The following is a 56,664-nucleotide window of genomic DNA, read 5'->3' as shown; positions in this document are numbered from 1 at the left end:
CCCCGCCATGAAAAACACCCTGGACGCGGGCGCGGAAGCCAACGTACAGGGTGTAACGCAACAGGGAATTCGGGATGGGAAGGGACCGGGCTGCCGCGCCCGGGCGAGACGGTGCCGGGCAAGCGCCCGACGCGCCCGCCTAGGCTGTCGCGGCTCCCGCCGATGGCGGCTTGCGGTCGCCCCTGTCCTTCGGAGCCTTGACCCGCAACCGTCGCATGAACAGATACATCGCGAAGGCCATGAGCCCGGCGTGCACCGGCCACCAGCCCAGACCGAAGGGTATGCGGCCATCGGCGATCCAGGCGCGGAACAGATTGATCAGGTTCATGTAAAGCAAGGCCACGAGCCCCGCGATCAGCAGGTCGCCGGAGCGCCCCAGCCGCGGATTCACGGCGCCCAGCGGTATCGCCATGATGGCCAGGACCAGCGCCGCCACGGGCATGGAAATACGCCACATCACCTGCGACCAGGCATTGAGGGTATTGTCCTCGATCAGTTGAAAGGTACTGCGCGCTTTGCTGGAGCGTTCGGCGGCAGCGCGGGCCTCGGCGGCGGGATCGGCGGTGGACTTGCTTTCCAGCCGCACGCCGTACTGACCGAAATTGACCATGCGGAATTCCGCCGAACCCGGCTTGAGGTCATACCGATGTCCCGCGCTCAGGACCAGGAAACGATCGCCGTTGGGCATCGTTTCCGTGCGTGCGCTGGCCGCGGTCAGTACGCTGAGCCACTCCGGATCGATCGCGCGCACGAAGACGTGGCCCAGTTCGTCGCCCTTTTTGGTGGGTTCTTCGGCGAAGAAAACCCGTGCGCCATCCTGGGATTCGCCGAACTGCCCCGCCGTTACCTTGGACAGGTCCGAGCGCTGCTCGAACCGCTGGCGGTATTCGCCGATCTGCCGATAAGCCCAGGGCGACGCCACCAGTGTCAGGACCGCCACCATCACGCCCACCGGCACCGCCACGCGCATGACGGGGCGCAGCCAATCGGCCAGCGACAGGCCGCTGGCGAACCAGACGACCATTTCCGATTCGCGGTAATTGCGCGTGACCGTGGTCAGCACGGCGATGAACAGCGCCACGGAAAGAATGGTGGGCAGCGCGGTGATGGTGGAAAACGCCGCCAGGCCGAACACAACGTCCGGACCGATGGTACCGCCCGCGGCTTCGCCCAGCAGGCGCACCAGCAGCACGCTGAGCCAGACCACCACGAGCGTAGAGAAGACAACGCCAGCGTGGCTGGTGATCTCGCTGACAACCGATCGTTTGAATAGAGACATGGGAGAATATGCGAGATAATCGCCAATTATCGACGCATACGGGAACGCCTTCAATGTCATTGGAATTTAGCACACACAGCACCGCCTCCCTGCACCAGGTCAAGACCGCCGCGCTGGCAGTGGGTGTCTTCGCCGAAGGCGTCCTGACTGCCGCGGCCGACCTGATTGATCGCGCCAGCAACGGTGCGCTGCGTACAGTAGTGAAATCCGAGTTCCGCGCCCGCCAGGGCACCACGCTGCTGCTGCGCTCGCTGCCCGGCGTGTCGGCGCAGCGTGTCGTGCTGGTGGGCCTGGGCAAGCAGGAGGAATACTCCGCCCGGGCGCATGCCGCCGCGGAACAGGCGTTCGCCGCCTATTGCGTCAGTGCCCAGTTGACCGAAGGCGCCTCCACGCTTGTCTCCGTCCCGATCGAGGGCACCCCGATACGCGCCCGCGCGCGCCAGGCGGCCATCGCCGCCGGCAACGCCACTTATCACTACGACGAAAGTTTCGGCAAGCCCGACCGCGAGACCCGTCCCAAGCTGCGCAAAATCGTCCACTGCATCGAACGCAGCGATGCCACCCACGTACAGGCCGGCCTGCGTGAAGGCGGCGCCATCGCCAACGGCATGGAACTCGCGCGCACCCTGGGCAACCTGCCGGGCAACCTGTGCACGCCGACCTACCTGGGCGAGACCGCCCGCAAGCTGGAACGCGCGTACAAAACGGTGAAGGTCCAGGTCATGGACCGCAAGCAGATCGAAGCCCTGGGCATGGGAGCCTTCCTATCCGTGGCGCGGGGATCGGACGAACCGCCGCGCTTCATCGTCCTGCGGCATGCGGGCAAGCCCGCCCGCAAGACGACCAAGGACGGAGCCGGCCCCATCGTGCTGGTTGGCAAGGGCATCACCTTCGATTCGGGCGGCATTTCCATCAAGCCCGCCGCCACCATGGATGAAATGAAGTTCGACATGTGCGGCGCCGCCAGCGTGCTGGGTGCCTTCCGCGCGTTGGCCGAACTGCAACTGCCGCTGGACGTCGTGGGCCTGATCCCGACCTGCGAGAACATGCCCAGCGGCAAGGCCAACAAGCCCGGCGACGTGGTCACCAGCATGTCGGGCCAGACCATCGAAATCCTCAATACCGACGCCGAAGGCCGCCTGATCCTGTGCGACGCGCTGACCTACGCGGAACGCTTCAAGCCGTCGGCGGTCATCGACATCGCCACGCTGACGGGCGCCTGCGTGGTGGCGCTGGGCAACGTCAACAGCGGCCTGTTCTCCAAGAACGATGCCTTGGCGGACGCCCTGCTGCGCGCCGGACGGGAATCCCTGGACACGGCCTGGCGCATGCCCCTGGACGATGCCTACCAGGAACAACTGAAGTCCAATTTCGCCGACATGGCCAATATCGGCGGCCCGCCGGCGGGCGCCGTGACGGCGGCCTGCTTCCTGTCCCGCTTTGCCAAGGCGTATCCGTGGGCCCACCTGGATATCGCCGGCACGGCCTGGCGCGGCGGCAAGGAAAAGGGCTCGACGGCACGCCCGGTCCCGCTGCTGATGCAATACCTGCTGAACCAGCTCTGAAGCCCGGACGCGCATCACGGGAACCGCAACGGCCATGGCTCGCATCGACTTCGCCTTCGGCGCGCCGGACAGGCTGCGCACCGCCTGCCAGGTGGCGCGCAAGCAATACCTGGCAGGCCAGCCGCTGGTGGTGTACTGCGCCGATCCCGTGCGGCTGAATGCCTTCGACCGCATGCTGTGGGCCTTCGACGACATTTCCTTCGTGCCGCACGTCCTGGCGACCGACCCTCTGGCGGCCGAAACGCCCGTCGTCCTGACGGCGTCCGACCCGGCCGCGGCGGTCCCGCCCGCCACGGCCGACCGCCCCGCGCCCTGGTTGCTCAACCTGGACGATCATTGCCCGCCCCATTACGACGCATTCCCGCGCATACTGGAGATCGTGTCCGCGGACGGCGAGGACCGCCCGGCCGCGCGCCAGCGTTGGCGCGACTACCAGGCGCGCGGCGAATCGCCGAACAGCCACGCCATCGGCGGCAAGGCCACGAACTGAACGCTCCGGCCGCGCAATACCCCGGCTCGCGGTACGCCGGATGCGGAGACGGCCCTCAGGAGGAATCATGGACTATCGCGATACCGATCCCGCCATCCCGACGTTGACGCAAAAGGTCGACAGCATCAATGACCCGCCCATCCTGACCGACGTCGTCGCCCAGCCGGGAATGGCGCCGCCGCCGGATCCGGTCCTGCGGGCGGCATTGCAGGCGGAACTGGAACATACCGTCCAGCGGGCGCTGGACGAGGCCATGGATCATGTCCGGCAATCGCTGGAGGCAGAGTTGCCCGATCTGGTGGACCGGGTGGTCCGGCGGCTTCGGCCCGGCTGAAATTATCCGGGTACGGAACGGACGCCACCGGGAACGGTCCAAGAGAATAAGCCTGTACCGTACGCGCGGCGCCAAAGGGGGTGGGATGGGGCGCGGCGTGCCGGGCGCCAGGGCCGGGTTCTCCAGAACCCGTTGTGCGCGCCTTACCGGGCCGGCCCGGTCCACCGGCACACTACCGGTCTTCGGCGGTCTGAGTTAATCTTTGGTCATTGGCCTTTATAATTCAGGGAACTGTCAGGCTTTGGTTGCGTCAAAGCATCGTAGCCATCGTTGAATGGCCCCCTACCAGGAGCTCGTCACATGAACGATTATCGTCCTTCCCCCTTCAACCGCGCGGGCGCCTACGCCGGCGCACCGGGCGAGGTGGTTCGCAACCGCGTCCTGCGCAATACCTACTGGCTGCTGGCGCTGTCCATGATCCCCACGGTATTGGGGGCGGCGGTGGGCCTGTATACCGGGCTGAACCGAGTCATGGGCGCCAGCCCGGGCATGTCGGCCATTGTCTTCCTGCTGGGCGCCTTCGGGCTGATGTTCGCCATCGAGAAGAACAAGGACTCCGGCCTGGGCGTGGCGCTGCTGCTGGCCTTCACGTTCTTCATGGGCGTCATGCTGTCGCGCCTGCTGGGCTTCGTCCTGGGCCTGAACAACGGCTCGCAACTGATCATGACGGCCTTCGGCGGTACCGCCGTGGTGTTCGGCGCCATGGCGACCATGGCGACGACCATCAAGCGCGACCTCTCCAACCTGCAGAAATGGCTGTTCACCGGCGCGATCATCATCCTGGTCGCCGCGCTGGCCAACATCTTCCTGCAGCTGCCCGCGCTGATGCTGACCATCTCGGTCCTGGCCATCGTCATCTTCTCCGCCTTCATGCTGGTGGACCTGCAGCGAGTGGTCAACGGGGGTGAAACCAACTATGTGTCCGCCACGCTGGCCATCTACCTGGATGTCTACAACGTCTTCTCGAACCTGCTGATGCTGCTCAGCGCGTTCAGCGGCGGCAACCGGAACTGATCGCCTACTGGCGGCACAACGCAAACTGCGGTACAGCGGGGGGAATTCCCCCCGCCGATGGTCGAAGGGCTCGCAATTCGTGAGCCCCTTTTCTTTTCGGAGTACACGACAATGCCAAGCCGCCGACGCTTCCTGCTTGACGCCCCGATCGCCGCGCTGGCCTCGAGCTGGCTGGCACATGGCGCAAATGCCAGCGATGCCGCCAATGCGCCTGGGGGCGCGACCGGCGCCTCGAAAGCCGCAAGCGCGCCGGCCATGCTTCGCCGCGCCATCCCGTCCACCGGGGAACTGCTGCCTGTCATCGGCCTGGGTACGGCGGATACCTTCGACGTATCCCCGAAAGACAAGGAAGGACTGGTCCCGCTGCAGGGCGTGGTGCAGCGCCTCCTGGCTTCGGCGGGCCGGAACGCCATCATCGATACCGCTCCCAGCTACGGCGACGCCGAAGCCGTCACGGGCGAGCTGCTGACCCGGCTGGGCGCGCGCACCGATGTATTCCTGGCTACCAAGATAGGCGCCAGCGGCCGTGACGCCGGCATGCGCCAGGTACGGAACTCCGAAGCCGCCCTGCGCACACGCAAACTGGATCTGATCCAGGTTCATAACCTGGTGGATACCGCCACGCAACTGACGCTGCTGCGCGAGCTCAAGCAACAGGGCGTGACGCGCTACCTGGGCATTACGCACTACACCGAATCGGCGCAGGACGAGCTGACACGCCTGGTGGAACGCGAAAAACCGGATTTCGTGCAGATCAATCTGTCGGTCACGTCGCGCGGCGCGGAAAGGCGGCTGCTGCCGGCCTGCCAGGCACACGGAGTGGCGGTACTGATCAACCGCCCCTTTCAGGACGGTGCCCTGTTCCGCCAGGTGCGGGGCAAAGCGCTGCCGGAATGGGCCGCCGACATCGATTGCACATCGTGGGCGCAGATTTTCCTCAAGTTCATCGTCGGCCATCCCGCGGTGACCGCCGTGATTCCGGCGACATCCAAGCCGGCGAATATGCAGGACAACCTGTTGGCTGGGATGGGCAGGCAGCCCGACGCAGCCACGCGCGAACGCATCGCCGCCCTGTTCGCCTGACGGCATCATGGGCGACGCCCCCGCCGTGCCTCACGCATCGCCGGCCGGCCGCCTGCAGCGGGCGCTGAACATCCGTCCGGGCGAAGGCATGGCCGCGACGTGCGGCTTCGCGTTTTTCTTCTGCCTGTTCACCGGTTATTTCATGCTGCGCCCCATTCGCGAAACGCTGGGGGTCGCCGCCGGGGTCGACAAGCTGCAATGGCTGTTCACCGCGACCTTCGTCGTCATGCTGGTAGCCGTACCGTGCTTCGGTTGGCTGGCCCGCCGCGTGCCCCGCGCGGACTTCGTTACCTGGACCTACGCCTTTTTCGCCCTTACGCTGGTCGGTTTCGCGGGCTGGCTGTACCGGCAACCCGGCAATCTGTGGCCCGCACGGGCGTTCTACGTCTGGCTATCGGTGTTCAATCTCTTCGTAGTATCGGTGGCGTGGAGCCTGATGGCGGATGTGTTTCGCACGGCCCAGGCCAAGCGCCTGTTCGCCTTCATCGCCGCGGGCGCCAGCACCGGCGGACTGGCCGGTCCCGTCCTGGGGGCCGCGCTGGCCGGCGTACTCGGCGCCCCGGGGTTGATCCTGCTATCGGCCGGCCTGCTGTCGCTGACGCTGCCCATGAAGTCCTGGCTGATGCGCTGGCGGGCCACGGCGGGCGCCGGGGCGGATGAAGCCGGCACAGGCCTGGAAACGAGCCCGGGCGATGCGACATCCCCGGGCCGCCCGATCGGGGGCGGCATACTGGCCGGCGCGACGCGCACGTTCACCTCGCCGCTGCTACTGGGGCTGGCCGCCTTTGTCATCCTGCTCGCCACGGCCAGCACCTTTCTCTACATGGAACAGGCCAGGCTGGTCGCCGATGCCTTTACCTCGTCGGCGGAACGCATCCGTGTGTTCAGCGCGCTGGATTTCGCGGTACAGGCCCTTGCCATGCTGACCCAGCTCTTCCTGACCGGGCGCCTGGCCCAGCGCCTGGGCGTCGCCTTCCTGCTGACCGCGGTGCCGCTGGTCGTGTGCGTGGGCTTCGCGGTGTTGGCGGTCGCGCCGGTGTTCGCCGTACTGGCCGTGGTCATGGTGCTGCGCCGCGTGGGCGAGTACGCGTTGGTGCGGCCGGGACGCGAGATGGTCTTCACGACGGTCGACGCCGAAGCCAAGTACAAGGCCAAAAACTTCATCGATACCGTGGTCTACCGTGCCGGCGATGCCGCCAGCGCATGGGTGAAGACGGGCGTGGACGCACTGGGCCATGGCGCGACGCTGGTCGCCGTGGTGGGCGCCGCCTGCGCGGCGATATGGGCCGTTTGCGGCTATCTGCTGGGCAAGCGCGTGGACAGCCGGCGGGTCTGAAGATCGAGCAGCACGCGCCGCGTCGACAAGGGCCGGCCCGCCAGGATTTCCGCCAGCCGTCCCCGCAGGTCGTGCCGCAGCCGCGGCTCGATGGCCGGGTCGTCGAAGTCCGGCATGGCTTCGTCCACGCCATAGCCGGTTTCCCGGAGCAGGGTCCATTCGAAACGGCGCAACGCGCCCGCGGCGCGGGTACCGCCAGCCAGTTGCGTCAGCGCGGTATCGTAGGCGTCGAACAGCAAGGGGTGCGCGTCCTCGCGTGGCAACAAGCGCAGCAGCAGTTCGTTCATGTACCAGGCCGACATCAGGGACGGCCCCGCCAGCGGCCGGATGCCGGCCACCTCCGCGCGCGTCAAGGTCTTGACTTCGCCCCCGCCGGACCACGATAGCGCCAGCGGCTGAAAAGCGGACAAGACCGGACGCAGGGTGGAGTACGGGCGCTTGGCGCCCTTGGCGACCAGCGCCACACAGCCGTGATCGCGGGAGAATGTCTGCACGATCAGCGAGGTTTCACGCCACGGGGTGGCATGCAGCATGTAGCCGGAAGTATCCTGGACGCGTGTGCCGCGTTTACTCATATCCCAGGTCGCGCAGCGACTCTTCGCGGTCGGACCAACCCTTGCGCACCTTGATATAGATTTCCAGGTGCACGGGTTTGTCCAGCATTTTGGCGATTTCCAGGCGTGCCTCTGTAGCGATGCGCTTCATGTGTTGGCCGCCGGCCCCCAGCAGGATGGGCTTGTGGCCCTCGCGTTCGACGACGATGCATGCCGCCACGCGGGCGCCCTTGTCCGTTTCTTCCCATTGTTCGATGACGACGGTACAGCCGTAGGGCAATTCGTCGCCGACCAGGCGGAAGATCTTCTCGCGCACCAGTTCGGCGGCGATGAAACGCATGGGGCGGTCCGTCAGCGTGTCCGGCTCGAACATATGCTCGCCTTCCGGCAGACGCTTGGCGATTTCATTCAGCAGATCGTCCAGCTGCCGATTTCGCGCGGCGCTGACCGGCACCACCGCCCCGTAGGGATGCAGCGCGCTGACTTTCGCCACGAAGGGATACAGGCTATTCCTGTCCTTCAGCGCGTCGACCTTGTTCACCGCGAGAATGGTACGGTCGCCGGCGGGCAGCATGGGCAGCAGCTTGGCATCCCCTTCCGACCATTTCCCGGCCTCCACGACGTGCACGACGACGTCGACATCGGCCAGCGCCTGGGTCACCACGCGGTTCATCATGCGATTCATGGTCCCGCCGTGCCGTGTCTGGAAACCCGGGGTATCGACGAAAACGAACTGATCGTGGTCGCGGGTCAGCACTCCGTGTATGCGATGCCGTGTGGTCTGCGCCTTGCGCGAGACGATCGATATCTTGCTGCCGATCAGCGCGTTGTTTAGCGTGGACTTGCCCACGTTGGGGCGGCCCACGATGGCGACGAAGCCGCATCGGGTAGGTTGTTCCTGGGTCATTTGATTTCTTGGGCGACGGCGACCGGCAGCGACAGCTGCGCGGTTTTGCGTGCACGCGGTGCCCGGCGTCCGGCCTTGGGCGGGCTGGCCGCGAGCGCGGCATCCAGCGCCAGCTTGGCGGCGGATTGCTCCGCGGCCCGCCGGCTGGCTCCGGGTGCCGTTACCTTGATGTCCAGGGGCGCGATGGCGCATTCGACTTCAAACTGCTGGCTGTGCGCGGCGCCATGGGTGGCGATCACCGTATAAACAGGCAGGGCCATTTTGCGGCCCTGCAGGAATTCCTGCAGCAAGGTCTTGGCGTCCTTGCCCAGGGTCTTTGGGTCCACGGTGGCCAGCACGGGTTGGTATTGCTTGGCGATGACGCGGCGCGCGGCGTCGAAGCCGCCATCCAGGAAAACGGCGCCGAAGATGGCCTCCAGCGTGTCGGCCAGGATGGAAGGCCGGCGAAAGCCGCCACTTTTGAGTTCGCCCTCGCCCAGGCGCAGGTCCTGCGAGAGATCGAGCTTTTGCGCGATGTCGGCGAGCGACGCCTGCTTGACGAGGTTGGCGCGCAGGCGTGAAAGATCGCCTTCGTCGATTTTGTGGAAACGCTCGAACAACATCGACGCGACGACGAAATTCAGGACGGCATCGCCCAGGAATTCCAGTCGTTCGTTATGGCGCGCGCCATGACTGCGATGCGTCAGCGCCTGTTCCAACAGGGCCGCATCGCCGAAACGGTGGTCCAGACGGGTTTGAAGCGCGTCAAGCGACATGTCAATTGAATCGCCCGATCCGGCTTAGATCGGAAAAATTCATCCAGATGAAGAAGGCCTTGCCCACGATATTACCGTCCGGAACGAATCCCCAGTAGCGGCTGTCCGCGCTGTTGTCGCGGTTATCGCCCATGGCGAAGTACTCGCCGGCCGGGACCTTGCAGCGCACGCCATTGCGGCTGTACTGGCAGTTGTCCAGGTGCGGGAACTGCCAAATGGGGCCGTACTCCTGGTATTTATCCTCATCGAGCAGGATATCATGCGTAACGTCGCCTAACTTTTCCTTATATCGATTGATATAGGCCACCCGGTCAGGTTCGAAATAATTGCCGTCCCGGGTGTGTTTCACTTCCTGGCCGTTTACATATAGTTTCTTGTCCAGATAGGCGATTTCGTCACCCGGCAGGCCGACAACCCGCTTGATGTAGTCCACATCGGGGTCGACGGGGTAGCGGAAGACGATGACGTCGCCACGCTGCAGGGCGCCGGTATCCAGGATCTTCTTGTCGATGATCGGCAACCGTATGCCGCGGCTGAATTTGTTGACCAGGATCAGGTCGCCCGACTCCAAGGTCGGCAACATGGAGCCCGACGGGATGCGAAAGGGTTCCACCACGAAGGAGCGCAGCACGAATACGAAAAGGATGACGGGGAAGAAGCTGACGGCGTATTCGACCCACCACGGCACGCGCGAGGCCGCTTCCGCCGCTTCGCGCCGCAGCCGCTCGGCTTCTCCTGCATCGCCGATCACAGCCGGATCGAAGCGGGCCGCCGCCTCTTCTCCCTTGCGCCGCCGCGCCTTGCGCAAGACGGTGATATCCAACAACCAGATGATGCCGGTGACCACCAGCAGGACGAACAGAATCAGCGCAAAGTTCCAGCTCATATGTGATGCCCTTCTCGCTCTTATTTATTTGTCTTCGACCTGCAGGATGGCCAGGAAGGCCTCCTGGGGTATTTCAACGCTGCCGACCTGCTTCATCCGCTTCTTGCCGGCCTTCTGCTTTTCCAGCAGCTTCTTCTTGCGGGTAATGTCCCCGCCATAGCACTTGGCGAGCACGTTCTTGCGCAGCGCCTTGACGTTTTCCCGGGCGATCACTTCGGCGCCGATGGCGGCCTGGATGGCGACGTCGAACATCTGGCGCGGGATCAGGCCCCGCATGCGCGAGACCACGTCGCGCGCGCGATAGCGCGCGTTGCTGCGGTGGACGATCATGGAGAGCGCGTCGACCTTGTCGCCATTGATCAGGAGGTCCACCCGGACCACGTCGGCCGAGCGGTACTCCAGGAACTCGTAGTCCATCGACGCATAGCCGCGCGATACGGATTTCAGCTTGTCGAAGAAATCCAGCACGATCTCGGCCAGGGGAATCTCGTACACCAGGTGAACCTGGCGGCCGTGATAGCTCATGTTGACCTGCGTGCCGCGCTTGTTGTTGCACAGCGTCATCACGGGGCCGACATACTCTTGCGGCATGAACAACGTGACCTTGACGACGGGCTCGCGGATCTCGGCGACCTTGCCGACCTCGGGCAGGCGCGAGGGACTTTCGATGGTGATGACCTGGCCATCGCGCAGTTCGACTTCGTACACCACCGACGGCGCGGTGGTGATGATGTCCATGTCGAATTCGCGTTCGAGCCGCTCCTGCACGATTTCCATGTGCAATAGCCCGAGGAACCCGCAGCGAAAGCCGAAGCCCAGCGCCTGCGAGACTTCCGGTTCGAACATGAGCGCGGCGTCGTTCAGCTTCAGCTTTTCCAGGGAGTCGCGCAGTTGGTCGTATTCGCTGCTTTCCACGGGGTACAGGCCGGCGAACACCTGCGGCTTGACCTCTTTGAACCCCGGCAGCGGCCCCGCCGCGGGCTGGCCGGCCAGCGTCACGGTATCGCCCACCTTGGCATGCGCCAGTTCCTTGATGCCGGCGATGACGAAACCCACTTCGCCGGCGCTGAGCGCCTGTCGCGGCACGGATTTGGGCGTGAACACGCCGACCTGTTCGCACAGGTGCGTGGCACCGGCGGCCATCAGCAGGATCTTGTCCTTCGGGCGCAGCACGCCGTTGACGATGCGCACCAGCATGACCACGCCGACGTAGTTATCGAACCACGAGTCGATAATCAGCGCCTGCAGGGGCTCCGTCGGGCTGCCCTTGGGCGGCGGGACGTCGCGCACGATGGCTTCCAGGATGTCGTCGATGCCCATGCCCGTCTTGGCGCTGGCGGGGATGGCGCGCGACGCGTCGATGCCGATCACGTCCTCGATTTCCTGGCGGGCGCCGTCCGGGTCCGCTTGCGGCAGATCCATCTTGTTCAATACCGGCAGCACTTCCACGCCCAGTTCGATGGCGGTGTAGCAGTTCGCCACCGTCTGCGCCTCTACCCCTTGCGAGGCGTCGACGACCAGCAGCGCGCCTTCGCATGCCGAGAGCGACCGGCTGACCTCGTAGGAAAAGTCCACATGGCCCGGGGTGTCGATGAGGTTCAGGTTATAGACCTGGCCGTCGGCGGCCTTGTATTCCAGGGCCGCCGTTTGCGCCTTGATGGTGATGCCGCGCTCGCGCTCGATGTCCATGGAATCGAGAACCTGTGCCGACATCTCGCGATCCGCCAATCCGCCGCAGCGCTGGATCAGGCGGTCGGCCAGGGTCGACTTGCCATGATCGATGTGGGCGATGATCGAAAAGTTACGGATATGACGCATAGGGGTGGGGAAAAGAAAGGAACAGGTGCGCCAATAAGGAGGGGGCGCCATGCGCCCCCTCTTTGCGGCAACCAGCGATTTTAGCCGGTCTTGGGCCTACTTGCCGGGCTGGATCACCACCCATTGCGTCTGGTCGGCCCGGCGGATCAGCAGCGGCACCGGCTTGGCCTTATCGACCTTGCCCGCCACCTGCACGAACTGCTCGGGCGAGGTGATGTCGGTATCGCCCACCGCCAGGACGATATCGCCCTCCTGGATACCCGCCTGGTCGGCTTGCCCGGTGGCGCCCCGCACCATGACGCCGCCCTTGATCTTCATCTTGCCCTGGGTGGCCGTCGGCACCGGCACCACCGTCAGGCCCAGGGCGGTCGAGGCGGCCGGCTCCTTGTCCGGCTCGGCCTTCTTGGCCACCGGCGTCTTGGTTTGCGGGATTTCCGCGACCTTCACGCTGAGCGTGACGTTCTTGCCCTTGCGCCAGACCTGCAGGGGAGCCACCGTGCCGGGTTTGGTTTCGCCGACCATCCGGGGCAGATCCGACCAGCGCGCGATCGGCTTGTTGTTGAAGCGCAGGATGACGTCACCCGGCTGCACGCCGGCGGCATCGGCCGGGCTATCGCCCTCGACGCTGCTGACCAGCGCGCCTTCCGCCCGGGCCAGCCCCAGGGCAGTGGCGACGTCATTGGTGACTTCGCCGATCTGCACACCGATGCGGCCGCGCGTGACCTTGCCCGTCGCGCGCAGTTCGTCGACCACGCGCATGACCTCGTCGATCGGGATGGCCAGGGAAATACCCATGAAACCGCCGCTGCGCGAGATGATCTGCGAATTGATGCCGATGACCTCGCCCTGCAGGTTCAACAGCGGACCGCCCGAATTGCCCGGATTGACCGCGACATCGGTCTGGATGAAGGGCAGATATTCGCCGGTGTCGCGGTTGATCGCGCTGACGATACCGGCGGTCACCGTGGAATCCAGGCCGAAGGGCGAGCCGATGGCCAGTACCCACTGGCCCTTCTTGATCTTGCTGTCGTCGCCGATCGGCAGGAACGGCATGCCCTTGGCATCGATCTTCAGCAGCGCCACATCGGTGCGTTCGTCGGTGCCGATCACCTTGGCCTTGAACTCGCGGCCATCGGTCAAGGTGACGAAAATGTCGGTGGCGTCGCTGACCACATGGTTGTTCGTCAGGACGTAGCCGTCCGCGGAAATGAAGAATCCCGAGCCGACGCCACGCGGCACGGTGCGCTCTTGCGGCTGCTGCTGCTGCGGCTGCTTGGGCTGCTGTTGGCGGTCGCGTGGACGCTGGCCCGGCATTTCAGGCATGCCCGGAGGCTGGAAATCGGGGCCGAAGAAGAAGCGGAACAGGTCGTACGGATCCTGCGGGCCGCTACGCACCGGTACGGTGGCGGTGGTGCGGATGTTCACGACCGCGGGATCGGCTTTTTCGACGATGGACGTGAAATCGGGCAGCATCATCGCCGGCCCGGTCGTGGCCGGCTGGGCGGCGCTGGCGGGCGCGCTCAAGCCGGCGCCGCCGAGCATGGCCGCGGCCAGCAGTACCGCCAGGCAACGCCGGGCGGATTCGCGGCCGACAAAACGCGTGATGTCCTGGGACAGTCCAACAGGAAAAAACCGCCGGACGGGTACTTTCGACACGGTGGACAGAATCATTCAATGTGCTCCGGGCGAGCCCCTGGGGGCGTCTGCTGTTTACTTGGGCGCCACTGGGGGCGGCACGTATTCGGTAGCCTTGGCGAGCTTCTCGAGGGTGGGCGCGGGAACCTCGCCGAGGACCGTGACCCAGAAATCCGCAATCCGCATACCGTAGACGTTGATCGGCCCGCGCCGATACAGGCCGTGCGGCTGGTGGCGATTGCGCTTCTTATCATAAGGCTCGATGAAGACCGAGATCGCGGCCAATCCATCGGACAATACCAGTTGGCTGACCGCATCGCCATGGGCCATGATGCGCGCCACCTGTGAAACGGGCATGAATCCCGCCGGGTAGGGAATACGCCAGCCTTGCGCGACCAGATCCACCGGCTTCATATTGCCCTGCTGGATCTTCCAGTCCTTGGTGTTCCAGCGCGATTCCAATTGACCGGGATCGACCGTGGCGCCCAGCCGCAGGGCGGTGAAAGCGACCTGCTCTACCACGGTAGAGGCATTCGATAGCGTCTGGGCCTTCAGCAACAGGTCGTTTTCGGTATCCGCGCACAGGCGGTAGCCGTACCGGTCCTTGTCCAGGGGTTCGATGGTGATGATGCGGCATTCGCGGCCCGCTACCCGATGCGGCAGGGGCTGCATGAGCACGCGATAGTACTTGGTCAGCGCGGTCGGCGACCCCAGCAGCAGGCCGGGAAATTGCTCGGCGCGCTTGTGCTGCACGAGTACCGTTTTGTGCTCGGGCACCAGGCATTGGATATCGTCGTTATGCCGCAGGTACTCGCGCGGCTGCCCATCCAGCACTTCGATGCGTTCGCGTTCGCCGCTGCCATCCACCACGTGCACGACACGGGACGACTGGATGGTTTCACCCTGCTGATAGGTGAAGATACCGGAATAATCGAGCTTGGACGCGGCATCCTGGATACGCGCCAGCAAGGCCTGGGCTTCCGGCTCCGGCATGGCGACGCTGGGCGATACCGGCGCGGCCTGGGCATGCGCCAGACCGGCGCTGATCGCGAACAGGGCCGCCGCCACCGCCGCGGATACCGAGGCCAGTCCGCGGCCAACCCGCGTCGACACATCGGCCGCGCGGAAGGTCGGCCGCGACAGGAACGATGGGACACCCACCGCCGCAACTGTCATCAGCGCCCCGCTCCGGCATCGAAAGAGACTTGCCGGATGGCCGTGGGACCCGCGAGCTGCCGGTGCGCTTCCAAATAGTCGCTCAGGCTGGGATCGTCGGCGGACACCGTGCTGGCATCGGCCAGCACCCGGGTTTCGGCCGTGGGCGCGTCGCTGCTTCCGGACAGGTACGGTTGCGCGACCCAGGCGACGGACGCCACCGCGGCGGCCATGGCAAAGCCGGAAAGGCCGAAGCGCCAGGCGGGCCGCATCGCGCGGCGGCGGCGCGGCGCAACGATGGGAAGCTCATTGGCCAGGGCGGCCGACAAACGGGCCTGGAACGCAGGCGAGGGGACGATGGACAGTTCGGGGTTGCGGAGCACGTCGCCTATCAGGTGATACGTATCCCAGGTTTCCCGGCCTTCGGCTACTTCCAGGCCGTCCAGCCATTCCTCGGCGCCTTCGCCGTCCATCCATGCCGACACCGAATCTTCCCAGCTGGTGTCCTCGGCGCCGACGGAAACAGATGATCTTTGCATGACTCCAGCTCCTTACCAACGACGATCGGCATCGTTCCCAAGCAGGGGCCGCAAACGCGCGGCCACCGCTTCCCGGGCTCGGAATATGCGCGACCGGACTGTACCGATCGGACAACCCATGCTCTGGGCGATGTCTTCGTAACTCATACCTTCAATTTCCCGCAGGACGATAGCCGTACGCAATTCTTCGGGCAAGCCCTGTATGGCCGCGTTCACTGTTTCCGCGATTTCGCGGCTGGCGACCATTGCTTCCGGGGTGCTGATATCGCTTAGGTTGTCCGTTTCGTTAAAAGTTTCACCGTCCTCATTTTCGAGGGCGTTGGGCGTGCTGGGCCGTCGTCCATTGGACGCAAGCCAGTTGCGCGCCGTATTGATCGCGATCCGGTACAACCAGGTATAAAAGGCGCTGTCCCCCCGGAACTGGGGCAAGGCGCGGTAGGCCTTGATGAAGGCTTCCTGCGCCACGTCCTCGATTTCCGACTGGTCGCGAATCATGCGGGAAAGCAGGCGCATGATCTTGCGCTGGTACTTCAGGACCAGCAGATCGAAGGCTTTCTTGTCGCCGCGCTGGACCCGGGCGACCAGTTCGGCGTCGATGTCCCGTTCGCTCATGGCGTCCTCGCCGCACGGCGGGCGGGCGCGCGGCACAGGCGTCGGCTTGCCAGCAGGCAGGTACGGCGCCAGGCGGAGGCGTGCAGCCCATCTTGCCACACGGTAAAGGTGACGCAACCGCAGGCCGGGACGGCGCTGTTACAAACCGGCCGAGGCAGGCGCGCCCGCAGGGTCAGCCAGCGCGGCCCGCGCCAGGCAGCGACCCATTCGGCGGGATACCAGCCGTCACGCATGCGCAAATGAAAGGCGCCGTCGCGATCCATGCGGATCGCCCGGACTGCCGGACGGCAGCGCCTGACCGCCAGGATGCCCGCAATGGCGGCGGCACCGGCGGCCAGCAAGGCCGGCGCCGGGAGCGCCCGCCCATACAGGGCCAGCGATGGCGCGGCCAGGGCGGCAGCCATTACGGCGCCGTCCAACCATGCGGCCAGCCGAGGCCGCAAGATAGGTACGCGCAACGTCCAATCCGGGTGCACGCAGGCTCCCTTAAATCCGACGCACGGCCATCGACCCGTTGGTGCCGCCAAACCCGAAGGAGTTGGACAGCGCCACGTTGATCGTCATCTCCCGCGCCTCGTTCGCGCAGTAGTCCAGGTCGCACTCGGGATCCTGGTTGAACAGGTTGATGGTCGGCGGCGAGATCTGGTGATAGACCGCCAGCGTGGTGAAGACCGCCTCGATGCCGCCTGCCGCGCCGAGCAAGTGGCCGGTCATCGACTTGGTGGAATTGATGACCAGTTTGCGCGCATGGTCGCCGAAGGCCAGCTTCAACGCATCCGATTCGTTCTTGTCGCCCAGGGGCGTGGACGTACCGTGCGCATTGACGTACTGCACGTCTTCCGGATTCAGGCCGCCGTTGCGCAGCGCATTGATCACGCCGCGGCGCGGACCGTCCTGGTTCGGCGCGGTGATGTGATGCGCGTCGGAACTCATGCCGTAGCCGACGAATTCACCGTAGATGCGTGCGCCGCGTTTTTTGGCGTGCTCGTATTCTTCGAGCACCACCACGCCGGCGCCCTCGCCCAGCACGAAGCCGTCGCGATCGCGGTCCCACGGACGCGAGGCGGTCGTGGGGTCGTCGTTGCGCGTGGACAGGGCCCGCATCGCGGCAAAGCCGCCAATGCCCAGGGGCGATACGGTGGATTCCGCGCCGCCGGCGATCATCACGTCAGCGTCGCCGTATTCGATAAGGCGCGCCGAATCGCCGATGCTATGCAGGCCGGTGGTGCATGCCGAGACCACCGCGTAGCTCGGCCCCTTGAATCCGTACATGATGGACAGCTGACCGGAGATCAGGTTGATCAGCGCGCCGGGTACGAAAAAGGGCGAAATACGACGCGGACCGCGCGCCAGCAGATCGGTCTGGGTTTCCTCGATGCGCGGCAATCCGCCGATGCCCGAGCCGATGATGACACCGATGCGCTCCGCATTGGCATCGGTGATCTCCAGGCCGCTGTCGCGCCAGGCCTGGACGCCCGCCGCAAGGCCGTAGTGGATGAACGTATCCATCTGACGGGCTTCTTTGGCGGGGATATAGTGCGTGACATCGAAATCGCGAACTTCGCCCGCGATATGTGTGGTCAGCGCCGAAGGATCGAAACGGGTAATACGGCCGATGCCGGAACGTCCGTTGACGATATTGTCCCAGGCGCTGGACACGTCATTGCCCACGGGGGACACGATGCCGAGTCCGGTGATGACGACGCGTCGTTTCACGGATGACTCCTAAACAGACAAAAGAAAGGCGGCCTGGAATACGCCGCGCTTGCGCGGAAAACAGCACCACGGGGCAGCCGACTGCCGCCCCGCGCAGCATCCGCGCGGCATAACCCAAAAACCGCCCTGGTTCCCCGCACGGCGATAACGCCATGGCGCAAGGAAAGACAGGCTGATTGCTTATTGCTTGCCGTGCGAATTGATGTAGTCGATCGCTTGTTGCACGGTCGTGATTTTCTCGGCCTCTTCGTCGGGGATCTCGGTCTCGAATTCATCTTCGAGAGCCATCACCAGCTCAACCATGTCGAGCGAATCGGCACCGAGGTCGTCAAGGAAGGAAGATTCGTTCTTGATCTCGGCTTCATTGACGCCAAGTTGTTCAGCGACGATCTTCTTGACGCGCTGTTCGATGCTTTCCATGCAGATCTCCAATTGGGAAAAATCCCGCGAATTATAGCCAAGCGCAGCGTAATGCCAACGCCGGGCTGTGACAAAAATGGATTCCCGAAAGATACGCCGTTCGGCGGGCTATTCGGGACCCGCTAAATTACATATACATGCCGCCGTTGACGTGCAGCGTAGTCCCGGTAATGTAACCGGCCTGGGGACCGGCCAGGAATGCGACGGCATGGGCGATGTCGGCGGGCGAACCCAGCCGTCCCACGGGTATTTGCTGCAGCAGCGCGGCGGTCTGGGTTTCCCCCAGTACACGCGTCATGTCGGTATCGATGAAGCCGGGCGCCACGCAATTGACCGTAATATTGCGGCTGCCGAGCTCCCGGGCAAGCGCACGGGACATGCCCGCCACCCCCGCCTTGGCCGCCGCATAGTTGGCCTGTCCCGCATTGCCGCTGGAACCGACCACGGAAGTCACATTGATGATGCGGCCCCAACGGGCCTTCATCATGCCGCGCATGACGGCGCGCGACAGGCGGAACACGGCAGCCAGGTTGGTATCGATCACTGCGTCCCAGTCATCGTCCTTCATGCGCATGGCCAGCGTATCGCGCGTGATGCCCGCATTGTTCACCAGGATGTGCGGACCGCCTTCCTTGGCGAGCGCTTCCACCAGCGCCTCGCAGGCCTGGGAGTCCGTCACGTCCAGCACGACGCCCCGGCCGTTGAACGGCGCCAGGGCCTCGCTTATCGTTTCGGCGCCGGCTGCCGACGTGGCGGTACCGACGACGGTCGCGCCACGGGTGGCGAGCTCGTGGGCGATTGCCTTGCCGATGCCCCGGGTGGCGCCGGTAACCAGCGCGATCTTTCCTTGCAGTTCCATGGTACGACTTCCTTGTCAGTTCGACCCGAGCGTGGCCAGCACGCTATCCAGCGAGGCGGGATCGGTAATCGCCAGGCCGGTCAGCTCGCCGTCGATACGCTTGACCAGGCCGGTCAACACCTTGCCGGGACCGCATTCGATGACGTGGGTGATGCCCTGCTCCTTCATGGCGCGCAGGGTTTCCACCCAACGGACGGGATGCCAGGCCTGTCGCACCAGCGCATCCCGTATGGCAGCGGGATCGGTGGGCATCGCCACGTCCACGTTGTTTACCATGGGAATCGCGGGGGCGGACACGGCGACTTCGGCCAGCGCCCTGGAAAGCACGGCCGCGGCCGGCTCCAACAGGCTGGAATGGAACGGTGCCGACACCGGCAGCAGCAGCGCGCGCTTGGCACCCGCCGCCTTGGCGGCTTCGCATGCGCGTTCCACCGCTGCCTTGTGCCCGGCGATCACGACCTGGGCAGGCGCATTGAAATTGACGGCTTCGACCACCTCGCCCTGAGCGGCCTGGGCGCAGGCAGCCCGTACCGCGTCGTCGTCCAGGCCAAGCACGGCGGCCATGGCCCCGGCACCCACGGGCACCGCGGCCTGCATGGCGTCGGCACGGATGCGCACCAGGCGCACCGCATCTTCGAGGGCCAGCGCCTTCGCGGCCGTCAACGCGGCGTATTCGCCCAGGCTGTGTCCGGCGACCATGTCCGGCTGGCGCCCACCGGCAGCCAGCCAGGCCTGGTAAAGCGCGACGCCGGCCGTCAGCATCGCGGGCTGGGTATTGGTGGTCAGGTTGAGCTGTTCGGCCGGCCCCTGGGCGATCAAGGCCGCCAGGTCCTGCGACAGGGCCGCCGACGCCCGCGCCACGGTATCGGCGACGGCCGCGTTGCCTTGCCAGGCATCCAGCATACCGACGGATTGCGAGCCCTGGCCGGGAAATACGAAAGCGATTTTCATCGATTGACGGTCAGATCAGATTGTCGTTGTACAGGGTGCTCAGGCGGTCAGCCGCGCCAGCACCGAACCCCAGGTGAACCCGCCGCCGACACCCTGCATCAGGATGAGCTGGCCGGGCTTGGCGAGGCCTTCGCGGCGCGCGACGTCCAACGCGAGCGGTACGCTGGCGGCGGAGGTATTGGCATGGCGGTCGACCGTGACCACCAGTTTGTCCGCGGGCAGATTCAATTTACGGGCGAGGAAATTCAGGATGCGGACATTGGCCTGATGGGGGATGAGCAGGTCCACGGCTTCCAGCGGCACGCCGGCCTCGTCGCAGACATCGCGCGCGGAGCGTTCCAGCACGTTCACCGCCTGCTTGAATACCGCCTGCCCGTCCATGCGCAGGAAAGGGTCGCCGGTCACTTCACCGTAGGCCACATTGCCCGCCGCGCAGAGGATTTTGGTCTGGCTGCCATCGGCATGCAGTTGCGCCGCCAGGATCCCGGGCTCGTCGGACGCGGACAGCACGACCGCGCCGGCGCCGTCGCCGAACAACACGCACGTGGCACGGTCGTTCCAATCGAGAATACGGGAGAACACTTCGGCGCCGATGACCAGGGCGTGGCGGGCGCGCCGCGCGCGCACGAAGCTGTCGGCGGTGGTCAGCGCGTAGACGAAACCGCTGCATACGGCCTGGACGTCGAAGGCCGCGCCGCCCTTGATGCCGAGCTTGCTCTGTACCAGGCAGGCCGTGCTGGGAAACACGTAGTCCGGCGTGGAGGTGGCCACGATGATGAGATCGATGTCTTCCGGCCGCAGGCGGGCATCCGCGATGGCGCGCCGCGCGGCCTCGGTCGCCAGATCGCTGGTAGTGACGCCGCGCTCGGCGATATACCGCTGGCGGATTCCGGTGCGTTCGACTATCCAGGCGTCCGAGGTCTGGATGTCGCGTGTGGCCAGTTCCGCGGCCAGGTCGTCATTGGAGACGACGCGTGGCGGCAGATAGCTGCCGGAACCGGCTATCACCGAATACTGCGGAGTGTCGTTCATCAGGCAGAGTCCCTGGCCGCGCGCGGCATGGGAACCGCCGCTGGATTGATGGGTATGCCCTGCTGCCTGATCTGGGCCATGCTCTGGTTGGTGCGTTCCAGCAGCTTGCTGGCCACCGCTTCCCGCGCGCGCTGCAGCGCGAAGCCGAAGGCATAGCTATCGGCCGAACCATGGCTTTTGATGACGACGCCGCGCAGGCCGAGCAAGGCTGCGCCGTTGTGGCGCCGGTTGTCGACTCGCTTGCGCAGGCGGTTCAGGACCGGCGACGCAATGGCGCCGGCCAGCAGGGTAATCGGATTACGCTTGAATTCCTCGCGGATGATGCTGGACAGCATCCGCGCGAGGCCTTCAATGGACTTGAGCACGACATTGCCGACGAAACCGTCGCAGACCACGACGTCGACCGTGCCCTTGAAGATATCGTTGCCTTCCACATTGCCATGGAAGTTCAAGGGACTGGCGCGCAGCAGCTCGGCGGCTTCCTTGACAACCTCGTTACCCTTGATGACTTCCTCGCCGATGTTCAGCAGGCCGACACTGGGACGCTCGCAATGGTCGAGCGCCTGCGCCAGCGCCGCGCCCATGATGGCGAATTGCAGCAGGTGTTCGGCGGTGCAGTCGACGTTCGCGCCGAGATCCAGCACGGTGGTCGACTTGCCCTTTTGATTGGGAATCGACGTCGCGATGGCGGGACGGTCGATGCCATCCAGGGTCTTGAGCACGTAGCGGGAGATGGCCATCCACGCGCCGGTGTTGCCGGCGGAAACGCAGGCATCGGCGCGCCCGTCCTTGACGGACTGGGCGGCGATGCGCATGGACGAATCCTTCTTGCGGCGCAAGGCGACTTCGACGGAATCGTCCATCGAGACGACTTCGGAGGCCGGCACGATTTCCAGCCGATCCCGCGGCACGTCCCGCGCGCCTTCGAGCGCCTTTTCAATGGCGTCCGGCAGCCCGACCAGGAGCAGGCGCACGTCCGGAAACCGGCGGGCGAACTCGATCGACGCGGGTATGGTCACGGGCAGGCCAACGTCGCCGCCCATGCAGTCAATAGCGATGCGTATCACGGGTGCCAGGTATCAGCGCCAGCCGTAACAATGCGGTCCGGTTCACGCGGTGCGGAACGAACTTATTCGTCGCTCTTGGTCTTGATGACTTTGCGGCCACGATAGAAGCCGTTCGGGCTGATATGGTGACGCAGATGCGTTTCGCCCGTGTTCGGTTCGATCGCCGTGGACGGCGCGGTCAGAAAGTCGTGCGAGCGGTGCATGCCACGCTTGGACGGGGACTTCTTGTTTTGTTGAACAGCCATGATGACTCCTAGAAACGGGGCGCATTGTACGCGATGCGGCCCGGTGTTGACCTCAATGTTTTTGCTTCAATTTTTCCAGCACCGCGAACGGCGATGGACGCTTCCCCGCGTCGGCACCATCCGCCGGCTGGCCGGCGCTTGTCTTCAGCGGCGTGTCCGGACATACATCATGCCTGGGCACGTACGGAATATTCAGGATCAGCTCGTCTTCGACCTGCTCCAGCAGATCGAAATGCCGGGAACCGACCACCTTTTCCGGCCCGCTCTCGATATCGTCGGCGTCGTCATCCGCATCTTGGGCGACTTCGTCGAGGCCGTCATCGAGCTCGGCTTCCGATTTCACCAGGTGCAGACTCACGTGTGCATCGATGGGATAGGCGAAAGGCTCCATGCAACGCTGGCAGACCAGCACCGGCGCTGCCTGCACATGCAGATGCAACAGCGGTTCCCCGAGCCTGCCGGTTTCGCCGCGCACAGCCCAGCGCACCTCGCCCGTCTCGTCGCGCGGCTGCAACGGCAGCCCTTTCATCGCGCGCCCGAACCGGGCCAGCGGCAGACTGCCGGAAGCTTCCTTGCCGGACCGCGCAAAATCGAACGCGTCGATAACACCCACCCGCGCCGCCCTGGTCTGCCCCACCACGGTTTCCTTCACCACGGCATGCCTCCCACGGTTTGCTCAGCCACTACTGCCCACCCACTACTGACCACCCACTACTGACCCATTACTTCCGCACTCTGCTTCCGCACCCGCCCGAAACATCGGGAGACGCCCGCCCGAAAAATCCAGGCGACGAAATTTCCGCGAAAACGTTAGATAATACCGTGACTTACGTCTGACCGTCAAACCTTGCATGCCCTTGTCCAAGCCACGCCTCATCCTCGCATCCACCTCGCCCTATCGGCGCGAACTCCTTACCCGCCTGCGCCTTCCCTTCGAGACCATCGCCCCGGGGGTCGACGAAACGCCCCGGGCGGGCGAACAGCCGGCCGATCTTGCCCTGCGCCTGGCCATCGCCAAGGCCCACGCCGTGTCGACGTCCCATCCCGGCGCGATTGTCATCGGCTCGGACCAGGTTGCCACCGTGGACGGCACGGCCATCGGCAAGCCGGGGGATTTCCCCCGCGCGCAAGCGCAATTGCGCATGCTGTCCGGGCGCGAAGTCGCCTTTCATAGCGCCTTGGCCGTGACGGACGGGCAGCGCACCACACAGGCCGACATCGTCACCTACTGCCGCTTCCGCGCCCTGTCGGACGCGGCCATCGATGCCTACCTGCGTGCCGAAACGCCATTCGATACGGCCGGCAGCGCGAAGGCGGAAAGCCTGGGCATCGCGCTGATGGAAAGCATGCGCAGCGACGACCCGACGGCGATCATCGGACTGCCGCTGATTGCCCTGACGGGCATGCTGGCGCAATTCGGCCTGGACCCGCTGGCCCACGCGGAGGCAAGGCCTTGAACGGCGCCACGCACCCCACCCCTGCCGAAGGGAAAGCGCCAGGCGGCCCGGGCTCCGTGCCGGGCCAAGTGCACCTGATTCCCGTTGGACTGGGCGATGCGCCGGTCGACCGCTGGCTGCCGCCCGAAGTGCGCTCGCTGGCCGCACGCCTGGACACCTATATCGCCGAAAACGCCAAGACCGCGCGCGCCTTCTTGAAGGCGGTGGGTGCGATCCGCCCGTTGCAGGACATCACCATACACACCTTGGCGGAAAAAACCGACGAGGCACAGATCCAAAGCTGGCTGCGCCCCTTGAAGCAAGGCGGCGAGATCGGCCTGGTGTCGGAAGCCGGGTGCCCCGCGGTGGCCGACCCTGGCGCACGGGTCGCCGACATCGCGCACCGGCTTGGATTGACGGTACGCCCGTGGGTCGGACCATCCTCCATTCTGCTGGCCCTGATGGCCAGCGGCCTGGATGGCCAGCGCTTCGCCTTCCACGGGTATGCGCCCGTCGAACCGACCGAACGCGCGCGCCAGCTGCGCGCCTGGGAACAGCAGTCCAGCCGCGGCAACCAAACCCAGCTGCTGATCGAAACCCCCTATCGCAACGCCGCCATGTTTTCCACCCTGGTGGAGACGCTACGGGGCGACACACGACTATGCGTGGCCCGCTCGCTCACCACCGCCAGCGAATGGATCCGCACCCGCACCATCGCCGACTGGAAAACCGGCCCAGCCCCCGACCTGGACAAGAAACCCACTTTGTTCCTGTACCTCGCGCGATGAGCCGGTCCGCACGGCCGCCCGTAGGCAAAGGCCATGGCCTTTTGGCTTCGGCCGTCCGTTTGGCGATTGCGGCCTTGGCAGCCACCCTGGTTTTGGGCGGCTGCGCGGCGCGGTATCCGGCCGGGCTCGTGGTGGACCGATCGATACAGTCGGCCAGCCAGGATAGCCGGGTGCGCTTCATCGTCCTGCATTACACGGCCGGCAACGATGGGGCGTCGCTGCTGACGCTATCCCACGGCGATGTCAGCGCGCACTACCTGGTCAGCGACACCCATCCGGTCCACGTGTACCAGTTGGTGCCGGAAGACCGCAATGCCTGGCATGCGGGAGAAAGCAGCTGGTACGGCCGCACCTATATCAACAACGCCTCTATAGGGATAGAAATCGTCAACCGCGGCGGCAGGCGCGCGCCCGATGGCGCATGGCAATGGGAGCCCTATCACGATGACCAGATACGGGCAGTGATGTTGCTGGTGAAAGATATTGCCCGTCGGCACGGCATCCTGCCCAAGAACATCGTCGGCCATAGCGATATCGCGCCGCAGCGCAAGGTCGATCCCGGCCCACTATTTCCGTGGCGCCGCCTGGCGATGGCAGGCCTGGGCCGCTGGTACGACGAAGGTGCCGTCCCGGGACTGCAGGCGTTCTTCGAAAAAAACGGCCTGCCGGACGCAAGCTGGTTCCAGGAACGGCTGAAACGCCTCGGGTATGACGTACGCCAGACCGGCGTCTTCGATATCGAAACCACCCGCGTGCTTGCCGCCTTCCAGATGCACTACCGGGCCATCCGCTACGACGGCGTCGCCGATGCGCAAACCGCTGCCATCCTGCTGGCCTTTCCCGCTGCCCCGGTCAAGCCAACCGGCACGGATGAAGGCAGCGCCACGCGGGGGCAAGCACCCAGCCGGGTCCTTGCCACGGGATCGATGCCCTAGCCGGCCAGCGCCGAATCGCTCTTGGCACCCGCCTTGGCTCCGGCCTTGCGGCGCGCGGCGGCCCAGGCGTAGACCCGCCACAACAGCAACACCGCCAGCACGCTCCCATAGGCGATGGGTTGCTGGAAATCGTGCTTGCCGCTCTTGTCCCACAGCAAATGCAACGCGGCCAGTATGCCGATCGCATACACCGCCCGGTGCAACTGCTGCCAGCGCTTGCCCATGCGGCGCATGGCGCCCTGGGTAGACGTTGCCGCCAAGGCACTCATCAACACGAAGGCCGCGAAACCGACGGTGATGAAGGGCCTTTGACCGACGTCCTGCAGCATCGACGCGGGGTCGAAGCCGCGGTCCCACGCGACCCAGGACATGAAGTGCAGAAAACCGTAGAAAAAGGCGAAAAGGCCGCACATGCGGCGCAGGCGCACCAGTGCCGGCTGCCCAGCCAGGCGCCGCAGCGGAGTGATACCCAGCGTGACAAGGAGACAGACAAACGTCCATGTGCCGGCCGACCGGGTCAGGAACTCCACCGGGTTCGCCGTCAGGCCGTTGTTCATCCCCAGCCATATCCAGCGCGCCAGCGGAAACAGGCCCAACAGGAAGAGGATGGGCTTGAAGCGGCTGACGGCTGCCGCCGAAAGCTGCTTGCGCGGCGCCGGCCTGGCGCGCGCCGCGTCCTGTGCCGCGGCCGCCTGGCGCGAAGCCGGCGGCCGCGCGGGCCCATCCGCCCGACCGGGCGTGGATGCCGCATGCGGGCCGCGCGCCTGCGGCGCCTGGGACGCGGGCCGGGGCTGCGCGGAATCGGGGGCAGTCATGGAAACCATCCCATCCCCGCTCAGTAGTTGGCCCGCAAGTCCATCCCCGTGTACAGGGAAGCGACCTGGTCGTAGCCGTTGAACATCAGCGTCTTGCGCTTGGGACTGAACAAACCGTCTTCGCCGATACGCCGCTCCGTGGCCTGGCTCCAGCGCGGATGCGGCACATTCGGGTTCACGTTGGCGTAGAAACCGTACTCGTTGGACGCGGCTTTCATCCAGGCACTGACCGGCATCTTGTCCACGAGCCGGATGGATACCAGCGACTTGGCAGACTTGAATCCGTATTTCCAGGGAACGACCACACGCAACGGGGCGCCGTTCTGGTTCGGCAGGACTTTGCCGTACAGGCCGAACGTAAGCAGCGTCAGCGGATGCATGGCCTCGTCCAGCCGCAGGCCCTCGACATAGGGCCAGTCGATGACCGGGTAGCGCAGTCCGGGCATGGTGTCGCGCTGCGCCACGCTGATGAATTGCACGAACTTGGCATTGGCGGTGGGCTCGACCTGGCTGAGCAGCGCGGACAGCGAATACCCGACCCAGGGTATGACCATCGACCAGCCTTCGACGCAGCGCATCCGGTAGGTACGGTCTTCCTGCGGCGCCAGCTTCAGCAGCGCATCGATATCGAAAGTACGCGGCTTCTGTACCTCGCCCTCGACGGTGACGGTCCATGGCCGGGTGCGCAGCGCCTTGGCGTAGCGCGCGGGATCGCCCTTGTCCACGCCGAATTCGTAGAAGTTGTTGTATGAAGTGATGTCGTCGTAGGACGTCGGCTTGTCCATGATGGCGAATTGCTTGTCCGGCGTACCGGGCAAGGGGGCCAATCCGCTATCGGCAGCCGCCAGGGCCGCGCGGCCGCCAAAGCCGGCCATGCCCACCGCCGCCGCCCCGGCCGCCGCCCGCGCCATCCAGGCGCGCCGGGATTGCCAGACCGGCTCGGGAGTGATCTCCGAGGCAAGGACATCGGAAGGTTTGCGTATCAGCATGGCGATCTCCGGCTGGCATCTGGGCACCCCGCTTCGTCATGAGGCGGGTCATGACAGAATTGTGCCCCACCGCCCGACGGCAGGGGTTCAATTTTCCGTTATAGACCGCGGCGGCGCATTCAGCGGACGCGCGCGAGCAGCCATTCCCGCAGGGCGGACACGGACTCGATGACCGCCTGTGGGGCCTGGCCTTCCAGCTCGTCGCGCAGATGCGCGCCATAGGTCACCCCGACGCCATGGACGCGGGCATTGGTGGCCATCTGAAGATCGTGGGAAGTATCCCCGATCATCACGGCGTGTTCCGCTTCCACGCCCAGTTCGTCCATGATCTCGAAGAGCATGGTGGGATTGGGCTTGCTGAAGGTTTCGTCCGCGCAGCGGGTGGCGTCGAAGGCCTCGACCAGACCGCTGGCCGCCAGCGCGCGGTTCAAGCCGACCCGGCTCTTGCCCGTGGCCACCGCCATGCGGACATCGCGCGCGGCCAGCTCGGCCAGCATCTCGCGCACGCCATCGAACAGTTTGAGTTCCGGATCGCGCAGGAGGTAGTGCACGCGGTAGCGTTCAAGGAAACGAGGCAGCATCGCCTGCGTCAGGCTGGGCACGGCGCGCCGCAGCGCGCTTTCCAGCGACAGGCCGATAACCCAGCTGGCCTGGGAAGCGGACGGGACGGGCAGCTCCAGATCGCGGCAGGCCGCCTGGATGGCCGCCACGATACTGTGCGTGGAGTCCATCAGCGTCCCGTCCCAATCGAACACCACCAAGGAATAAGGCATCTCAGTTATCCATTTATGCGACGCACCGCCCGCGATGCATCAAACCGGCATTGCAAAGTCGGGGACGCCGCGCATGACGTGCGTGGCGCTCCCAGGGTCGGCCTTCAGGCCGGTTCCAGTGTTTTGAGAATGTCCAGGCAGGCCTGGGGCAAGGGCGCCTCCAGCGAGAGGGGCTCGCCGGTAAGGGGATGGAGCAGATCCAGATGATGGGCGTGCAGGAACATGCGAGCGAATCCCTTGCGGGCGAAGGACAGGCGGACCGCATCGTCCCCGTATTTATCGTCCCCGACGATGGGAAACCCGACGGAGGCCAAATGTACGCGGATCTGGTGGGTGCGCCCGGTGCGCAGCTCCGCCTCGACCAGGCTGAATTTACCGTAGCGCTGTTTCAATGTGACGATGGTGTGGGCGGCCTGCCCATCGCGATCCACCCGCACGCGCCGCTCGCCTGAGGCCGTGGTCCATTTGGTGAGCGGCAGTTTGATGTGCTGCCTATCGTTCACCCAATCGCCGCCGACCAGGGCGTAATACCGCTTGCTCCCCTGCCCTTCGCGCAGCATGCGATGCAGGGCCAGCAGGGCGCTGCGTTTCTTGGCCACCATGAGCAGGCCGGAAGTCTCGCGATCCAGCCGATGGACCAGCTCCAGCATCGGTGCCTGGGGCCGGGCGGCCCGCAGGCGTTCTATCACGCCGAACGCCACCCCGCTGCCGCCATGGACGGCGATGCCGGCCGGCTTGTCGATGACCAGCAAGGCATCGTCCTCGTAAACGACGGGAAATTCCGCGGGCGGCACGGGCCGGGTTTCCCCTGGCTGGGGCAGGCGCAAGGGCGGCACGCGGACGAGATCGCCGATTTCCAGCCGATGATCCACGGCGATACGGCCTTTGTTGACCCGCACCTGGCCGTCGCGTATCGCCTTGTAGATATGGCTTTTGGGCACGCCCTTGCAGACACGGAACAGGAAGTTGTCCAGCCGCTGGCCGCTTTGCGCCTCGCCGATCTCGATCATGCGAACGGCGGGAGGAGGATTCATCGTTTTCCCGCCCCCGGTGGGGGCGCCGGTTGACGTGGGGGGCGGGCGGGAAGTGTCTTCTTTGCGCATTGCGAAAAGCGGCATATAATCGGGACAGCCTTAAGGGGCTGAATTATGGGGCTGAATGGCCGCCTGGCGTAGAGATGCACGTTCAGATGCACTTTCCTGAGCAACTCCGTCGGGTGACGATTCCGTCCGGTGCGCAGGCCGTTATTGTACCGTCTGCCAGATTCAGCGCCGGGGTCATCCGGTCGCCGGCGCAACCGCGCCCTGACGAGTACGCGAAGGCGAAGTCCCTGACGCGTTCTCAGCCAGGTCCGTTGCATGCCGCGCGCGGTTCTGAAGCAAACAAGCAATACCGTCGTATTAATGCACCAGGCGCGTGCCGTACCCCTTCGCCGCGCCTGACGTTCACAGCAATTATTCGTCAACCACAATTCGTGAACCTGACTCCCCTGCTGACCGAACCGCGTGCCACTTGGCACGAAGTGCCTGCCTGACCGGCGCGGATAGGCCTGGGCGGTGCTCAGGCCAGGTCCGCACGCTTGCTCTGCCGCAGTCCGCAGCCCGGGTGACCCGAGGTCACGCGCCGATATCGGCGTGTCATGACTACGGAGAACCCTCTCATGAAGCGCATGTTGTTCAATGCAACGCACCCTGAAGAGTTGCGCGTTGCCATTGTCGATGGGCAGAAACTCATCGATCTGGACATCGAAACCGCCGGCCGCGAACAGCGTAAAGGCAACATCTACAAAGGCATCATCACCCGCATCGAACCCGGCCTTGAAGCCTGCTTCGTCAATTACGGCGAAGACCGCCACGGCTTCCTGCCGTTCAAGGAAATCGCCCGCAGCTATTTCAAGGAAGGCGTCGACGTACGCACCGCCCGCATCCAGGACGCCCTGCGCGAAGGCCAGGAACTGATCGTCCAGGTCGAAAAGGAAGAACGGGGCAACAAGGGCGCTGCCCTGACCACGTTCATCTCGCTGGCCGGCCGCTATCTGGTCCTGATGCCCAACAACCCGCGCGGCGGCGGCGTCTCGCGCCGCGTCGAAGGCGAGGACCGCCAGGAACTGCGTGACACCATGGAGCAGCTCCAGGTGCCGCAGGGCATGAGCATCATCGCCCGCACCGCCGGCATCGGACGCAATGTCGAAGAACTGCAGTGGGACCTGTCCTATCTGCTCCAGCTGTGGACCGCCATCGACGGGGCCGCGCGCGACAACTCCGCGCCCATCCTGATCTACCTGGAATCCAGCCTGGTCATCCGTGCGATCCGCGATTACTTCTCGCCGGAAATCGGCGAGATCCTGATCGATACCGACGAGATCGCCGATCAAGCCACCGCGTTCATGAGCGTGGTAATGCCGGACAACGTCCAGCGCGTGAAGCGCTATCGGGACGACGTGCCGCTGTTTTCGCGCTTCCAGATCGAACACCAGATCGAAACCGCGTATTCGCGTACCGTGACGCTGCCGTCGGGCGGCGCCATCGTCATCGACCATACCGAAGCCCTGGTGGCCGTCGACGTGAACTCAGCCCGGTCGACGCGCGGCGCCGACATCGAGGAAACCGCCCTGCGCACCAACCAGGAAGCGGCCGATGAAGTGGCCCGCCAGCTGCGCCTGCGCGACCTCGGTGGCCTGATCGTCATCGACTTCATCGATATGGAGGACAGCAAGAACCAGCGCGCCGTCGAACAGCGCCTGCGCGATGCCCTGCATTTCGACCGCGCCCGCGTGCAGATGGGCAAGATCTCGCGCTTCGGCCTGATGGAGCTGTCGCGCCAGCGCCTGCGTCCGGCACTGAACGAAGGCTCGCACATTACCTGCCCGCGCTGTAACGGTACCGGCGTGATCCGCGACGCGGAATCCAGCGCGCTGCACGTCCTGCGCCTGCTGCAGGAAGAAGCCATGAAGGAAAACACCGCGGCGGTGCATGCCCAGGTGCCGGTCGATGTGGCGACCTTCCTGCTCAACGAGAAGCGCGCCGACATCGCCAAGATGGAAGCCCGCCTGAAGGTCAACCTGGTGCTGATCCCCAACAAGCACCTGGAAACTCCGCATCACCACATCGAGCGCCTGCGCCACGACGACCCGCGCCTGGAAGAGATGAAGACCAGCTTCGAGCTGGCCGACGCCCCGGCCACGGAAGTCGCCTGGGCGCCGCGCGAACAGGAAATCAAGGCCCGCCCCGAAGCCCTGGTCAAGGGCATCACACCGGCCCAACCGGCGCCCGTGTCGGCCCCCGCTCCGGTGGCCGCCCCCGCGCCGGCGCCCGCGGCGCCCGGCCTGGGCGGCTTGTTCAAGCGACTGGTCGGATGGTTCACCGGCGGCGACACCGCACCGGCTGCCACCCCTGCTCCGCAGGCGGATGCCAAGCGCACCCCCGCGCGGCCCAAGTCGCGCACGCACGATGGCCAGGACCGCCGCGGCGAACGCCATGGCTCGGACCGCAACCGTAACCGCCGCCACGAGGCCCGGCCGGAAGCCACCGAAGGCGAAGGCCTGCGCCACCACGTGCGGGGCGGCCGCCGCAACGACGGCGAGCGCACCGAACGCAACGAACGTCCGGCACGCGCCGAAACCCAGCAGCGCGCCGAGCGCGATGCCGTCGCCCAGGCTCAGGCACATCCCGAACGCGCCCTGGTCCCCGAAGGCCAGGACGAAGCCGCGCCGGCCCGCAATGGCCGGGGACGCCGCGGTCGCGGACGCGGACGCCGCGAAGACCAGGCCGACGCGCCGATGAGCGAGCAGGAAAGCATGGTCGCCGCCCTGGCTGAAACAGTGGCCGCGGCACTGCCGCCCGATGCCGCGGATGACCGCGCCGACGCTGCTGCTGAAGCCGCGGACATGGACGAGCAAGGCCAGGCGGCGGAAGCCGGTGCCGATCCGGAGCGCAAGCGCCGTCGTCGCCGCAGCCGCCGCGGACGCCGCGCGTCGGAAGACGGCACGGTCCTGGCTGGCGAAGGCACGCAGGAATCGCCGGAAGGCGAGGAATCCCTGGCTGCCGAAGCGCAAGCCGCCTTGTCGGAAGTCGCCACGCCGGTGGAACAGGCAAAGTCGCCCTTTACGGACGACACGCCGGAAACGCAGATGCCTGCCGCCCAGCCCGCACCGGTCCACGCGACGCCCGCCGAATCGGCGACGCCGCAACCCATCGCGGCCGCGCCGGTTGCCCCGGCCATCGCGCCGGCCGCACCGGTGCACGCCGTGCCGGATCATGCTGCCACGGCCCCGGCGCCAGTCGAAACCGTGCAAAGCCACGCAGCCGAGTCGGCACCGGTTGCATCGCAGCCCGCCGCCGAACCGATAACGCCCGCACGCCAAACGGCCGAATCCGAAACGGTACCGCCGGTGCCCGCAACGGCCGCCGAGCCTGCGCCCGCGGCGGAGGCACCCGCCCACCAGGCACCCACCGAAGCCGCGCCCGTCTACACGGCCCCCGTGGCGCCGGTGGCGCAACCTGTACCGGCAGCGCCTGTAACGGCGGCACCCGCCGCGCCCACGCAGGAAGTGCCGGCAGCACAGGCGTCCGCGCCGCAAGCGGCGACTGCCCCGGCGGTTGCTCAGCCTGCCCCCACGCAAAGCCTGCAGGCTGTGGTCAATGCCGCCGGCCTGACGTGGGTGGAAACGGACCCCGCCCGCCACGCCCAGACGCAACAGCGCATGGCCGCCAGCCATACGCCCGTACGCCTGGGACGTGAACGCAAACCGGTTCCGCCGGTGTCGTCCACGCCGCTGCAGCAAGTGGAGACGCGCCACTAGGCTGGTCGTTGGCCGCGTCCGCGAGGGCGCGGCCAGGATGCAAAAAAGGGCTGCTCCGAGAGGAACAGCCCTTTTTGCATGGCGCCCGGCTTGCGCTGAGAGCCCGAGGACGGGAATCGGCGCCGATCAGGCGCCGCCAGGTCAGAACAGGTAGGTGTAGGTCAGCTGCGTCACATCCAGGCCGGGATTGGGGGTCTTGATGCTGGCATTCGAGAAATGCGAATAGCGCAGGCTGATGCGACTGGATTCGGTGAGCTGGAAGCCCAGGCCGATATGGTCGCCGAACTGGAACGCCGTACTGATCGTCTTATCCGCGAAGCGGGTCTTGTTGAAGACCGTGGGGCCGACGCCGGCCTCGACGAAGAAGCGATCGCCCAGCCACCAGCGGAACATCGGGATCGCGTTCAACTGCCAGGCGCTGCTGGGATGCGCGCCCTGGTGTGCCCACCAATAGGAAACACCCAGTTCACCCGTCAGGTCCAGCCGGCCCCAATTTCCGCCGAAATCGTAGTTCCACAACGGCGCGGTTTCGTAGTTCACGGTGGTACGGTTGTATTTTTCACCGACCCCCATCTGCACACTGACACCGCCGTTGGAGCGGCTTTGCTGCGCATGCGCCATGGGGATCACGCACGTCATAGCCAATGCGGTCAACGCGCTGGCGACGATTTTGTTTTTATGACCACGATTCATTGGGGAAACTCCAGCAATGAGGAAAACAAAAAGATTGTGTAACTTATCAGAAAACCCGAATACCGACCAAGCGGCATTGTCCTAAAACGCGACACTGTGGCAGGAAACACTATTCCATCAGGACGACCAATAGCCCCGGGGCCCGGGCGGGAGCGAAGGCATGACATGCAGGAAGGGTCAGGCGCCGAGGCCGGCCGCATAAGCAATCGGCATGCCGCCGAGACCGGCCGATGCGACGCGATGCGCCGTGGCGGGGGACCGGCACGGCGATTCGATACTGCGCGATCGGGGTGTCAGGCAGCGACGACGTCGACGGACTGGCGCGTCAACAGGGCGAGCAAACGGGCGATTTCCTCGCGCAGCTGGCGCCGGTCCACCACCATGTCCACAGCGCCCTTCTGCAGCAGGAATTCCGCGCGCTGGAAGCCCTCGGGCAGTTTCTCCCGCACCGTCTGCTCGATGACCCGAGGCCCCGCGAAGCCGATGAGCGCCTTGGGTTCGGCAATGACCACGTCGCCCATGAAGGCGAAGCTGGCCGATACGCCGCCCATGGTGGGATCGGTCAACACGCTGATGAAGGGCAGCCCGGCGGCCGCCAGCCTCGTCAGCATGGCGTTGGTCTTGGCCATCTGCATCAGCGACAACAGGCTTTCCTGCATCCGCGCACCGCCTGACGCGGCCACGCAGACGAAGCCGGTCTTTTGATCCAGCGCCGCCTGGGCGCCGCGCGCGAAGCGTTCGCCCACCACCGAGCCCATGGAGCCTCCCATGAACTCGAATTCAAAGCAGGCCACCACGGCCGGAACGCTGCGTATGGAACCGCTGACGACGACCAGCGCATCGGTCTCGCCTGTCTGCTTGACGGCTTCCTGGATGCGTTCAGGATACTTGCGGCTGTCCTTGAACTTCAGCGTATCGACCGAGCGTATGTTCTGCCCGATTTCGACCCGCCCTTCCAGGTCCAGCAGCGAATCGATCCGGGCGCGTGCCCCAATGCGCATATGGTGATCGCACTTGGGGCAAACGTGCAGGTTCGCCGCAAGGTCTTCGTTGTAAAGCACCGATTCGCAGGCCGGGCACTTGACCCACAAGCCTTCGGGCACGCGCCGCGCGCTGGGCTCCGTCGTCTTGTTGATGCGAGGCGGCAGGAGTTTCTCGATCCAGCTCATTGTTTATTTATTGTCCTGATAGGAAGACGATGTCAGGCAGCGGCGGCGCCGCGCCCGGCCTGGGCCAATGCCGAGCGGATACCGCCCAGCCACTGACGCGCGGCCGCAATGGCGGCTTCGTCGCGCCGGTCGGCGGCAGCACCGGCGACCGCCTGTTCCATGGTTTCGATCAGCTTGCTGCCGATCACCACCGCGTCCGCCACCTGCGCGACCCGTTGGGCGCTGGCGGCATCGCGGATGCCGAAGCCGACGCCGATCGGAATGTGCACATGGCGGCGGATATTGGCCAGCCGGCGGGCCACGTCGTCCGTGTCCAGATGGCCCGCGCCGGTCACGCCCTTGAGCGACACGTAATAGGCGTAGCCGCGCGCCACCTTGCCCACCGCCTGGATGCGCGCATCCGTGGTGGTCGGGGCGATGAGGAAAATCGGCGCGATGCCCCTGGCACCGAGCAGATCGGCGAAAGCCTGCACTTCTTCGGGCGGATAATCCACCACGAGCACGCCATCCACGCCGGCATCCAGGGCGGCATCGGCGAAGGCAGCCTGCCCCATGCGTTCGATGGGATTGGCATAGCCCATGAGGACGACCGGGGTGCGGTCATCCTGGATCCGAAAGCGTTTCACCGCGTCCAGCACGGCGCGCAGGCTCATGCCCTGCGCGATCGCGCGCTCCGTGGCGCGCTGGATCACCGGACCGTCGGCCATGGGATCCGAGAACGGCACGCCCAATTCGATAACGTCCGCGCCCGCCTCGACCAGCGCGTGCATCAGCGGCACGCAGGACGCGGGCGAAGGATCGCCGGCGGCGACGTAGGGAATCAGCGCGGCGCGATTGTCGTCGCGGGCGCGGGAGAAGGCGGCGGCGATACGGTCTTGTCGTGAGGTCATGCTATCTATCACCACTGTCGATTACAGCGTCAGGCCGGCGCGCTCGGCCACGGTATGCATGTCCTTGTCGCCGCGTCCGGACAGGCAGACCAGGATATTCGTATCCGCCGGCAAGGTCGGCGCGAGGCGAACGGCATGGGCGATCGCGTGCGAGGATTCCAGCGCCGGCATGATCCCTTCGATGCGGCAGCAGTCGTGGAATGCCCTGAGCGCTTCGTCATCGGTCACGCCGACATAGGTGGCACGGCCGCTGTCCTGCAGCCAGGCATGCTCGGGGCCGACGCCGGGATAGTCCAGGCCGGCCGACACCGAATGCGTCTCTTGCACCTGGCCGTTGATGTCCTGCATGACATACGTGCGATTGCCGTGCAGCACGCCCACTTGTCCGGCAGCGATGGAAGCGGCGTGACGGCCGGAATCCATGCCTTCCCCCGCCGCTTCGACGCCGATCAGCTGGACGTCTTCGTACGGGATGTAGGGGTGGAAGATACCCATGGCATTGGATCCGCCCCCGACGGCGGCGATGACGATATCGGGCTGGCGGCCGGCTTCCTCGGGCATCTGCCACAGGCATTCCTTGCCAATGACGGTCTGGAAGTCCCGCACCATGCGGGGATAGGGGTCGGGCCCCGCCACCGTGCCGATGATGTAGAAAGTATTGCCGATGTTGGTGACCCAGTCGCGCATGGCCTCGTTCAGGGCGTCCTTGAGGGTACGCGAGCCGGATTCCACCGGCACCACGGTCGCTCCCAGGAGCTTCATGCGGTACATGTTGGATGCCTGGCGGCGGATGTCCTCGCTGCCCATGTACACCACGCACTCCATGCCGTAGCGGGCCGCCACGGTCGCGGTGGCCACGCCGTGCTGGCCGGCACCGGTTTCCGCGATGACGCGCGGCTTGCCCATGCGGCGGGCCAGCAGTGCCTGCCCGATACAGTTGTTGATCTTGTGCGCGCCGGTGTGGTTCAGGTCTTCCCGCTTGAACCAGATCTGCGCGCCGCCGAGTTCCTGCGACCAGCGCCGGGCGTGATAAACGGGGCTGGGCCGGCCGACGAAATGCTTGAGTTCGTAGTTGAACTCTTCGATGAATGCCGGGTCCGCGCGATAGCGATCGTAGGCCGCGCGCAGTTCGTCGAGCGCGTGCATGAGCGTTTCCGCCACGAACACGCCCCCATAGGGACCGAAATGGCCCTGGGCGTCAGGAAAATCGTAAGGTTTGACCACTCTGTTTCACCACGTTATTCCCGCCGGCACCGCGGGGAGCGGGCGGTCAGGTAAAACACGCCGCCGCCAACAATTTAGCAACCGGGTATTTTACCCGACCGGGCGCCCGCGTCCGGGCAAGGACACCCTGGGCGCCGCCGGCAGGGGCGCCCGCGCGGGCCGGGAACCCGCCGCCCGTCCCTTATATCGACTGGCCGACGCGGCGCAGGAACGCCGCGCAGGCCTCCAGTTGGTCTATCGCGACAAACTCATCCGGCTTGTGGGCCTGGGCAATATGACCCGGGCCGCATACCACCGTCGGGATGCCGATGCCCTGGAACAGCCCCGCTTCGGTGCCATACGCCACTTTGCGCGTCGCGGTATCGCGGGTCAGGGCGCGCACCAGTTGGGTGATGGCGGCCTGCTCCGAGGCTTCCAGGCCGGGAGCCGCGGGACCGCGCTCGATATCGATGCGCGCCTCCGGGAATTCCGCCCGCATGCGCGGCAGCAGCACGTCATCCACGTAGCGCTGGATTTCCCGCTGGATGTCGTCCGGCTCGATGGCCGGCAGATTGCGGAACTCGTAGGCGAATTCGCAATCGTCCGGAATGGTGTTGACCGCGATGCCCCCGCGGATCAAGTTGGTCGTCAATGTGCTGAAGGGCACATCGTAGAAGTTGTCGTACGGCCCCTTGGCCTTATAGGCATCGGCCACGTCGCGGATATGGCAGATCAGCCGCGCGGCGTACTCGATGGCATTGCAGCCATGCGGCGTCAGCGACGAATGCGCCGCCTTGCCGTGTACCCGGCAGCGATACAGGTTGATGCCTTTATGCGCCACCACGACTTGCATGCCGGTGGGCTCCCCCACCACACAGCCGTCGGGGCGGATACCGCGATCGCGCAGGTCGGCGAGCAGGTAGGGCGCGCCGGCGCAGCCTACTTCCTCGTCGAAGGAAAACGCCAGGTGCAAAGGCTTGGCGCGCGGCATGGACAGGAATTCCGGTACCAGGGCCAGCGCCGTCGCGATGAACCCCTTCATATCGCAGGCACCGCGCCCGTACAGCCGGCCGTCCTGCTCGCGCACCACGAAGGGATCGCCGGCCCAGTCCTGTCCGTCGACCGGCACGACATCCGTATGGCCGGACAACACGATGCCGCCCTGCTCCCCGCCGTCGCGGCCGGGCAGCGTGGCGAACAGGTTTGCCTTGCTGCGGTCCTCGTTATGGGCCAGCCAGGCCTGCACGCCCTGGCCCTTGAGCCAATCGCGCGCGGTTTCGATCAAAGCCAGATTGGAATTGCGGCTGGTGGTGTCGAAACCCACCAGCGTTTCCAGCCAACGACGGGTATCCATAAGCCTGGGGTGCCTTGTCGTGAAAACCCCCAGTGTAGGCCGGCGCCGATCGGGCCGTCTATGGCGAGACGGCGTTATTTGCGCGCCGCGCCGGTTACCCCGGGGACTTCGGCCAGGGCATCCAGCGCGCGCGACAGCGCTTCGCCGCCATGCACTTCCACGGTAAATACCATATGCGCCAGCGAATTGCGGCTTTGCGTATTCACGCCAATGACATTCAGCCGCAGCCGTGCGAAGACTTCGGACAGGTCCCGCAGCAGACCGGAGCGGTCGTGCGCGCGCACGCTGATGTCCACGGGATAAACCGTATTGCCGGTCTCGCCCCAGGCCACTTCGATGACGCGTTCGGGTTCGCGTTCGGCCAGGGCGGCGTAGCTGTGGCAGTCCGCCCGGTGGATGGACACGCCGCGCCCGCGCGTAACGAAGCCGACGATGGGATCTGGCGGCGCCGGCCGGCAGCATCGCGCAAGCTGCGTCATGAGCGAGCCCACGCCCACCACCAGCACACCGCTCTTGCCGCTTTTTTCCGTGCTTTCGGCGCGGCTGGCATGGGTAACGACGCCCGGTTCGCCGGCCGGTTCCGCCGGCTGCTGGAAAACCGCGTCGATCTGCCGCAGGCTGAACTCGTCCTTGGCGGCCGCGACATAAAGATCGTCGGCGCGCGCGAAGCCCAGTTGTTGCGCCAGCTGCTCCAGGTTGACGGCGGTCTTGCCCAGTCGCTGCAGTTCTTTTTCTATCAGGCCTTGTCCCTGGGTGATGCGCTGCTGCAGCTCGATGGCGTTGAACCAGTTGCGGACCTTCGCCCGTGCGCGGGGGCTGGCCAGGAACCCCAGTTGGGGATTCAGCCAGTCCCGGGAAGGTCCGCCGGACTTGGCCGCCACGATTTCCACCGTCTGGCCGGTCGCGAGGCGGGTCTGCAACGGCACCATCTGGCCATCGACCCGCGCACCGCGACAGCGATGGCCCAGATCGGTATGCAAGTGATAGGCGAAGTCGACCGGCGTGGATCCCGCGGGCAGTTCGATCACGCGCGCCTGCGGCGTCAGCACGTAGATGTGTTCCGCCGCCGCGCGGGCGACGGTACCCCCCTGCCCTCCCGCGGGCGTCGCGTCCAGGTCGGCGTTCCAGGCCAGCAGCTGGCGCATCCAGGAAAGCTGCCGGTCGTACTCGCTGGACGCGGCCACCTGCCCGCCCTTGGGCCCGGCCTCTTTGTAGCGCCAGTGCGCCGCCATGCCGTATTCCGCGAACTGGTGCATCTCCTGCGTGCGGATCTGGACCTCGAACGGGCGCCCGTCCTTGTCCATGACCACCGTGTGCAGCGAGCGATAGCCATTGGGCTTGGGCCTGGAGATATAGTCGTCGAACTCGTCCAGCATCGGCGTCCAGAGCTCGTGCACGATCGCCAGCGCGGTATAGCATTCGCGCACGTCCTTGACGATGACGCGCAGGGCGCGCAAATCGAACATCTGGTTGAAGTCCAGCTTCTTGATGCGCATCTTGTTCCAGATGCTGTAGATATGCTTGGGCCGCCCGCTGACTTCCGCGTCGATGCCGGACTTGCGCAAGGCCATGCGCACGCGCTCGACGGCATCGGCGATGAAGGCTTCGCGCTCCACCCGCTTTTCTTCCAGCAGGCGGGCGATTTCCTTGTAGCGATCGGCGTCCAGGAAGCGGAAGGCCAGGTCCTCCAGTTCCCACTTGAGCTGCCATATCCCCAGGCGGTTGGCCAGCGGGGCATAGAGGTCCAGCGTTTCGCGGGCCAGCTCGGGCGGGCAGGCCACCTTGGATGCGGCATGCCAGCGCAGGCTTTGCAGGCGCGAAGCCAGGCGCATCAGGACGATGCGCAGATCCGCCGCCATGGCCAGCAGCATCTTGCGCTGCATCTCCTTCTGCGCCCCGCTGTCCGCCGCGCTGTCGCTGGCCAGCCGGGCGACGGCGCCCAGGCGCATCAAGGCGCGCGCGCCCTGCACCAGGCGCGCGATTTCCGCATCGAATTCGGCGGCAATGGGGTCGTGCCGGTTGGACGGCGCGGGCGCGGACAGATCCGCCGGCAAGGCGGCCAACACCGAAGCCACGCGTGTCGCCCGATCGGTATGCAGGCCGGCCAGGATGCGCGCCACACCGGCCGCATGGCTGGCCAGCGGTTCGCCGGTCAGCGCTTGTTCCTCGCCGAAGCGCGGCCCTGCCCATGCCGCCGCCTTTTGCAGTTGATCGCGTCCTTGCGTGTCCAGGCCGGCCGCGGCACCGTCGAACCACGCGGCGTCAAAAGGCGTCAAGGTATCGCGATCGGAAGGCGGTGGCATCGGTGCGGCACTGAAAAAACGCAACAAAGCATCGATTGGACAGGAACCCCACACTCTACACTAGCGCCTGTCGGGACTGGAAGGCGCCGCGCGCGGCGCGTCCCGCGCCGACGCGAACCGGTCCCTGCCGACCGTGCACCCGAATGGAGAATCCGCCTATGTTGCGATGGCTGCTTGGACGCGGCGCGCCCGCCGCCCGGGTCGCGAATGTACAGGCGCGCATCGATCCCGCGCTATGGGAAGAGGTCCTACGGGCCTATCCGTTCCTGGCGGGACTGCTTCCCGAGGACATCGAGGAACTGCGCGCCCGCGCCGCCTGGCTGCTGGCCAGCAAAACCATGAACGGCGCGCACGGCCTGCAGCTGACCGACTTCATGCGACTGTCCATCGCGGTACAGGCGGCGGTGCCCATCCTGAAGCTGCCGACCGGCCTGTACGAGGGATGGGACGAAATCATCGTGTATCCCGGCGGTTTCGCGATCCCGCGGCGCCGCGAGGACGACATCGGGGTGGTGCACGAATACACCGAAGACGCGGCGGGCGAAGCGTGGGATGGCGGACCCGTCGTGCTGTCCTGGGAAGACGCGCGGATCGCGGAAGGCGGCTTCAACGTGGTGATCCACGAATTCGCCCACAAGCTGGACCTGATGGGCGGCGACGCGGATGGCATGCCCAGCCTGGCGGGACGGCCGGAACTGAACGCCCGCCTGTGGCGGCGCGTGCTCGACGACAGCCTGGACCGGTTCACGCGCGCCCTGGAGGCCGTGGAAGCGGCGATTCCCCCGGACGTCGACCCGGAAGGGCCGGACGCCGATCCCTGGTATGGCCAATTGCCGATGGATCCCTACGCGGCGACGGACGAAGGCGAGTTCTTCGCGGTCAGTTCCGAATCGTTTTTCGTCGACCCGGAGCCCCTGGCCGCGGCATTGCCGGAATGGTACGACCTGCTGCGCGCCTATTACCGGCAGGATCCGCTGGCGCGGCTGGGCCAGGGCTAGGCCCGGACAGGCCGGCAAGGGACGGGTCCCCGCCGGCATGGCGCAACCGCGATCAGCCTACCGCGGCGGTGACGACGATTTCGACCTTGTAGTCCGGGTTGGCCAGGCGGGCCTCGACCGTCGCCCGGGGGGGCGCGTTGCCGGCCGGCACCCAGGCGTCCCACGCCTTGTTCATGCCGTCGAATTCCTTCATGTTGGCGACGAAGATCTGCGCCATCAGGATTTTTGTCTTGTCGGTGCCGGCTTCGGCCAGCAGGCGGTCGATGGTCGCGAGGACCTGCTGGGTCTGGCCGGTGATGTCCAGCGAGGCATCATCGGGCACCTGGCCGGCGAGATAGGCGACACCGTTATAGATGGCCATGTCGGAAAGACGCTTTTCGACGTTGACGCGCTTGATGGAGCTCATGGGTTTCCTTTCGGTTCGGGGTTGGAAATGGTTACCGCGCTTTCGGCGGGTATGGGAGGCAATTGGAACACCTGGCGCAGGTAGGCCAGGTAGGCGGGATCGTCGCACATGGTCTTTTCCGGCGAGTCGGACACCTTGGCCACCGGCTGGCCGTTGCAGCGGACCATCTTCATGACGATCTGCAAGGGCTGATGCCCCAAATCGTTGGTCAGGTTGGTTCCGATGCCGAACGACACCCGGCAGCGCCCGGCGAAGCGCCGCGCCAGCTCTATTGCCCGCGGGAATGTCAGCGCATCGGAAAAGACCAGGGTCTTGGTGCGCGGGTCGACGCGATTGGCCTGGTAGTGTCCGATCATGCGCTCGCCCCACAGGAAGGGATCCCCCGAGTCGTGGCGCGCGCCATCGAACAGCTTGCAGAAATACATATCGAAGTCCCGCAGGAACGCATCGGTGCCGTAGACATCGGACAGCGCGATGCCAAGATCGCCACGGTATTCCTTGGCCCAGACCTCCAGGGCGAATACCTGCGAATCGCGCAGGCGCGGCCCCAGTGCCTGGCAAGCCTGCAGGTATTCGTGGCCCATGGTGCCCAGCGGCAGGACGTCGTACTTCCGGGCCAGCGCCACGTTGCTGGTGCCGGCGAACATCCTGCCCATGGTGGCCTTCATCGTCGCCACGACCTCGTCGTGCCAGACCTTCGAAAAGCGCCGGCGCGTGCCATATTCGGCCACGCGGAAATCCGCCATGTCCGGCGCGTTGACCACCAGGCCCATCTTGGATTGCAGGCGCGACCGGCCTTCCGCCAGGTCCGGATGCGCCCGGGTATTGCGGAAATAGACTTCGTTGACGATGGCCAGGACGGGGATCTCGAACAGGATGGTATGCAGCCAGGGGCCCTTGACCTCGATCGAGATTTCGCCGGGATGTTCGCCTTCGGCCACGACGATGCAGCGCTCGGGCAGGTGGAACAAGCCGAGGAAATCGACAAAATCGCTTTTGATGAAGCGCAGCCCGCGCAGATAGTCCAGCTCGTCGTCGGTGAAATGCAGCTGGCACAGGTGGTGGATTTCGGCCCGGATCTCGTCCATGTACGGCCGCAGGTTCACGCCGGGCGTGCGGCACTTGTAGCGATACTCCACCTGCGCGGCCGGAAAATGATGCAGGACCACCTGCATCATGCTGAACTTGTACAGGTCCGTATCTAATAGCGAGGTGATTATCATGATTCGCTTGGTCGCTTTCGTGTGCGCTGGCCTGGGAACGCCGGATTGCCATACGCGGCGATCGCCCGCGGCACCGGTCCCGGGCAGGCCCGGCGGGAAAAACCGTATTCAACCATAGTATGTCGCTCGGCGATGGCGGGGCCGCGCCGGCTTGTCCGCTTTATGGCACCCACCTTCCTGGTTACTCAACGGCCGTGCCGGCAGGCCGCCGGCGCGCCGCGACATTACGCGGTTCAGGGTTATAGCGGGAGGCGGCACGCGCAATTGGGTAGAATCCCTTTTTTCACCCAGAATAAAAGCGCCCCACCGGGAGTTGCCGCATGACTCACGTCGTCACCGAAAACTGTATCAAGTGCAAGTACACCGATTGCGTCGACGTGTGCCCCGTTGATTGCTTCCGCGAAGGACCGAACTTCCTGGTCATCGATCCGGATGAATGCATCGACTGCGCGGTCTGCATCCCGGAATGCCCGGCGAATGCCATCTATGCCGAAGAAGACGTCCCGCAGGACCAGATGAAATTCATCGCGCTGAACGCCGAACTGTCGCCCGAGTTCGCCAGCATCAGCCGGGCCAAGAAACCGCTGCCCGACGCTGACGAATGGAACGGCAAACCCGACAAGCTCCAATACCTGGAAAAATAAGCAATCAGGCCGGCCACGGGCCGGCGCGGTACAAACGCCTTCTTCCGGGGCCTGGCAAGCCGGCCCGCCGGCGCAGCATTGGGACACCGATCCGCCCATGACCGAAACCAAGTACACGCGCCAGACCGTCACCGAGGTTCGCAACTGGGTGCCGGGCAAGCTGTTCTCCCTGCGCGTGACGCGGGATCCGGCCTTCATCTTCAAGGCGGGGCAATTCGCGCGGGTCGGCCTGCCGGAAAGCGATACCCCCGGCGCGGAGCCCACGCTGTGGCGCGCGTACTCGATGGTGTCCGGGCCGCTGGACAATGAACTGGAGTTCTACTCCATCGTCGTACCCGAGGGTGCCTTCAGCCCCCGGCTGGCCGCGCTGAAAGCCGGGGACGCGCTCTATATCGAGAAAAACCCCTACGGCTTCCTGACGATAGACCGCTTCGCCACGCCGGCCGGGCAGGCCGGCGCGCACAGCGACCTGTGGCTGCTTGCCACCGGCACCGGGCTGTCCGCCTACCTCTCCATCCTGCGCGATCCCGCCACATGGACGACCTTTCGCCGCATCATCGTCGTCCATGGCGTGCGTAATGCCCAGGAACTGGCCTATCGCCGGGAAATCGAAGGCTGGTCCACCCTGCCCGAATTCGCCGGCATCCATCGCGCGGATCCGCGCAAGCTCATCTACGTGCCTATCGCCTCGCGCGAGGCGCTTCCCGGCATGCCGCAGGCGCGGCTGACCACGCTGATCGAAGACGGCCGCCTGGAAACGCTGGTGGGTGAAACGCTGGATCCGGCCCATGCGCGAGTAATGCTGTGCGGCAATCCGGCCATGCTGGCGGATGCGCGCAAACTGCTCGGGGAAAAGGGCTTCGCGCCGGGCCGCCGCGGCGTGCCGGGCAACCTGGCGGTCGAAAACTACTGGTGACGCGTGTTCCCCCGGGTGTGCCGCATCGGCGCGCCCCTTGCAAGGACACGGCGCGACAACCGGCAACCGTGGGACGGAAATCCGTACCGCAACGCCTCGCAACAGGCCGGGCATGGGATTTGCCGTGTATCGACGCCAGCGGGGCCGCGGTCGCGTCCCAACGAACCGCGGACGGCAAACTGACAAAAACCTGAAATTTCCCGTTTTGGCAACACAACCGGGCCCGCAGAGCCCCGGAAACCGTCCTAAATATCGTCAGCTCTGTTGCAGTGCGTAAAATAAGCCGCACGAAGTCGCCACGGACCGGTCCAACGGTGCATCTGGACAGTTCCAGGCGACGCGGGGCCGATGGCTCCGGGTCTGGAAAGGAATATTCGATGCTGTATCAACTACATGAGCTGCAGCGCGCCTTCTTGACGCCCCTGGCCGCCTTCACGGACGTCGGCTCGCAGCTATTCTCCAATCCTTATAGTCCCTGGGCATACACCCCGGTTTCCCGTCAGCTCGCCGCCGGCTACGAACTGATGCATCGCATCGGCAAGGAATATGAGAAGCCGGAATGGGGGCTCCCCACCACCGACATCGACGGCAAGAAGGTCAAGGTAGTCGAGAAAATCGCGGTGGACAAACCCTTCTGCCGCCTGATCCATTTCGAACGCCAGGGACAGGCCCGGCGCAAGGATCCCCAGGTGTTGCTGGTCGCACCGCTGTCGGGCCACCACGCCACCCTGCTGCGCGATACCGTACGCGCACTGCTGCCGCGCCACGATGTGTACGTTACCGATTGGGTCGACGCACGCATGGTGCCGCTGTCGGAAGGCCCCTTCCACCTGAACGATTATGTGCGCTACGTGCAGGACTTCCTGCGCTTCCTGGGCGCGGATACCCATGTGATTTCGGTGTGCCAGCCGACCGTGCCGGTACTGGCCGCGATTTCCCTGATGGCGTCCAGCAACGACCCGTGCCAGCCGCGCACGATGGTCATGATGGGCGGCCCCATCGACCCGCGCAAGAGCCCCACGCAGGTCAACAATCTTGCGACCACCAAGCCCTACTCGTGGTTTGAAAACCAGCTGATCCATCGCGTACCGGGCCGTTATCCCGGCGTGAACCGGCCGGTCTACCCGGGCTTCCTGCAACATGCGGGTTTCGTCGCCATGAATCCGGACCGCCACCTGAAATCGCACTACGATTTCTACCAGGACCTGGTCCGGGGCGACGACAGCGACGCGGAAGCGCACCGCCGCTTCTATGACGAATACAACGCCGTCCTGGACATGGCGGCCGAGTTCTACCTGGACACGATCAAGATGGTGTTCCAGGAATACCAGCTGCCCAAGGGCACCTGGGAAGTGGACGGCCAACGGGTCAAGCCCGCGGATATCAAGCACGTCGCCCTGATGACCGTCGAAGGCGAGCTGGACGATATTTCGGGCCTGGGCCAGACGCGCGCGGCGCTGGACCTGTGCAGCGGCATTCCCGCCGATCGCAAGACGCACTACACGGCACAGAATTGCGGCCATTACGGGATTTTCTCCGGACGCCGCTGGCGCGAAATCATCTGTCCTAAAATCGCCGAGTTCATACGCCAATACGCCTGAAGGCACCACGGCGGCACCGGCTGCCCATCATTCCGAAACGGGGCCGCGTGGCCCCGGTTTTTTTTATGTCCACTCCGACTCTTGCCGACCGCATCGACGGCCTGCTGCCCCAGACCCAATGCACCAAATGCGGTTACGACGGCTGCCGTCCGTACGCCAGCGCCATTGCCAGCGGTGAAGCCGATATCAACCGCTGCCCGCCCGGCGGCGAGGACGGCGTGCGGGCATTGGCTTCCCTGCTGGACAGGCCGCCTCCCGCGCTGGACCTGTCGCGCGGAAGCCCGGGTCCGCTCATGGTGGCAGTGATCGACGAAGCACATTGCATCGGCTGCACGCTATGCATCGATGCCTGCCCGGTGGACGCCATCGTGGGCGCCGCCAAGCTCATGCATACCGTGCTGGACGACCTGTGCACCGGCTGCGATCTGTGCGTCGCGCCCTGTCCGGTCGACTGCATCGCGATGATCCCGGCAAGCCGGGATTGGACCGCTGACGACGCCCGCCGGGCACGCGATAGGCATGAGCGCCGCGCCCGGCGGCTGCGCGAGATCGCCGACGCCGACGCCGGCGCGGGTGCCGGAGCGCGGCGCGCCGCCGCCCCTTTGGCGGCGTCCGCCAGGCATGCAGCCGGGCCGGCTGCCGATGCCCCGTCCGAGAACGCGGACATCCGCAAACGCGCGGCCATCGAAAACGCCCTGGCGCGCGCCCGCGCGCGCCGCGGCCGGCCGGCTTCGTGACAGCGCCGGCACAAGGCATGAAGAAGCCAGGGCGCCACGCCGGACGCCGACGACCACACCAGAAGGAAATAGCGCACCGATGAACGCCGCGAAACGCCGGGAAATCTTTGCCCGACTGCAAGCCGCCAATCCAACGCCGACCACCGAACTCGAGTACGCGACGCCATTCCAGCTGTTGATTGCCGTGCTGCTGTCCGCGCAGGCGACCGACAAATCGGTGAACATCGCCACGCGCAAGTTTTTCCCCCACCACGGCACCCCGCAAGGGCTTGTCGACCTGGGCGAAGCCGGACTGGCCGAATACATCAAAACCATCGGCCTGTACCGCACCAAGGCGAAGAACGCCGTCGCCACCGCGCGCCTTATCCTGGAGCAGCATGGCGGCGAAGTGCCGCGCAGCCGCGAAGCGCTCGAAGCCCTGCCCGGCGTCGGCCGCAAGACCGCCAACGTGGTGCTGAACACCGCCTTCGGCGAGGCCACGATGGCGGTGGACACGCACATTTTCCGCGTCGCCAACCGTACCGGGCTGGCACCGGGGAAAAACGTCCTGGAAGTCGAATTGAAGCTGGTCCGCCTCGTCCCCAAGGAATACCTGCAGGACGCGCATCACTGGCTTATCCTGCACGGCCGCTATGTCTGCGTAGCCCGCACCCCGAAATGCCCGCAGTGCGGTATCGCGGACCTGTGCGAATACCGGCATAAAACGCCGGCAAAGCCGGCATGATGCCGACGCTCGTCACACGGCTGTCAAGTCCCCGTATTCCTTAGAAAAAACCTATGTAAAACCCGCATAGTATTTTGCGTTCGCCGTCCGCATACTCGCCGCAACAATTACGCACAATGAACAATGGTGGAGTATGGAAGACACCATTCTGGAGACCCAGGGATTGACCAAGGAATTCCGCGGCTTTGTCGCGGTAAAGGGGGTCGACCTGCGCGTCAGGCGCGGACATATCCATGCGCTGATCGGGCCCAATGGAGCGGGCAAAACCACCTGCTTCAATCTGTTGACGAAATTCCTGGCGCCCAGCGCCGGACGCATCCTGTTCAACGGGGCGGACATCACACGCGATAAGCCGGCCCAGATCGCCCGGCGCGGCATCATCCGCTCGTTCCAGATTTCCGCCGTGTTCCCGCACCTGACGGTGCTGGAAAACGTCCGTATCGGACTGCAGCGCAAGACGGGGCTGTCCTATCATTTCTGGCGCAGCGAAAAGGGGCTGGACGCGTTGAACCCCGCCGCGCGCGCGCTGCTGGACGAAGTCGACCTGGGAGATTTCGCGGATGAAATGACCGTGAACCTGCCCTATGGCCGCAAGCGCGCGCTGGAGATCGCGACGACGCTGGCCATGGAGCCGGAACTGATGCTGCTGGATGAACCCACCCAGGGCATGGGACATGAAGACGTCGACCGCGTCACCCGGCTGATCAAGCGGGTAAGCGCCGGCCGCACCGTTTTGATGGTCGAACACAATATGAACGTGGTCTCGTCCATAGCCGACCGCATTACCGTCCTGGCGCGTGGCGCCGTCCTGGCGGAGGGCAGCTATGCCGAAGTATCACGCAATCCGGACGTCATGCAGGCGTACATGGGGACCACCGCGGGTGAATTGCAAGGAGCGCATGCATGACAGCGCCGGCACTGGAAATATCCGATCTGCACGCCTGGTACGGCGAATCGCATATTCTTCACGGGGTGAATATGTGCATCGGCCAGGGCGAAGTCGTCACGCTGCTGGGACGCAACGGCGCCGGCCGCACCACCACGCTGCGCGCCATCCTGGGCCTGACGGGTCATCGCCGCGGCTCGGTACGGATCAACGGCACCGAATCCATCGGCCTGCCGACATTTCGCATCGCCCATCTCGGCGTTGGCTACTGCCCCGAAGAACGCGGCATCTTCGCCAGCCTGTCGTGCGAAGAGAACCTGCTGCTGCCGCCGGCGATCGGCGGCGCGCTGGGCGGCGGCATGTCGCTGGCCGAGATCTACGACATGTTCCCCAACCTGCACGAGCGGCGCCAGTCGCCCGGCACCCGGCTGTCCGGCGGCGAACAGCAAATGCTGGCCGTCGCGCGCATTCTGCGCACCGGCGCCAGCCTGCTCCTTTTGGACGAGATATCCGAAGGCCTCGCCCCGGTTATCGTGCAGGCGCTGGGGCGCATGATCACGGCGCTGAAACAACGCGGCTACACCATCGTGATGGTGGAGCAGAACTTCCACTTCGCCGCGCCTCTGGCCGACCGCTTCTACGTCATGGAACATGGCCAGATCGTCGAACACTTCGATGCATCACAATTGCAAGAAAAACAGGAAGCGCTCAACGACCTGTTGGGCGTTTGAATCTGCCACCCGCCGGATAACCGGCAACCCCCTACAAGAGGGAGAGGAGTCAAAATGAAGCTGCGTTCCCTTACCGCCGCATTGGCGCTTGCCGGCCTGGGCATCGCCGTGGCGCCTGCCATCCAGGCGCAAGGCATCTCGAACGATGTGATCCGCATCGGCTTCATCACCGATATGTCGGGCGTGTATTCCGACATCGACGGCAAGGCCGGCGTGGAAGCCATCCGCATGGCGATCGAAGATGCCGGCGGCAACATCAACGGCAAGAAGATCGAGCTGCTGTACGCCGATCACCAGAACAAGGCCGACGTGGCGTCTTCGCGCGCGCGCGAATGGTTCGACCAGCAACACGTGGACGTACTGATCGGCGGGACGAATTCCGCCACCAGCCTGGCCATGGCCGCCGTGGCCGCGGAAAAGAAAAAGCCCTTCATCGCGATCGGGGCCGGCGCATCGGACCTGACCAACGCCCAATGCACGCCCTATACCGTGCACTACGCCTACGACACCGTGGCGCTGGCGCGCGGCACGGGCTCGGCGGTCGTGAAGGACGGCGGCAAGAGCTGGTTCTTCCTGACGGCCGACTACGCGTTCGGCCACGCGCTGGAACGCGACACCGCGAACGTGGTGAAAGCCGCCGGCGGCGAAGTCAAGGGCCAGGTGCGCGCGCCGCTGGGCGCTTCGGACTTCTCGTCCTTCCTGCTGCAGGCTCAGGCGTCCAAGGCGCAGATCCTGGGGCTGGCCAACGCGGGCGGCGACACGATCAATTCGGTCAAGGCGGCGAACGAGTTCGGCATCACGCAAACGATGAAGCTGGCCGGCCTGCTGGTGTTCATCAACGACATCCATTCGCTGGGCCTGCAGGCCACCCAGGGCATGTACCTGACGGACGGATGGTACTGGGACCAGAACGACGCGTCGCGTGCCTGGAGCAAGAAGTTCGAAGCCAAGGTCGGCCGCAAGCCTTCCATGCTGCAGGCGGGAGACTATTCCTCGGTCTCGTTCTACCTGAACGCCGTCAAGGCCACCGGCACCGATGACGCCGATACGGTCATGAAGTGGATGAAGTCGAACAAGGTCAACGACATGTTCGCCCAGGGCGGCTATGTCCGCGAGGATGGCCGCATGGTCCACGACATGTACCTGATGCAGGTCAAGACACCCAAGGAATCCAAGGGCCCCTGGGACTACTACAAGGTGGTGGCCACGCTGCCCGGGGACCAGGTATATACCAAGCTGTCCGAATCGACCTGCAAGCTGGTCAAGAAATAAGCCGGGCATCGCGCGCGGCGCCGGCCGGCAAGGCAGGCGCCGCGCGCGCCTGCCTTCGCTCGCCCATGCATAACCGGCGCAGGACTTCCAAAAAACCATGAATGTTTTCGGCATCCCCATGCAGGCCCTGTTCGGGCAATTGCTGCTGGGCCTGGTGAACGGTTCCTTCTACGCCATGCTGTCACTCGGCCTGGCGGTGATATTCGGCCTGCTCAACGTCATCAACTTCGCCCATGGCGCCCTGTACATGATGGGCGCCTTCGTCGCCTGGATGGGCGTGGCCTATCTGGGCCTGAATTACTGGGTCATGCTGATTGTGTCGCCCCTGGTGGTGGGCCTGTTCGGCATCGTCATCGAACGCCTGCTGCTGCGTCACCTCTACCGGCTGGACCATCTCTACGGCCTGCTGCTGACCTTCGGCCTGACGCTGCTGATCGAGGGGCTGTTCCGCAGCTTCTACGGCGTGTCCGGCCAGCCCTTCCCGACGCCGGACGTGCTGCGCGGCGCCACCAACCTGGGCTTCATGATCCTGCCGAACTACCGCGGCTGGGTCGTGGTGGCCTCGCTGATCGTCTGCTTCGGCACCTGGTTCGTCATCGAGCGCACGCCGCTGGGCGCGCTGCTGCGCGCCGCCACCGAGAACCCCAAGCTGGTGGAGGCCTTCGGCGTGAACGTGCCGCGCATGATCATGCTGACCTACGGTTTCGGCGTCGCCCTGGCCGCGTTTGCCGGCGTGCTGGCCGCGCCGGTGCTCCAGGTCTCGCCCCTGATGGGGTCCAACCTGATCATCGTGGTATTCGCCGTCGTGGTGATCGGCGGCATGGGCTCCATCATGGGCGCGATCCTCACAGGCCTGGGGCTGGGGGTGATCGAGGGCCTGACCAAGGTATTCTGGCCCGAGGCGTCCAACACGGTCGTCTTCGTCATCATGGCCATCGTGCTGCTGCTGCGTCCCGCGGGGCTGTTCGGGAAGGAAAAATGAATCGACACATTGCGGGCTATGTGGTCCTTGCCGTCGCGGCCGCGCTGCTGCCATTCCTGGGCGTGTACCCGATCTTCGCCATGAAGGTCATGTGCTATGCGCTGTTCGCCTGCGCCTTCAATCTGCTGCTGGGCTTTACCGGCCTGCTGTCGTTCGGCCACGCGGCCTTCCTGGGCAGCGCCGCCTACGCCACCGGTTATGCCCTGAAGGCCTGGGGCGTCACGCCAGAGGTCGGCCTGATCTTCGGCGTGGGCGTGGCAGCGCTGCTGGGCCTGGTGGTGGGGGGCCTGGCCATCCGCCGCAGCGGCATCTATTTCGCCATGATTACGCTGGCCATGGCCCAGATGGTCTATTTTTTCTTCCTGCAGGCCCGCTTCACCGGCGGCGAGGACGGCTTGCAACAGGTGCCGCGCGGACGCCTGTTCGGCATGATAGACCTTAGCAGCGACCTGACCCTGTACTACCTGGTCCTGGCGCTGTTCGTGATCGGCTTCGCCATCGTCTGGCGCACCGTCAACTCGCCTTTCGGACAAGTGCTCAAGGCGCTGCGCGAGAACGAGCCGCGCGCGATTTCGCTGGGATACGACGTCGAACGCTTCAAGCTGCTCGCCTTCGTGCTGTCGGCGGCGATCGCGGGCCTGGCCGGCTCGGCCAAGACTTTGGTGTTCGTGTCGGCCACGCTATCGGACGCGACCTGGCAAATGTCGGGCCTGGTCATCCTGATGACCCTGATCGGCGGCATGGGCACCTTCCTCGGCCCTGTCCTGGGCGCCCTGATCGTCGTCCTTTTGGAAAACAAGGTGGGCGATCTCGGACAGGCGCTGACCAGCGCGACCGGTATCGATTGGTTCCGCCAATTGGGGGAATCGGTGACCATCGTCATCGGCCTGATCTTCGTGATCTGCGTGATGGCGTTCCGTCGCGGCATCGTCGGCGAATTCCAGGCCCTGCTGCGGCGACGCAAGGCCGCCTGAGCGAAACAGCGCGCAACGAGGCTCGCCCCGCGCGACGTGGCGCATTATGCTGGGAAGGTTCGTGAGGACCTCCCCATGCGCCCACCCCGCTTTCGCATGTCCCGGCACGCCGTCGTGCCTCCTTACCTGCTGAACCGGCTTGCCCGGCAGGGCAGCCCTCATGTCCGGGCATGCGCGACGACCACGCTGACCTTGATCGGCGACGATGGTTCGCTGCGCGGCGCCGCGCAGGCGCTCGCCCGCACACCGGCGGCACGACCGGCCGACGGTGCGGCACGCCGTGTCCACACGGCCGAGGGCGGCACCGCATTGCCCGGCAGGCCGGTGCGCGCCGAAGGCCAGGCCGCCACCGGCGACCCCGCCACCGACGAAGCCTACGATTACCTGGGCGCGACGCACGCGCTGTTCGCCGAGGTTTATGGCCGCGACTCCATCGATGGCAAGGGCATGGCGCTGGTCGGCACGGTGCACTACGGCCAGCACTACGACAACGCGTTCTGGAACGGCGCGCAGATGGTATTCGGCGACGGTGACGGCGAAGTCTTCAACCGTTTCACCATCGCCATGGACGTCGTCGGGCACGAGCTATCGCATGGCGTGATCGACCACGAGGCCGCCCTGGTCTACCGGGACCAGGCGGGTGCCCTGAACGAGTCCATCTCCGATGTTTTTGGCGTATTGGTGAAACAGTATCGACTGGGACATTCCGTCGACCAGGCGGATTGGCTGATCGGGGCGGGCCTGTTCACCGAGGCCGTTCGCGCAAGGGGTCTGCGGTCCATGCGCGCGCCGGGCACGGCCTATGACGACCCTTTGCTCGGCCGCGATCCGCAGCCGGCCCATATGCGCGACTTCATCCACACCGAGGAAGACAACGGCGGCGTCCATTTGAATTCAGGGATACCCAATCGGGCCTTCTACCTGGCCGCCAGCGCATTGGGCGGCCACGCCTGGGAACAGGCCGGACGCATCTGGTACGACGCCCTCTGCGACCCTACCCTGGCGCGGGACGCGAATTTCGCCGCTTTCGCCTCGCTGACGCTGAAGCACGCCGTGGACGCTGGCGCACAAGCAGCCGTCCGGCAGGCGTGGCATGACGTGGGTGTACTGCCATGAAGCCCCTGCCGCCCTGGGATACGGTGGCGACCGTGCAGGTCCGGCGCCAGGGTGGCGTGGCGGCCATCCCGGCGCTGGCCCGGCCGCGGATGATTTCTCCGCGCGAATGCCCGCAGGATGAACGCGGTCGGCTATGGGAAGTGCTTGTGCAGGCGGCGGCCATGGCCGACGACCAGTGCGGCGCCGGCGACCAGCGTTATTTCACCATCGAGATCCGGCGCGATGGCGACGAGCCGCCCCTGCGCTTCAGCGTTCCCGAAGCGGGCGCGCCGCAGACGCTTATTCGGCTGTGGCGCGACGGCAAGGCTTGAAACAGTGTGCCGGTGCGGGCACATGTTTCACGATCCGCCCCGGGTTTTGGCTATGCTATCGATCTGCCTGGAAGAGCATGCGGCACGCCCCTTGCAGAAACGGCCGCAACTTTTTCAGGTTGGCAATGTCTTATATAAGACATAAGATATAAGACATACGGATTCACTCGCCCCGCCGCCGTACATGACAAGCGCGGGGAAACGCATGAAAATGGCTGCTTTTTCGCGGTCCACCACACTGGAGTTCATCATGCCGCACAACGTGTTCGACACCCTCAAGACATTCAAGATCGGCAACCAGACCTGTCAGTACTACTCGCTGCCGGCGTTGGGCAAGGCGCTGGGCGTGGACGTGCAGCGACTGCCCATGTCGCTGCGTATCGTCCTGGAGTCGGTGCTGCGCAATTGTGACGGCCAGAAAGTAACCGAAGAGCACGTCAGGCAGTTGGCGAACTGGAAACCCAATGCCCGGCGCGAAGAGGAAATCCCCTTCGTCGTGGCGCGCGTAGTGCTGCAGGACTTCACGGGTGTCCCGCTGCTGGCCGACATCGGCGCCATGCGCTCGGTGGCCCAGGCGATGGGTGCGGACCCGAAGCGCATCGAACCGCTGGTGCCGGTGGACCTGGTGGTCGACCACTCCGTCATGATCGACTACTTCGGTACCAAAGAGGCCCTGGACCTGAACATGAAGCTGGAATTCAAGCGCAACCAGGAGCGCTACCAGTTCATGAAATGGGGCATGGAGGCATTCGATACCTTCCGCGTCGTGCCGCCGGGCTTCGGCATCGTCCACCAGGTCAATCTGGAGTACCTGGCGCGCGGCGTGCACCTGGACAAGGCCAATAACGTGTACTACCCGGACTCGCTGGTCGGTACGGACAGCCACACGACCATGATCAATGGCATCGGCGTGGTGGGCTGGGGCGTGGGCGGCATCGAAGCGGAAGCCGGCATGCTGGGCCAGCCGGTGTATTTCCTGACTCCCGATGTGGTCGGCGTCGAACTGAAAGGCCAGTTGCGCGGCGGCGTCACCGCCACCGATCTGGTGCTGACCATCACCGAAATGCTGCGCCGCGAGAAAGTGGTCGGCAAGTTCGTCGAGTTCTGCGGCGAAGGCACGGCCAGCCTGTCGGTGACCGACCGCGCCACCATCGGCAACATGGCGCCCGAATACGGCGCGACCATGGGCTTCTTCCCGGTCGACGAACGCACCATCGAGTACTTCAAGGGTACCGGCCGCACGGAGCAGGAAATCGCCGCCTTCGAAGCCTACTTCAAGGCCCAGAAGATGTTCGGCGTGCCCAAGGCCAAGGACATCACCTACAGCAAGCTTCTGACGCTGGATCTCGGCACCGTGGCCCCCTCGCTGGCCGGCCCCAAGCGCCCGCAGGACCGTATCGAGATCGGCAATGTGAAAAACACGTTCGTCTCGCTCTTCTCCAAGCCGGTCGCCGAAAACGGCTTCAACCAGCCGGCGGAAAAGCTGGACCAGGTGTTCACCACCAGCGCCGGCACCAAGGTCAAGAACGGCGACATCCTGATCGCCGCCATTACGTCGTGCACCAACACGTCCAATCCCAGCGTCATGCTGGCGGCCGGGCTGCTGGCCAAGAAGGCGGTCGAAGCCGGCCTGAAGATACCGTCGCACATCAAGACCTCGCTGGCACCGGGATCGCGCGTGGTGACGGAATACCTTACCAAGACCGGCCTGTTGCCCTACCTGGAAAAGCTCGGTTTCAACGTCGCCGCCTACGGTTGCACGACCTGCATCGGCAACGCCGGCGATTTGGCGGCCGACCTGAACGAAGCGATCAACGCCAACGACCTGGTATGCGCCGCGGTGCTGTCGGGCAACCGCAACTTCGAGGCTCGCATCCATCCGAATATCAAGGCCAACTTCCTGGCATCGCCGCCGCTTGTCGTGGCCTATGCGCTGACAGGTACGATGCTGCGCGACCTGATGACCGAACCGGTCGGCAAGGGCAAGAACGGCGACGTCTGGCTGGGCGACATCTGGCCGTCCACCGAGGAAGTGCGGGACCTGTTGAAGTTCGCGCTGAACCCCACCGCGTTCCGCGAGAACTACAGCGACGTACGCGCCAATCCCGGCAAGCTGTGGGAAAACATCAAGGGCGTCAGCGGCGAAGTCTACAACTGGCCCACGTCCACCTACATCGCGGAACCGCCTTTCTTCAAGGACTTCGCGATGAAGCCCGCGGCCATGCCGACGGTCAAGGGGGCGCGTGCCCTCGGCATCTTCGGCGACTCGGTGACAACCGACCATATTTCGCCGGCAGGTTCGATCAAGGAGAGCTCGCCCGCCGGCAAGTGGCTGAAGGAACACGGCGTGATGAAGGCGGACTTCAACAGCTATGGCTCACGCCGCGGCAATCACGAAATCATGATGCGCGGCACTTTCGCCAATGTGCGCATCAAGAATTTGATGATCCCGCCGCGCGCGGATGGCAGCCGCTTCGAAGGCGGCGAAACCCTGTACCAGCCGTCCGGCGAACAGATGCCCATCTACGACGCGGCCATGAAGTACATCGATGCCGGCGTGCCCACGGTGGTCTTCGGCGGCGAGGAATACGGCACGGGATCCTCACGCGACTGGGCAGCCAAGGGCACCCAGCTGCTGGGCGTGAAAGCCGTGGTGGCTCGCAGCTTCGAGCGGATCCACCGCAGCAACCTGGTCGGCATGGGCGTGCTGCCCCTGCAGTTCAAGGGCGATGACAGCGCCCA

The 56,664-nt window shown here is 65.3% G+C and carries 55 protein-coding genes (1 of these 55 only partly in view); 24 read left to right on the top strand and 31 right to left on the bottom strand.

Annotation, left to right across the window (positions count from 1 at the left end; translation table 11 throughout):
- Window positions 1-139 precede the first annotated feature (139 nt).
- A complete protein-coding gene (gene lptF, locus CAL28_RS09170) occupies window positions 140-1,279 on the bottom strand; it encodes an LPS export ABC transporter permease LptF (RefSeq protein WP_094841105.1) in 1,140 nt (379 codons plus the stop codon).
- Between the two features lie 59 nt (window positions 1,280-1,338).
- Here lptF and CAL28_RS09165 point away from each other — a divergent pair, with 59 nt between their 5' ends.
- The 6 genes from CAL28_RS09165 to CAL28_RS09140 all read left to right on the top strand — a co-directional run bounded on the left by CAL28_RS09165 (window position 1,339) and on the right by CAL28_RS09140 (window position 7,101).
- On the top strand, window positions 1,339-2,844 hold the full coding sequence (locus CAL28_RS09165; protein ID WP_094844511.1) for a leucyl aminopeptidase: 1,506 nt from the start codon (window positions 1,339-1,341) through the stop codon (window positions 2,842-2,844).
- A gap of 34 nt (window positions 2,845-2,878) precedes the next feature.
- A complete protein-coding gene (locus CAL28_RS09160; RefSeq protein ID WP_094841104.1) occupies window positions 2,879-3,334 on the top strand; it encodes a DNA polymerase III subunit chi in 456 nt (151 codons plus the stop codon).
- A 67-nt stretch (window positions 3,335-3,401) separates the two neighbouring features.
- The gene (locus CAL28_RS09155; protein ID WP_094841103.1) at window positions 3,402-3,668 is read left to right on the top strand and encodes a hypothetical protein; all 267 of its coding nucleotides are present in this window, start codon (window positions 3,402-3,404) and stop codon (window positions 3,666-3,668) included.
- Window positions 3,669-3,968: 300 nt separating this feature from the next.
- A complete protein-coding gene (locus CAL28_RS09150; RefSeq protein ID WP_094841102.1) occupies window positions 3,969-4,682 on the top strand; it encodes a Bax inhibitor-1/YccA family protein in 714 nt (237 codons plus the stop codon).
- A gap of 111 nt (window positions 4,683-4,793) precedes the next feature.
- Window positions 4,794-5,765: an aldo/keto reductase gene (locus CAL28_RS09145; RefSeq protein WP_094841101.1), complete on the top strand. Its 972-nt coding sequence runs from the start codon at window positions 4,794-4,796 to the stop codon at window positions 5,763-5,765.
- A gap of 7 nt (window positions 5,766-5,772) precedes the next feature.
- Window positions 5,773-7,101, top strand: a complete 1,329-nt coding sequence (locus tag CAL28_RS09140; protein ID WP_094841100.1) for an NTP/NDP exchange transporter — start codon at window positions 5,773-5,775, stop codon at window positions 7,099-7,101.
- Here the strand turns inward: CAL28_RS09140 and recO are convergent.
- The 18 genes from recO to CAL28_RS09050 all read right to left on the bottom strand — a co-directional run bounded on the left by recO (window position 7,062) and on the right by CAL28_RS09050 (window position 22,907).
- Complete coding sequence (gene recO, locus CAL28_RS09135; protein ID WP_094841099.1) at window positions 7,062-7,676, bottom strand: DNA repair protein RecO; 615 nt, start codon at window positions 7,674-7,676, stop codon at window positions 7,062-7,064. The two genes, CAL28_RS09140 and recO, sit on opposite strands and share 40 nt — an antisense overlap.
- Window positions 7,669-8,562: a GTPase Era gene (gene era / locus CAL28_RS09130; protein ID WP_094841098.1), complete on the bottom strand. Its 894-nt coding sequence runs from the start codon at window positions 8,560-8,562 to the stop codon at window positions 7,669-7,671. Before era ends, recO begins: the two co-directional genes overlap by 8 nt.
- The gene (gene rnc / locus CAL28_RS09125) at window positions 8,559-9,317 is read right to left on the bottom strand and encodes a ribonuclease III (RefSeq protein ID WP_094841097.1); all 759 of its coding nucleotides are present in this window, start codon (window positions 9,315-9,317) and stop codon (window positions 8,559-8,561) included. The genes era and rnc overlap by 4 nt, the downstream gene beginning before the upstream one ends.
- A 1-nt stretch (window position 9,318) precedes the next feature.
- Window positions 9,319-10,203 carry a signal peptidase I gene (gene lepB, locus CAL28_RS09120; RefSeq protein WP_094841096.1) on the bottom strand — a complete coding sequence of 295 codons (885 nt, stop codon included), beginning with the start codon at window positions 10,201-10,203 and terminating at the stop codon, window positions 9,319-9,321.
- Window positions 10,204-10,227: 24 nt separating this feature from the next.
- Window positions 10,228-12,021 carry a translation elongation factor 4 gene (gene lepA, locus CAL28_RS09115; RefSeq protein WP_094841095.1) on the bottom strand — a complete coding sequence of 598 codons (1,794 nt, stop codon included), beginning with the start codon at window positions 12,019-12,021 and terminating at the stop codon, window positions 10,228-10,230.
- A gap of 96 nt (window positions 12,022-12,117) precedes the next feature.
- Window positions 12,118-13,563, bottom strand: a complete 1,446-nt coding sequence (locus CAL28_RS09110) for a DegQ family serine endoprotease (RefSeq protein ID WP_094844510.1) — start codon at window positions 13,561-13,563, stop codon at window positions 12,118-12,120.
- 168 nt (window positions 13,564-13,731) lie between these two features.
- Window positions 13,732-14,832 carry a MucB/RseB C-terminal domain-containing protein gene (locus CAL28_RS09105; RefSeq protein WP_176463935.1) on the bottom strand — a complete coding sequence of 367 codons (1,101 nt, stop codon included), beginning with the start codon at window positions 14,830-14,832 and terminating at the stop codon, window positions 13,732-13,734.
- Window positions 14,832-15,350: a sigma-E factor negative regulatory protein gene (locus tag CAL28_RS09100; protein WP_094841094.1), complete on the bottom strand. Its 519-nt coding sequence runs from the start codon at window positions 15,348-15,350 to the stop codon at window positions 14,832-14,834. The genes CAL28_RS09105 and CAL28_RS09100 overlap by 1 nt, the downstream gene beginning before the upstream one ends.
- A gap of 12 nt (window positions 15,351-15,362) precedes the next feature.
- Entirely contained in the window at window positions 15,363-15,962 is a 600-nt protein-coding gene (gene rpoE, locus CAL28_RS09095; protein WP_094844508.1) for an RNA polymerase sigma factor RpoE, read from the bottom strand.
- Window positions 15,959-16,366, bottom strand: coding sequence for a hypothetical protein (locus CAL28_RS09090; protein WP_094841093.1), 408 nt, complete (start codon window positions 16,364-16,366; stop codon window positions 15,959-15,961). Before CAL28_RS09090 ends, rpoE begins: the two co-directional genes overlap by 4 nt.
- A gap of 82 nt (window positions 16,367-16,448) precedes the next feature.
- Complete coding sequence (gene fabF, locus CAL28_RS09085; RefSeq protein WP_094841092.1) at window positions 16,449-17,678, bottom strand: beta-ketoacyl-ACP synthase II; 1,230 nt, start codon at window positions 17,676-17,678, stop codon at window positions 16,449-16,451.
- Window positions 17,679-17,858: 180 nt separating this feature from the next.
- Window positions 17,859-18,098 carry an acyl carrier protein gene (acpP, locus tag CAL28_RS09080; RefSeq protein ID WP_003813816.1) on the bottom strand — a complete coding sequence of 80 codons (240 nt, stop codon included), beginning with the start codon at window positions 18,096-18,098 and terminating at the stop codon, window positions 17,859-17,861.
- Window positions 18,099-18,225: 127 nt separating this feature from the next.
- The gene (gene fabG / locus CAL28_RS09075) at window positions 18,226-18,957 is read right to left on the bottom strand and encodes a 3-oxoacyl-ACP reductase FabG (protein ID WP_094841091.1); all 732 of its coding nucleotides are present in this window, start codon (window positions 18,955-18,957) and stop codon (window positions 18,226-18,228) included.
- Between the two features lie 15 nt (window positions 18,958-18,972).
- Window positions 18,973-19,908: an ACP S-malonyltransferase gene (fabD, locus tag CAL28_RS09070; protein WP_094841090.1), complete on the bottom strand. Its 936-nt coding sequence runs from the start codon at window positions 19,906-19,908 to the stop codon at window positions 18,973-18,975.
- 39 nt (window positions 19,909-19,947) lie between these two features.
- Complete coding sequence (locus CAL28_RS09065; protein ID WP_094841089.1) at window positions 19,948-20,940, bottom strand: beta-ketoacyl-ACP synthase III; 993 nt, start codon at window positions 20,938-20,940, stop codon at window positions 19,948-19,950.
- A complete protein-coding gene (gene plsX / locus CAL28_RS09060; protein WP_094841088.1) occupies window positions 20,940-22,007 on the bottom strand; it encodes a phosphate acyltransferase PlsX in 1,068 nt (355 codons plus the stop codon). Before plsX ends, CAL28_RS09065 begins: the two co-directional genes overlap by 1 nt.
- A gap of 62 nt (window positions 22,008-22,069) precedes the next feature.
- Window positions 22,070-22,252 carry a 50S ribosomal protein L32 gene (gene rpmF / locus CAL28_RS09055; protein WP_066346671.1) on the bottom strand — a complete coding sequence of 61 codons (183 nt, stop codon included), beginning with the start codon at window positions 22,250-22,252 and terminating at the stop codon, window positions 22,070-22,072.
- Window positions 22,253-22,304: 52 nt separating this feature from the next.
- Entirely contained in the window at window positions 22,305-22,907 is a 603-nt protein-coding gene (locus CAL28_RS09050; RefSeq protein ID WP_254926061.1) for a YceD family protein, read from the bottom strand.
- A gap of 196 nt (window positions 22,908-23,103) precedes the next feature.
- On the opposite strand from CAL28_RS09050, the gene CAL28_RS09045 reads away from it, so the two are divergent.
- From CAL28_RS09045 to CAL28_RS09035, 3 genes are all read left to right on the top strand, one after another.
- Window positions 23,104-23,709: a Maf family nucleotide pyrophosphatase gene (locus CAL28_RS09045; protein ID WP_094841087.1), complete on the top strand. Its 606-nt coding sequence runs from the start codon at window positions 23,104-23,106 to the stop codon at window positions 23,707-23,709.
- 56 nt (window positions 23,710-23,765) lie between these two features.
- Window positions 23,766-24,476 carry an SAM-dependent methyltransferase gene (locus CAL28_RS09040; protein WP_094844506.1) on the top strand — a complete coding sequence of 237 codons (711 nt, stop codon included), beginning with the start codon at window positions 23,766-23,768 and terminating at the stop codon, window positions 24,474-24,476.
- Between the two features lie 74 nt (window positions 24,477-24,550).
- Complete coding sequence (locus CAL28_RS09035) at window positions 24,551-25,411, top strand: N-acetylmuramoyl-L-alanine amidase (RefSeq protein ID WP_303396614.1); 861 nt, start codon at window positions 24,551-24,553, stop codon at window positions 25,409-25,411.
- Here the strand turns inward: CAL28_RS09035 and msrQ are convergent.
- The 4 genes from msrQ to CAL28_RS09015 all read right to left on the bottom strand — a co-directional run bounded on the left by msrQ (window position 25,408) and on the right by CAL28_RS09015 (window position 29,106).
- A complete protein-coding gene (gene msrQ, locus CAL28_RS09030; RefSeq protein WP_094844505.1) occupies window positions 25,408-26,226 on the bottom strand; it encodes a protein-methionine-sulfoxide reductase heme-binding subunit MsrQ in 819 nt (272 codons plus the stop codon). The two genes, CAL28_RS09035 and msrQ, sit on opposite strands and share 4 nt — an antisense overlap.
- A 20-nt stretch (window positions 26,227-26,246) precedes the next feature.
- On the bottom strand, window positions 26,247-27,215 hold the full coding sequence (gene msrP / locus CAL28_RS09025) for a protein-methionine-sulfoxide reductase catalytic subunit MsrP (protein ID WP_094841085.1): 969 nt from the start codon (window positions 27,213-27,215) through the stop codon (window positions 26,247-26,249).
- Window positions 27,216-27,334: 119 nt separating this feature from the next.
- On the bottom strand, window positions 27,335-27,988 hold the full coding sequence (locus CAL28_RS09020) for an HAD-IA family hydrolase (protein ID WP_094841084.1): 654 nt from the start codon (window positions 27,986-27,988) through the stop codon (window positions 27,335-27,337).
- Window positions 27,989-28,092: 104 nt separating this feature from the next.
- On the bottom strand, window positions 28,093-29,106 hold the full coding sequence (locus tag CAL28_RS09015; protein WP_440588372.1) for an RluA family pseudouridine synthase: 1,014 nt from the start codon (window positions 29,104-29,106) through the stop codon (window positions 28,093-28,095).
- A gap of 542 nt (window positions 29,107-29,648) precedes the next feature.
- On the opposite strand from CAL28_RS09015, the gene CAL28_RS09010 reads away from it, so the two are divergent.
- On the top strand, window positions 29,649-32,789 hold the full coding sequence (locus CAL28_RS09010; protein ID WP_094841082.1) for an Rne/Rng family ribonuclease: 3,141 nt from the start codon (window positions 29,649-29,651) through the stop codon (window positions 32,787-32,789).
- A gap of 141 nt (window positions 32,790-32,930) precedes the next feature.
- Here CAL28_RS09010 and CAL28_RS09005 read toward each other — a convergent pair whose 3' ends face one another.
- From CAL28_RS09005 to CAL28_RS08980, 6 genes are all read right to left on the bottom strand, one after another.
- A complete protein-coding gene (locus CAL28_RS09005; RefSeq protein ID WP_094841081.1) occupies window positions 32,931-33,482 on the bottom strand; it encodes an acyloxyacyl hydrolase in 552 nt (183 codons plus the stop codon).
- Window positions 33,483-33,775: 293 nt separating this feature from the next.
- The gene (gene accD / locus CAL28_RS09000) at window positions 33,776-34,651 is read right to left on the bottom strand and encodes an acetyl-CoA carboxylase, carboxyltransferase subunit beta (RefSeq protein WP_094841080.1); all 876 of its coding nucleotides are present in this window, start codon (window positions 34,649-34,651) and stop codon (window positions 33,776-33,778) included.
- A gap of 32 nt (window positions 34,652-34,683) precedes the next feature.
- Window positions 34,684-35,541, bottom strand: coding sequence for a tryptophan synthase subunit alpha (trpA, locus tag CAL28_RS08995; protein WP_094841079.1), 858 nt, complete (start codon window positions 35,539-35,541; stop codon window positions 34,684-34,686).
- A gap of 21 nt (window positions 35,542-35,562) precedes the next feature.
- Window positions 35,563-36,765, bottom strand: a complete 1,203-nt coding sequence (trpB, locus tag CAL28_RS08990; RefSeq protein ID WP_094841078.1) for a tryptophan synthase subunit beta — start codon at window positions 36,763-36,765, stop codon at window positions 35,563-35,565.
- Window positions 36,766-36,946: 181 nt separating this feature from the next.
- Complete coding sequence (gene argE, locus CAL28_RS08985; RefSeq protein ID WP_094841077.1) at window positions 36,947-38,098, bottom strand: acetylornithine deacetylase; 1,152 nt, start codon at window positions 38,096-38,098, stop codon at window positions 36,947-36,949.
- Between the two features lie 74 nt (window positions 38,099-38,172).
- Window positions 38,173-40,401 (bottom strand): RelA/SpoT family protein, encoded by a 2,229-nt coding sequence (locus CAL28_RS08980; RefSeq protein WP_094841076.1) that lies wholly within the window; start codon window positions 40,399-40,401, stop codon window positions 38,173-38,175.
- A gap of 158 nt (window positions 40,402-40,559) precedes the next feature.
- Between CAL28_RS08980 and CAL28_RS08975 the strand changes: the two genes are divergently transcribed.
- On the top strand, window positions 40,560-41,399 hold the full coding sequence (locus tag CAL28_RS08975) for a zinc-dependent peptidase (protein ID WP_094841075.1): 840 nt from the start codon (window positions 40,560-40,562) through the stop codon (window positions 41,397-41,399).
- A gap of 52 nt (window positions 41,400-41,451) precedes the next feature.
- Here the strand turns inward: CAL28_RS08975 and CAL28_RS08970 are convergent, their stop codons facing one another.
- Both CAL28_RS08970 and pncB read right to left on the bottom strand, forming a co-directional pair.
- Window positions 41,452-41,805 carry a RidA family protein gene (locus CAL28_RS08970; RefSeq protein ID WP_094841074.1) on the bottom strand — a complete coding sequence of 118 codons (354 nt, stop codon included), beginning with the start codon at window positions 41,803-41,805 and terminating at the stop codon, window positions 41,452-41,454.
- A complete protein-coding gene (gene pncB / locus CAL28_RS08965; protein WP_094841073.1) occupies window positions 41,802-43,028 on the bottom strand; it encodes a nicotinate phosphoribosyltransferase in 1,227 nt (408 codons plus the stop codon). Before pncB ends, CAL28_RS08970 begins: the two co-directional genes overlap by 4 nt.
- Before the next feature lie 320 nt (window positions 43,029-43,348).
- Here pncB and fdxA point away from each other — a divergent pair, with 320 nt between their 5' ends.
- From fdxA to acnA, 13 genes are all read left to right on the top strand, one after another.
- Window positions 43,349-43,672, top strand: a complete 324-nt coding sequence (fdxA, locus tag CAL28_RS08960) for a ferredoxin FdxA (protein ID WP_066660569.1) — start codon at window positions 43,349-43,351, stop codon at window positions 43,670-43,672.
- 97 nt (window positions 43,673-43,769) lie between these two features.
- Window positions 43,770-44,588: a ferredoxin--NADP reductase gene (locus CAL28_RS08955; RefSeq protein WP_094841072.1), complete on the top strand. Its 819-nt coding sequence runs from the start codon at window positions 43,770-43,772 to the stop codon at window positions 44,586-44,588.
- 377 nt (window positions 44,589-44,965) lie between these two features.
- The gene (locus CAL28_RS08950) at window positions 44,966-46,189 is read left to right on the top strand and encodes a polyhydroxyalkanoate depolymerase (RefSeq protein WP_094841071.1); all 1,224 of its coding nucleotides are present in this window, start codon (window positions 44,966-44,968) and stop codon (window positions 46,187-46,189) included.
- A 65-nt stretch (window positions 46,190-46,254) separates the two neighbouring features.
- The gene (gene rsxB / locus CAL28_RS08945) at window positions 46,255-46,926 is read left to right on the top strand and encodes an electron transport complex subunit RsxB (RefSeq protein WP_094841070.1); all 672 of its coding nucleotides are present in this window, start codon (window positions 46,255-46,257) and stop codon (window positions 46,924-46,926) included.
- 79 nt (window positions 46,927-47,005) lie between these two features.
- The gene (nth, locus tag CAL28_RS08940) at window positions 47,006-47,650 is read left to right on the top strand and encodes an endonuclease III (protein ID WP_094841069.1); all 645 of its coding nucleotides are present in this window, start codon (window positions 47,006-47,008) and stop codon (window positions 47,648-47,650) included.
- A gap of 133 nt (window positions 47,651-47,783) precedes the next feature.
- On the top strand, window positions 47,784-48,557 hold the full coding sequence (locus CAL28_RS08935) for an ABC transporter ATP-binding protein (protein WP_094841068.1): 774 nt from the start codon (window positions 47,784-47,786) through the stop codon (window positions 48,555-48,557).
- A complete protein-coding gene (locus CAL28_RS08930; protein WP_094841067.1) occupies window positions 48,554-49,267 on the top strand; it encodes an ABC transporter ATP-binding protein in 714 nt (237 codons plus the stop codon). The genes CAL28_RS08935 and CAL28_RS08930 overlap by 4 nt, the downstream gene beginning before the upstream one ends.
- Window positions 49,268-49,321: 54 nt before the next feature.
- Window positions 49,322-50,539, top strand: coding sequence for an ABC transporter substrate-binding protein (locus CAL28_RS08925; protein WP_094841066.1), 1,218 nt, complete (start codon window positions 49,322-49,324; stop codon window positions 50,537-50,539).
- A gap of 97 nt (window positions 50,540-50,636) precedes the next feature.
- Window positions 50,637-51,521 (top strand): branched-chain amino acid ABC transporter permease, encoded by an 885-nt coding sequence (locus CAL28_RS08920; protein ID WP_094841065.1) that lies wholly within the window; start codon window positions 50,637-50,639, stop codon window positions 51,519-51,521.
- The gene (locus tag CAL28_RS08915; protein WP_094841064.1) at window positions 51,518-52,495 is read left to right on the top strand and encodes a branched-chain amino acid ABC transporter permease; all 978 of its coding nucleotides are present in this window, start codon (window positions 51,518-51,520) and stop codon (window positions 52,493-52,495) included. The genes CAL28_RS08920 and CAL28_RS08915 overlap by 4 nt, the downstream gene beginning before the upstream one ends.
- 75 nt (window positions 52,496-52,570) lie before the next feature.
- Entirely contained in the window at window positions 52,571-53,611 is a 1,041-nt protein-coding gene (locus CAL28_RS08910) for a M4 family metallopeptidase (protein WP_094841063.1), read from the top strand.
- A complete protein-coding gene (locus CAL28_RS08905; RefSeq protein WP_094841062.1) occupies window positions 53,608-53,922 on the top strand; it encodes a protealysin inhibitor emfourin in 315 nt (104 codons plus the stop codon). The genes CAL28_RS08910 and CAL28_RS08905 overlap by 4 nt, the downstream gene beginning before the upstream one ends.
- 250 nt (window positions 53,923-54,172) lie before the next feature.
- Window positions 54,173-56,664, top strand: the 5' portion of a protein-coding gene (gene acnA, locus CAL28_RS08900; RefSeq protein WP_094844504.1) for an aconitate hydratase AcnA. 214 nt of this gene lie beyond the right edge of the window; the window shows 2,492 of its 2,706 coding nt (coding positions 1-2,492); it begins with the start codon at window positions 54,173-54,175; its stop codon lies off the right edge, out of view.

The sequence above is a fragment of the Bordetella genomosp. 11 genome (genome assembly GCF_002261215.1).
Taxonomy (GTDB): domain Bacteria; phylum Pseudomonadota; class Gammaproteobacteria; order Burkholderiales; family Burkholderiaceae_B; genus Bordetella_C.
Note: the sequence above shows the minus strand (reverse complement) of the source record. Positions and strands in the feature narration are given on the sequence as shown.

Excerpts from the sequence above, each read along its gene's own strand:
- CAL28_RS08915 (WP_094841064.1), top strand. The coding sequence starts at position 51,518 with ATGAATCGACACATTGCGGGCTATGTGGTCCTTGCCGTCGCGGCCGCG.
- trpA (WP_094841079.1), bottom strand. The coding sequence starts at position 35,541 with ATGACCTCACGACAAGACCGTATCGCCGCCGCCTTCTCCCGCGCCCGC.
- CAL28_RS09110 (WP_094844510.1), bottom strand. The coding sequence starts at position 13,563 with ATGCTCGGCGGCGCCGGCTTGAGCGCGCCCGCCAGCGCCGCCCAGCCG.
- CAL28_RS09005 (WP_094841081.1), bottom strand. The coding sequence starts at position 33,482 with ATGAATCGTGGTCATAAAAACAAAATCGTCGCCAGCGCGTTGACCGCA.
- CAL28_RS08970 (WP_094841074.1), bottom strand. The coding sequence starts at position 41,805 with ATGAGCTCCATCAAGCGCGTCAACGTCGAAAAGCGTCTTTCCGACATG.
- CAL28_RS09045 (WP_094841087.1), top strand. The coding sequence starts at position 23,104 with ATGCCCTTGTCCAAGCCACGCCTCATCCTCGCATCCACCTCGCCCTAT.
- pncB (WP_094841073.1), bottom strand. The coding sequence starts at position 43,028 with ATGATAATCACCTCGCTATTAGATACGGACCTGTACAAGTTCAGCATG.
- CAL28_RS08955 (WP_094841072.1), top strand. The coding sequence starts at position 43,770 with ATGACCGAAACCAAGTACACGCGCCAGACCGTCACCGAGGTTCGCAAC.
- acpP (WP_003813816.1), bottom strand. The coding sequence starts at position 18,098 with ATGGAAAGCATCGAACAGCGCGTCAAGAAGATCGTCGCTGAACAACTT.
- CAL28_RS09150 (WP_094841102.1), top strand. The coding sequence starts at position 3,969 with ATGAACGATTATCGTCCTTCCCCCTTCAACCGCGCGGGCGCCTACGCC.
- fabG (WP_094841091.1), bottom strand. The coding sequence starts at position 18,957 with ATGGAACTGCAAGGAAAGATCGCGCTGGTTACCGGCGCCACCCGGGGC.
- rnc (WP_094841097.1), bottom strand. The coding sequence starts at position 9,317 with ATGTCGCTTGACGCGCTTCAAACCCGTCTGGACCACCGTTTCGGCGAT.
- argE (WP_094841077.1), bottom strand. The coding sequence starts at position 38,098 with ATGGATACCCGTCGTTGGCTGGAAACGCTGGTGGGTTTCGACACCACC.
- CAL28_RS08935 (WP_094841068.1), top strand. The coding sequence starts at position 47,784 with ATGGAAGACACCATTCTGGAGACCCAGGGATTGACCAAGGAATTCCGC.
- CAL28_RS09145 (WP_094841101.1), top strand. The coding sequence starts at position 4,794 with ATGCCAAGCCGCCGACGCTTCCTGCTTGACGCCCCGATCGCCGCGCTG.
- CAL28_RS08980 (WP_094841076.1), bottom strand. The coding sequence starts at position 40,401 with ATGCCACCGCCTTCCGATCGCGATACCTTGACGCCTTTTGACGCCGCG.
- CAL28_RS09155 (WP_094841103.1), top strand. The coding sequence starts at position 3,402 with ATGGACTATCGCGATACCGATCCCGCCATCCCGACGTTGACGCAAAAG.
- fabD (WP_094841090.1), bottom strand. The coding sequence starts at position 19,908 with ATGAAAATCGCTTTCGTATTTCCCGGCCAGGGCTCGCAATCCGTCGGT.
- CAL28_RS09065 (WP_094841089.1), bottom strand. The coding sequence starts at position 20,940 with ATGAACGACACTCCGCAGTATTCGGTGATAGCCGGTTCCGGCAGCTAT.
- CAL28_RS08905 (WP_094841062.1), top strand. The coding sequence starts at position 53,608 with ATGAAGCCCCTGCCGCCCTGGGATACGGTGGCGACCGTGCAGGTCCGG.
- lepA (WP_094841095.1), bottom strand. The coding sequence starts at position 12,021 with ATGCGTCATATCCGTAACTTTTCGATCATCGCCCACATCGATCATGGC.
- CAL28_RS09020 (WP_094841084.1), bottom strand. The coding sequence starts at position 27,988 with ATGCCTTATTCCTTGGTGGTGTTCGATTGGGACGGGACGCTGATGGAC.
- CAL28_RS09105 (WP_176463935.1), bottom strand. The coding sequence starts at position 14,832 with ATGACAGTTGCGGCGGTGGGTGTCCCATCGTTCCTGTCGCGGCCGACC.
- CAL28_RS08925 (WP_094841066.1), top strand. The coding sequence starts at position 49,322 with ATGAAGCTGCGTTCCCTTACCGCCGCATTGGCGCTTGCCGGCCTGGGC.
- recO (WP_094841099.1), bottom strand. The coding sequence starts at position 7,676 with ATGAGTAAACGCGGCACACGCGTCCAGGATACTTCCGGCTACATGCTG.
- rpmF (WP_066346671.1), bottom strand. The coding sequence starts at position 22,252 with ATGGCTGTTCAACAAAACAAGAAGTCCCCGTCCAAGCGTGGCATGCAC.
- rsxB (WP_094841070.1), top strand. The coding sequence starts at position 46,255 with ATGTCCACTCCGACTCTTGCCGACCGCATCGACGGCCTGCTGCCCCAG.
- CAL28_RS09015 (WP_440588372.1), bottom strand. The coding sequence starts at position 29,106 with ATGCCGCTTTTCGCAATGCGCAAAGAAGACACTTCCCGCCCGCCCCCC.
- CAL28_RS09140 (WP_094841100.1), top strand. The coding sequence starts at position 5,773 with ATGGGCGACGCCCCCGCCGTGCCTCACGCATCGCCGGCCGGCCGCCTG.
- CAL28_RS08950 (WP_094841071.1), top strand. The coding sequence starts at position 44,966 with ATGCTGTATCAACTACATGAGCTGCAGCGCGCCTTCTTGACGCCCCTG.
- CAL28_RS08930 (WP_094841067.1), top strand. The coding sequence starts at position 48,554 with ATGACAGCGCCGGCACTGGAAATATCCGATCTGCACGCCTGGTACGGC.
- CAL28_RS09100 (WP_094841094.1), bottom strand. The coding sequence starts at position 15,350 with ATGCAAAGATCATCTGTTTCCGTCGGCGCCGAGGACACCAGCTGGGAA.
- era (WP_094841098.1), bottom strand. The coding sequence starts at position 8,562 with ATGACCCAGGAACAACCTACCCGATGCGGCTTCGTCGCCATCGTGGGC.
- fdxA (WP_066660569.1), top strand. The coding sequence starts at position 43,349 with ATGACTCACGTCGTCACCGAAAACTGTATCAAGTGCAAGTACACCGAT.
- accD (WP_094841080.1), bottom strand. The coding sequence starts at position 34,651 with ATGAGCTGGATCGAGAAACTCCTGCCGCCTCGCATCAACAAGACGACG.
- CAL28_RS08975 (WP_094841075.1), top strand. The coding sequence starts at position 40,560 with ATGTTGCGATGGCTGCTTGGACGCGGCGCGCCCGCCGCCCGGGTCGCG.
- CAL28_RS08920 (WP_094841065.1), top strand. The coding sequence starts at position 50,637 with ATGAATGTTTTCGGCATCCCCATGCAGGCCCTGTTCGGGCAATTGCTG.
- CAL28_RS08910 (WP_094841063.1), top strand. The coding sequence starts at position 52,571 with ATGCGCCCACCCCGCTTTCGCATGTCCCGGCACGCCGTCGTGCCTCCT.
- rpoE (WP_094844508.1), bottom strand. The coding sequence starts at position 15,962 with ATGAGCGAACGGGACATCGACGCCGAACTGGTCGCCCGGGTCCAGCGC.
- CAL28_RS09090 (WP_094841093.1), bottom strand. The coding sequence starts at position 16,366 with ATGGCTGCCGCCCTGGCCGCGCCATCGCTGGCCCTGTATGGGCGGGCG.
- CAL28_RS09010 (WP_094841082.1), top strand. The coding sequence starts at position 29,649 with ATGAAGCGCATGTTGTTCAATGCAACGCACCCTGAAGAGTTGCGCGTT.
- lepB (WP_094841096.1), bottom strand. The coding sequence starts at position 10,203 with ATGAGCTGGAACTTTGCGCTGATTCTGTTCGTCCTGCTGGTGGTCACC.
- msrP (WP_094841085.1), bottom strand. The coding sequence starts at position 27,215 with ATGCTGATACGCAAACCTTCCGATGTCCTTGCCTCGGAGATCACTCCC.
- lptF (WP_094841105.1), bottom strand. The coding sequence starts at position 1,279 with ATGTCTCTATTCAAACGATCGGTTGTCAGCGAGATCACCAGCCACGCT.
- CAL28_RS09160 (WP_094841104.1), top strand. The coding sequence starts at position 2,879 with ATGGCTCGCATCGACTTCGCCTTCGGCGCGCCGGACAGGCTGCGCACC.
- nth (WP_094841069.1), top strand. The coding sequence starts at position 47,006 with ATGAACGCCGCGAAACGCCGGGAAATCTTTGCCCGACTGCAAGCCGCC.
- msrQ (WP_094844505.1), bottom strand. The coding sequence starts at position 26,226 with ATGACTGCCCCCGATTCCGCGCAGCCCCGGCCCGCGTCCCAGGCGCCG.